Annotated in this window: 56 protein-coding genes and 4 pseudogenes (1 of these 60 running past the window's edge); 27 read left to right on the forward strand and 33 right to left on the reverse strand. The window is 70.6% G+C overall.

The annotated features are described in order from the left end of the window. Positions 1-44: 44 nt before the first annotated feature. On the reverse strand, positions 45-302 hold the full coding sequence (locus BG418_RS22540) for a hypothetical protein (protein WP_188275828.1): 258 nt from the start codon (positions 300-302) through the stop codon (positions 45-47). A gap of 169 nt (positions 303-471) precedes the next feature. Here BG418_RS22540 and BG418_RS22545 point away from each other — a divergent pair, with 169 nt between their 5' ends. The 3 genes from BG418_RS22545 to BG418_RS22555 all read left to right on the forward strand — a co-directional run bounded on the left by BG418_RS22545 (position 472) and on the right by BG418_RS22555 (position 2,847). Then, the gene (locus tag BG418_RS22545; RefSeq protein WP_223185304.1) at positions 472-1,722 is read left to right on the forward strand and encodes a hypothetical protein; all 1,251 of its coding nucleotides are present in this window, start codon (positions 472-474) and stop codon (positions 1,720-1,722) included. A gap of 324 nt (positions 1,723-2,046) precedes the next feature. After that, the gene (locus tag BG418_RS22550) at positions 2,047-2,496 is read left to right on the forward strand and encodes a hypothetical protein (RefSeq protein WP_188275782.1); all 450 of its coding nucleotides are present in this window, start codon (positions 2,047-2,049) and stop codon (positions 2,494-2,496) included. A 9-nt stretch (positions 2,497-2,505) separates the two neighbouring features. Continuing rightward, the gene (locus BG418_RS22555; protein WP_188275783.1) at positions 2,506-2,847 is read left to right on the forward strand and encodes a hypothetical protein; all 342 of its coding nucleotides are present in this window, start codon (positions 2,506-2,508) and stop codon (positions 2,845-2,847) included. Between the two features lie 371 nt (positions 2,848-3,218). On the opposite strand, the gene BG418_RS22560 is transcribed toward BG418_RS22555, so the two are convergent. Further along, entirely contained in the window at positions 3,219-3,479 is a 261-nt protein-coding gene (locus BG418_RS22560; RefSeq protein WP_188275784.1) for a hypothetical protein, read from the reverse strand. Between the two features lie 420 nt (positions 3,480-3,899). Here BG418_RS22560 and BG418_RS22565 point away from each other — a divergent pair, with 420 nt between their 5' ends. From BG418_RS22565 to BG418_RS22575, 3 genes are all read left to right on the forward strand, one after another. Continuing rightward, the gene (locus BG418_RS22565; protein ID WP_188275785.1) at positions 3,900-4,820 is read left to right on the forward strand and encodes a hypothetical protein; all 921 of its coding nucleotides are present in this window, start codon (positions 3,900-3,902) and stop codon (positions 4,818-4,820) included. A gap of 467 nt (positions 4,821-5,287) precedes the next feature. Beyond that, positions 5,288-5,719: an Rrf2 family transcriptional regulator gene (locus tag BG418_RS22570; RefSeq protein WP_188275786.1), complete on the forward strand. Its 432-nt coding sequence runs from the start codon at positions 5,288-5,290 to the stop codon at positions 5,717-5,719. 80 nt (positions 5,720-5,799) lie between these two features. Then, on the forward strand, positions 5,800-6,552 hold the full coding sequence (locus BG418_RS22575; RefSeq protein ID WP_188275787.1) for an SDR family NAD(P)-dependent oxidoreductase: 753 nt from the start codon (positions 5,800-5,802) through the stop codon (positions 6,550-6,552). A 616-nt stretch (positions 6,553-7,168) separates the two neighbouring features. On the opposite strand, the pseudogene BG418_RS22580 reads toward BG418_RS22575, so the two are convergent. Beyond that, a pseudogene (locus BG418_RS22580) lies at positions 7,169-7,483 on the reverse strand (DUF6188 family protein); the annotation flags it as partial. Positions 7,484-7,710: 227 nt separating this feature from the next. Then, positions 7,711-8,175 carry a carboxymuconolactone decarboxylase family protein gene (locus tag BG418_RS22585; RefSeq protein WP_188275789.1) on the reverse strand — a complete coding sequence of 155 codons (465 nt, stop codon included), beginning with the start codon at positions 8,173-8,175 and terminating at the stop codon, positions 7,711-7,713. A gap of 47 nt (positions 8,176-8,222) precedes the next feature. Between BG418_RS22585 and BG418_RS22590 the strand changes: the two genes are divergently transcribed. Next, entirely contained in the window at positions 8,223-9,644 is a 1,422-nt protein-coding gene (locus BG418_RS22590; protein WP_188275790.1) for a PLP-dependent aminotransferase family protein, read from the forward strand. A 118-nt stretch (positions 9,645-9,762) separates the two neighbouring features. Here BG418_RS22590 and BG418_RS22595 read toward each other — a convergent pair whose 3' ends face one another. The 4 genes and pseudogenes from BG418_RS22595 to BG418_RS22610 all read right to left on the reverse strand — a co-directional run bounded on the left by BG418_RS22595 (position 9,763) and on the right by BG418_RS22610 (position 11,697). Beyond that, positions 9,763-9,990 carry a hypothetical protein gene (locus tag BG418_RS22595; protein ID WP_188275791.1) on the reverse strand — a complete coding sequence of 76 codons (228 nt, stop codon included), beginning with the start codon at positions 9,988-9,990 and terminating at the stop codon, positions 9,763-9,765. Between the two features lie 350 nt (positions 9,991-10,340). Continuing rightward, entirely contained in the window at positions 10,341-10,841 is a 501-nt protein-coding gene (locus tag BG418_RS40025; RefSeq protein ID WP_398999855.1) for a transposase, read from the reverse strand. After that, a pseudogene (locus BG418_RS22605) lies at positions 10,762-11,247 on the reverse strand (hypothetical protein); the annotation flags it as partial. The pseudogene BG418_RS22605 and the gene BG418_RS40025, both read right to left, overlap by 80 nt. 99 nt (positions 11,248-11,346) lie before the next feature. Next, positions 11,347-11,697, reverse strand: a complete 351-nt coding sequence (locus tag BG418_RS22610; RefSeq protein WP_188275793.1) for a hypothetical protein — start codon at positions 11,695-11,697, stop codon at positions 11,347-11,349. 659 nt (positions 11,698-12,356) lie between these two features. On the opposite strand from BG418_RS22610, the pseudogene BG418_RS40030 reads away from it, so the two are divergent. Continuing rightward, positions 12,357-12,542: pseudogene (locus BG418_RS40030) on the forward strand (hypothetical protein); the annotation flags it as partial. Between the two features lie 40 nt (positions 12,543-12,582). Here the strand turns inward: BG418_RS40030 and BG418_RS40035 are convergent. The 6 genes from BG418_RS40035 to BG418_RS22640 all read right to left on the reverse strand — a co-directional run bounded on the left by BG418_RS40035 (position 12,583) and on the right by BG418_RS22640 (position 16,280). Beyond that, on the reverse strand, positions 12,583-12,903 hold the full coding sequence (locus tag BG418_RS40035) for a hypothetical protein (protein WP_223185305.1): 321 nt from the start codon (positions 12,901-12,903) through the stop codon (positions 12,583-12,585). Positions 12,904-12,972: 69 nt separating this feature from the next. Further along, entirely contained in the window at positions 12,973-14,109 is a 1,137-nt protein-coding gene (locus BG418_RS22620; RefSeq protein ID WP_188275795.1) for a methyltransferase domain-containing protein, read from the reverse strand. 22 nt (positions 14,110-14,131) lie between these two features. After that, positions 14,132-15,049 (reverse strand): radical SAM/SPASM domain-containing protein, encoded by a 918-nt coding sequence (locus tag BG418_RS22625; protein ID WP_188275796.1) that lies wholly within the window; start codon positions 15,047-15,049, stop codon positions 14,132-14,134. A gap of 147 nt (positions 15,050-15,196) precedes the next feature. Next, positions 15,197-15,424 carry a hypothetical protein gene (locus BG418_RS22630; RefSeq protein WP_188275797.1) on the reverse strand — a complete coding sequence of 76 codons (228 nt, stop codon included), beginning with the start codon at positions 15,422-15,424 and terminating at the stop codon, positions 15,197-15,199. Further along, positions 15,421-15,924, reverse strand: a complete 504-nt coding sequence (locus BG418_RS22635) for a hypothetical protein (RefSeq protein WP_188275798.1) — start codon at positions 15,922-15,924, stop codon at positions 15,421-15,423. Before BG418_RS22635 ends, BG418_RS22630 begins: the two co-directional genes overlap by 4 nt. Continuing rightward, positions 15,921-16,280, reverse strand: a complete 360-nt coding sequence (locus BG418_RS22640) for a DUF6415 family natural product biosynthesis protein (protein ID WP_188275799.1) — start codon at positions 16,278-16,280, stop codon at positions 15,921-15,923. Before BG418_RS22640 ends, BG418_RS22635 begins: the two co-directional genes overlap by 4 nt. Before the next feature lie 265 nt (positions 16,281-16,545). On the opposite strand from BG418_RS22640, the gene BG418_RS22645 reads away from it, so the two are divergent. The 6 genes from BG418_RS22645 (at position 16,546) to BG418_RS22670 (ending at position 24,157) form a co-directional block, all read left to right on the forward strand. Then, positions 16,546-17,322, forward strand: coding sequence for an aminotransferase class IV family protein (locus BG418_RS22645; RefSeq protein ID WP_188275830.1), 777 nt, complete (start codon positions 16,546-16,548; stop codon positions 17,320-17,322). Between the two features lie 8 nt (positions 17,323-17,330). Beyond that, positions 17,331-18,257, forward strand: coding sequence for an SUMF1/EgtB/PvdO family nonheme iron enzyme (locus tag BG418_RS22650; protein WP_223185292.1), 927 nt, complete (start codon positions 17,331-17,333; stop codon positions 18,255-18,257). A 205-nt stretch (positions 18,258-18,462) separates the two neighbouring features. Further along, positions 18,463-18,627 carry an FDLD family class I lanthipeptide gene (locus BG418_RS22655; RefSeq protein ID WP_188275800.1) on the forward strand — a complete coding sequence of 55 codons (165 nt, stop codon included), beginning with the start codon at positions 18,463-18,465 and terminating at the stop codon, positions 18,625-18,627. A gap of 109 nt (positions 18,628-18,736) precedes the next feature. Further along, positions 18,737-22,117 carry a lantibiotic dehydratase gene (locus BG418_RS22660; protein ID WP_188275801.1) on the forward strand — a complete coding sequence of 1,127 codons (3,381 nt, stop codon included), beginning with the start codon at positions 18,737-18,739 and terminating at the stop codon, positions 22,115-22,117. Next, complete coding sequence (locus BG418_RS22665; RefSeq protein ID WP_188275802.1) at positions 22,114-23,517, forward strand: lanthionine synthetase C family protein; 1,404 nt, start codon at positions 22,114-22,116, stop codon at positions 23,515-23,517. Before BG418_RS22660 ends, BG418_RS22665 begins: the two co-directional genes overlap by 4 nt. Positions 23,518-23,557: 40 nt before the next feature. Next, positions 23,558-24,157 carry a flavoprotein gene (locus BG418_RS22670; RefSeq protein ID WP_188275803.1) on the forward strand — a complete coding sequence of 200 codons (600 nt, stop codon included), beginning with the start codon at positions 23,558-23,560 and terminating at the stop codon, positions 24,155-24,157. Positions 24,158-24,382: 225 nt separating this feature from the next. Here the strand turns inward: BG418_RS22670 and BG418_RS22675 are convergent, their stop codons facing one another. Beyond that, positions 24,383-25,720 carry a glycoside hydrolase family 26 protein gene (locus BG418_RS22675; protein WP_223185293.1) on the reverse strand — a complete coding sequence of 446 codons (1,338 nt, stop codon included), beginning with the start codon at positions 25,718-25,720 and terminating at the stop codon, positions 24,383-24,385. 256 nt (positions 25,721-25,976) lie between these two features. On the opposite strand from BG418_RS22675, the gene BG418_RS22680 reads away from it, so the two are divergent. Further along, complete coding sequence (locus tag BG418_RS22680) at positions 25,977-27,110, forward strand: ATP-grasp domain-containing protein (RefSeq protein ID WP_188275804.1); 1,134 nt, start codon at positions 25,977-25,979, stop codon at positions 27,108-27,110. On the opposite strand, the gene BG418_RS40935 is transcribed toward BG418_RS22680, so the two are convergent. The 3 genes from BG418_RS40935 to BG418_RS22695 form a co-directional block, all read right to left on the reverse strand. Beyond that, the gene (locus BG418_RS40935; protein WP_317453727.1) at positions 27,071-28,507 is read right to left on the reverse strand and encodes a chaplin family protein; all 1,437 of its coding nucleotides are present in this window, start codon (positions 28,505-28,507) and stop codon (positions 27,071-27,073) included. The genes BG418_RS22680 and BG418_RS40935 overlap by 40 nt on opposite strands. 76 nt (positions 28,508-28,583) lie before the next feature. After that, complete coding sequence (locus tag BG418_RS22690) at positions 28,584-28,847, reverse strand: chaplin (RefSeq protein ID WP_188275805.1); 264 nt, start codon at positions 28,845-28,847, stop codon at positions 28,584-28,586. A 292-nt stretch (positions 28,848-29,139) separates the two neighbouring features. Beyond that, the gene (locus BG418_RS22695; protein ID WP_188275806.1) at positions 29,140-29,553 is read right to left on the reverse strand and encodes a rodlin; all 414 of its coding nucleotides are present in this window, start codon (positions 29,551-29,553) and stop codon (positions 29,140-29,142) included. A 313-nt stretch (positions 29,554-29,866) separates the two neighbouring features. On the opposite strand from BG418_RS22695, the gene BG418_RS22700 reads away from it, so the two are divergent. Both BG418_RS22700 and BG418_RS22705 read left to right on the forward strand, forming a co-directional pair. Beyond that, a complete protein-coding gene (locus tag BG418_RS22700) occupies positions 29,867-30,193 on the forward strand; it encodes a hypothetical protein (RefSeq protein WP_188275807.1) in 327 nt (108 codons plus the stop codon). Positions 30,194-30,384: 191 nt separating this feature from the next. Next, the gene (locus tag BG418_RS22705; protein WP_188275808.1) at positions 30,385-30,798 is read left to right on the forward strand and encodes a rodlin; all 414 of its coding nucleotides are present in this window, start codon (positions 30,385-30,387) and stop codon (positions 30,796-30,798) included. Positions 30,799-30,870: 72 nt separating this feature from the next. Here BG418_RS22705 and BG418_RS22710 read toward each other — a convergent pair whose 3' ends face one another. Continuing rightward, a complete protein-coding gene (locus tag BG418_RS22710) occupies positions 30,871-31,086 on the reverse strand; it encodes a hypothetical protein (protein WP_188275837.1) in 216 nt (71 codons plus the stop codon). A 179-nt stretch (positions 31,087-31,265) separates the two neighbouring features. Between BG418_RS22710 and BG418_RS22715 the strand changes: the two genes are divergently transcribed. Beyond that, positions 31,266-31,676, forward strand: coding sequence for a rodlin (locus BG418_RS22715; RefSeq protein WP_188275809.1), 411 nt, complete (start codon positions 31,266-31,268; stop codon positions 31,674-31,676). Between the two features lie 170 nt (positions 31,677-31,846). Next, a complete protein-coding gene (locus BG418_RS22720; protein ID WP_223185294.1) occupies positions 31,847-32,323 on the forward strand; it encodes a carboxymuconolactone decarboxylase family protein in 477 nt (158 codons plus the stop codon). 31 nt (positions 32,324-32,354) lie between these two features. On the opposite strand, the gene BG418_RS22725 is transcribed toward BG418_RS22720, so the two are convergent. From BG418_RS22725 to BG418_RS22740, 4 genes are all read right to left on the reverse strand, one after another. Continuing rightward, positions 32,355-32,756, reverse strand: a complete 402-nt coding sequence (locus tag BG418_RS22725; RefSeq protein WP_067157137.1) for a DUF6009 family protein — start codon at positions 32,754-32,756, stop codon at positions 32,355-32,357. Then, positions 32,753-34,315 (reverse strand): phage/plasmid primase, P4 family, encoded by a 1,563-nt coding sequence (locus BG418_RS22730; RefSeq protein ID WP_398999870.1) that lies wholly within the window; start codon positions 34,313-34,315, stop codon positions 32,753-32,755. Before BG418_RS22730 ends, BG418_RS22725 begins: the two co-directional genes overlap by 4 nt. After that, positions 34,312-35,358, reverse strand: coding sequence for a bifunctional DNA primase/polymerase (locus tag BG418_RS22735; RefSeq protein ID WP_188275810.1), 1,047 nt, complete (start codon positions 35,356-35,358; stop codon positions 34,312-34,314). The genes BG418_RS22730 and BG418_RS22735 overlap by 4 nt, the downstream gene beginning before the upstream one ends. Positions 35,359-36,651: 1,293 nt before the next feature. Next, complete coding sequence (locus BG418_RS22740; protein WP_188275811.1) at positions 36,652-37,686, reverse strand: hypothetical protein; 1,035 nt, start codon at positions 37,684-37,686, stop codon at positions 36,652-36,654. A 219-nt stretch (positions 37,687-37,905) separates the two neighbouring features. Here BG418_RS22740 and BG418_RS22745 point away from each other — a divergent pair, with 219 nt between their 5' ends. Then, positions 37,906-38,790, forward strand: coding sequence for a helix-turn-helix domain-containing protein (locus BG418_RS22745; RefSeq protein WP_188275812.1), 885 nt, complete (start codon positions 37,906-37,908; stop codon positions 38,788-38,790). Beyond that, complete coding sequence (locus BG418_RS22750; protein WP_188275813.1) at positions 38,787-39,017, forward strand: hypothetical protein; 231 nt, start codon at positions 38,787-38,789, stop codon at positions 39,015-39,017. Before BG418_RS22745 ends, BG418_RS22750 begins: the two co-directional genes overlap by 4 nt. 131 nt (positions 39,018-39,148) lie before the next feature. Here BG418_RS22750 and BG418_RS22755 read toward each other — a convergent pair whose 3' ends face one another. Next, positions 39,149-40,054, reverse strand: a complete 906-nt coding sequence (locus BG418_RS22755) for a sigma-70 family RNA polymerase sigma factor (protein ID WP_188275814.1) — start codon at positions 40,052-40,054, stop codon at positions 39,149-39,151. A gap of 82 nt (positions 40,055-40,136) precedes the next feature. Between BG418_RS22755 and BG418_RS22760 the strand changes: the two genes are divergently transcribed. The 3 genes from BG418_RS22760 to BG418_RS40050 all read left to right on the forward strand — a co-directional run bounded on the left by BG418_RS22760 (position 40,137) and on the right by BG418_RS40050 (position 43,544). Continuing rightward, positions 40,137-40,586, forward strand: a complete 450-nt coding sequence (locus BG418_RS22760) for a carboxymuconolactone decarboxylase family protein (protein WP_188275815.1) — start codon at positions 40,137-40,139, stop codon at positions 40,584-40,586. 448 nt (positions 40,587-41,034) lie between these two features. Next, positions 41,035-42,276: a ParA family protein gene (locus tag BG418_RS22765; protein ID WP_188275816.1), complete on the forward strand. Its 1,242-nt coding sequence runs from the start codon at positions 41,035-41,037 to the stop codon at positions 42,274-42,276. Continuing rightward, positions 42,273-43,544, forward strand: a complete 1,272-nt coding sequence (locus BG418_RS40050; RefSeq protein WP_317453728.1) for a ParB/RepB/Spo0J family partition protein — start codon at positions 42,273-42,275, stop codon at positions 43,542-43,544. Before BG418_RS22765 ends, BG418_RS40050 begins: the two co-directional genes overlap by 4 nt. Positions 43,545-43,656: 112 nt before the next feature. On the opposite strand, the gene BG418_RS22775 is transcribed toward BG418_RS40050, so the two are convergent. Together BG418_RS22775 and BG418_RS22780 are read right to left on the reverse strand one after the other, a co-directional pair. Continuing rightward, positions 43,657-44,670 (reverse strand): MBL fold metallo-hydrolase, encoded by a 1,014-nt coding sequence (locus tag BG418_RS22775; RefSeq protein WP_188275817.1) that lies wholly within the window; start codon positions 44,668-44,670, stop codon positions 43,657-43,659. 115 nt (positions 44,671-44,785) lie between these two features. Next, a complete protein-coding gene (locus tag BG418_RS22780) occupies positions 44,786-45,622 on the reverse strand; it encodes a DUF6415 family natural product biosynthesis protein (protein ID WP_188275818.1) in 837 nt (278 codons plus the stop codon). Positions 45,623-45,842: 220 nt separating this feature from the next. Here BG418_RS22780 and BG418_RS22785 point away from each other — a divergent pair, with 220 nt between their 5' ends. Next, a complete protein-coding gene (locus BG418_RS22785; RefSeq protein ID WP_188275819.1) occupies positions 45,843-47,165 on the forward strand; it encodes a hypothetical protein in 1,323 nt (440 codons plus the stop codon). Here BG418_RS22785 and BG418_RS22790 read toward each other — a convergent pair. Beyond that, positions 47,162-48,169: an NAD-dependent epimerase/dehydratase family protein gene (locus BG418_RS22790; protein WP_188275820.1), complete on the reverse strand. Its 1,008-nt coding sequence runs from the start codon at positions 48,167-48,169 to the stop codon at positions 47,162-47,164. The two genes, BG418_RS22785 and BG418_RS22790, sit on opposite strands and share 4 nt — an antisense overlap. Positions 48,170-48,331: 162 nt before the next feature. Between BG418_RS22790 and BG418_RS22795 the strand changes: the two genes are divergently transcribed. After that, positions 48,332-48,526: a helix-turn-helix transcriptional regulator gene (locus tag BG418_RS22795; RefSeq protein ID WP_262928607.1), complete on the forward strand. Its 195-nt coding sequence runs from the start codon at positions 48,332-48,334 to the stop codon at positions 48,524-48,526. A gap of 78 nt (positions 48,527-48,604) precedes the next feature. Then, positions 48,605-49,165 carry an N-acetyltransferase gene (locus tag BG418_RS22800; protein ID WP_188275821.1) on the forward strand — a complete coding sequence of 187 codons (561 nt, stop codon included), beginning with the start codon at positions 48,605-48,607 and terminating at the stop codon, positions 49,163-49,165. Between the two features lie 13 nt (positions 49,166-49,178). Here the strand turns inward: BG418_RS22800 and BG418_RS22805 are convergent, their stop codons facing one another. The 6 genes and pseudogenes from BG418_RS22805 to BG418_RS22830 all read right to left on the reverse strand — a co-directional run. Next, complete coding sequence (locus BG418_RS22805; protein ID WP_188275822.1) at positions 49,179-50,309, reverse strand: GNAT family N-acetyltransferase; 1,131 nt, start codon at positions 50,307-50,309, stop codon at positions 49,179-49,181. Positions 50,310-50,314: 5 nt separating this feature from the next. After that, positions 50,315-50,983: a lipopolysaccharide biosynthesis protein gene (locus BG418_RS22810; protein ID WP_188275823.1), complete on the reverse strand. Its 669-nt coding sequence runs from the start codon at positions 50,981-50,983 to the stop codon at positions 50,315-50,317. Beyond that, positions 50,980-52,149, reverse strand: a complete 1,170-nt coding sequence (locus BG418_RS22815; RefSeq protein WP_188275824.1) for a glycosyltransferase — start codon at positions 52,147-52,149, stop codon at positions 50,980-50,982. Before BG418_RS22815 ends, BG418_RS22810 begins: the two co-directional genes overlap by 4 nt. Before the next feature lie 170 nt (positions 52,150-52,319). Then, positions 52,320-53,006: pseudogene (locus tag BG418_RS22820) on the reverse strand (polysaccharide deacetylase family protein); the annotation flags it as partial. Between the two features lie 25 nt (positions 53,007-53,031). Further along, a complete protein-coding gene (locus BG418_RS22825; protein ID WP_188275825.1) occupies positions 53,032-54,777 on the reverse strand; it encodes a lipid II flippase MurJ in 1,746 nt (581 codons plus the stop codon). Continuing rightward, positions 54,774-55,214, reverse strand: partial view of an O-antigen ligase family protein gene (locus tag BG418_RS22830; RefSeq protein ID WP_188275826.1) — the final stretch only. It continues 966 nt past the right edge of the window; the window shows 441 of its 1,407 coding nt (coding positions 967-1,407); the start codon falls outside the window, past its right edge; the stop codon is at positions 54,774-54,776. Before BG418_RS22830 ends, BG418_RS22825 begins: the two co-directional genes overlap by 4 nt.

Raw genomic sequence — 55,214 nt, forward strand, 5'->3', positions numbered from 1 at the left:
GGCGGCCATCGCCGTCTCGTCCAGGACGATGTGCACGCTGCCGCTCACCGGCCGCCCGCCTGTGCCAGGCGCCGGTCCAGCTCGCTGTCCAGGTCCCGCTGCTCGGCCGCGCTCGGCGCGTACCCGTTCCACGCCTCAAGCACGGCACGGGCCTTCTCGGCCTGCTCGGCGCGCTCGGCCGGGGTCAGCAAGGTGTCGGCGAGGTGCGCGAGGTAGGCGCGCAGTGACATCTTCTCGCCCGCGGCAATCGCCGCCAAGCGCTCCTTGGCCTCTTCGGGGATTCTGATGTTCGCGTCCGGCATCGTGGTGCTCCTTCCCATAACCACAGGGTACGTACCCGTACCCGTACCCGCTGCGTGCTGGCCACGACCGCCAGAGATTCGACCAGGGCGGGCTGCTGCGGGGCGCAGACGCGTCCGTCAGCGCTGTCTTCCCGTGCACCGGCATTCGTGATCCCCTGTGGATCAGGGGGTGGGAAGCGGTGGACAAAGCAGCCTTTACCAGCACGGCAGGATCGGCACAAAGGTCTTCGCGTACGAGACCGACGACGAGCCCTGGTGGCGCCGCGACAAGATCCCGCTGATCTGCGCGTTCTGTATGACGCCGGTGGTCTCCCAGCGCACCACAGTGGGCCGCGCTCCCCGGGGCGCGCTGTTCCGGCTCACTGCGGACCGGCAGCACGAGGACACCTGCCCCCTCAACCCCACCGAAGTCCTGCAGAAGATCGCGCACGGATCCCAGGGCGTGGCCGTCATCGAAGGCGACGAACTGCACCTGGTGCTGCCCGACGACCCGGGCCAATTCGGCGCCGCCACACCCGTCATCGATGCCGACTCCCCTGCCCCCGTCAAACGGGTCAACATGGACATCTCCACGGTGCGGCCGCTGCTGCCCCCAGTGATCAATAGCGCGGTCGTCATCGCCCGGTTCCTGCAGAAACACGACTTCGACGACGAGGTGGTCGCCCAGTTCAAGGTGCGCCGCCCCGGAGAGACCAAGGCGGTGGACTGGGGCGAGTTCTGCCACGGTCCGCTGCCCGGCGACCAGGCCCGCCTGTACGCACGTCTGACCGGCGGGATGAAGCCCGGGTACCCGGTAGCCGTCTACGGCCGTGTCACCGCTGTCGAGCACGACAGCCAGGACCGGCCGGTCCTCCGGCTCGCCGACGGGCACGGCTTCACCGTACGCGTCCGGTCCGAACACGCCAGCCTCCTCGCCCCGCTCACGGTCGGAGCCTTTGTCCTGGCCGTCGGCGTCTGGAAGGTCTGGACACCCCGCAGGGGCAGGCCCGAGCTCCAGATGTTCGCCGAAAAACACTGGCAGCTCGCGCACTGGACCTACGACGCCGCCACCGGCCCGAGCAGCCCGCCCGCCTGCCCACCGCCGCTCTCCCTCGCCCAGCGTGTCCTGCGGCAGACCCGCGCGGCAGCCACCCGCAAGCCCGCACCGCGGCGGGCTGCCGCCCCCTCCCCCCGGCCGCGGCCCAGCGCACCGCCACCAACCGCTCCCCTGCCAGTCCACGCCCCACCCACGGCGGCGATGCCGACGTCTGCGGTCTCTCCCGCTGCGCCCATGCCGACGTCCCCGCCCGGTCCGGGTGTACCGGATCCGGTACCACCTCACCCCACGCCCCCGGCACGCCCGCCTCTACCGCCACAACCAGCTGCCCCGCCCCGCAGCCGCACCCGTCGGAGCTGGTGGCCATTCGGCCGTCGACGCTGAACCACAAGCACTATCTCGCCCCGGACGACTGATCCCGGGACAGCCACCCGCCAACGCGCCACGCCCGCCGCGCGCAACTCCCCGAAGGCGACGGCCCCGGCTTGAGGAACCGGCGCGACGGGAGTCGAGTTTGCCGACCTGCGGCGGCGCAAATTGTTTTATCGGCAGATGCCGGACGCCAACCTATCCAGCCAACTGGAAAACGTCTTGATCTCATCCATTCAACGGGATTAGGCCAGACCGAAAACGTGGTGGCGCTCGACGAGTTGCCACCGGTAGCGTTCACCGGGTAGGAACAAGTGTTCGAGTATAAAAGGGGATCTGATGAGGCTTGCTCGTCGCGTTTCTTCGATCGGGGCAGCGCTCGGTATTTCTGCATCCGCTCTACTTTTCTCATCTGCGGCGCCGTCGAACGCGGCGGCCACCGCCGACCCGTGCGCAGGGAAGTCTGAGACGTTCGTCATCAAGACCTACACGAGGAACTTCCAGGCTGTCCCGTTGCGCTGCGGGACGTCGACTTGGGGATATCGCCACCTTGCCGCGAAGCATGGCTTCGAGGACAGTCAGATCGCCAATACGGTAGCCCGGGGGAGCCAGAGCTTCGGGTTCTACTACACCAACCTGAGCCAGTGCCCGCCGATGGCGTTCAAGGTCGTGTTCAACGATGGTGCGCTGGGTGGAACCGGGGTTCGGCCGCAGGGCATCATCACCGCGTACTACCAGCCGGGGCACATCACCTCGATAGCCCACACCAAGAACCCTTCCGCCTGCTAGGGTAAATTCATGGAACAAGTCACTGTCCCCGCCGGTTTTCAGTCCGCGTTGTCGGAAAGCTTCGGCGGGGCAGGAGACCCGGAATTTAGACTTTCGGAAATATCTCTTTACGGCGACGCCGAAAAGCTCACGCTGTCGATGCATGTGTCTGTGACAGTGCATAGCGGAGGCAGGGAGAAATGGATCCTGCGTCTGGATATTTCCGGAAGTGATGCCGATGCGGCCCGCGCTGATGCGCCAGCAGAAGCCTATCGCTGGTTGACCCTCATGGTTCAGGCCAATGTGATCGAGTGGTGGCACACTCGGAAGACCGCGCCTAACATTCCGGAAATTCCTCGCAGGATAGGGTGACCAGGCACCCGCAGCGGCCCGCGATAGCAGGCGACAGACTTCTGAATATACGTCCCGCTGTTTTCTTCACCGGCTGGTTGCTGACTCCAAGGCCGATCTGGTTGCCGCGGCCGAGACCTTGCCGCCGGATCCCGCGACCGCGCGGGAGGAGAGCGGCATCTGGAAGACCGACGGCGCCCCTGCCAGGGCCATCGGCCACCCGCTGGACCGAGAGCGAAGAACACGTCCGCTCCGCATAGCGCGGCCTGGTCCAGGCCCGCCAGGAACACCCCCGCACCGGAAACTGACCCCGTACGCGTGACGGCCCCGATCAGACACATTCTGCTTCGGGGCCGTCCCGCGTACGGGCAGAGGGTGCCGGGCCCGGGGAGTCAGCTGGCGTCGGGGCGCCGGCCGACGAGCTCGGTGAGCAGGTTGATGATCTGGGTCTGGTTGCGGTTCATCTGCTGGCCAAGAGGTTCAAGACGGCCGTCGAGACAGTCCGCCTTCTGGTCCAGGTTGCCGACCTGGAGACGTACCGCGGTGAGGTCGGACTTGATGATCCCGAACTCTCGGTCGTGCTTCTCAGCGACCTCTTCGAAGCGTCGCGTCAGGGCAGCGAGCTCGCTGTGGGCGATGGGGCCCTCGGGCACGCGGGTACTCCTGCCAGATCACGAAACCGCAGATAAGAAGACTGCACAATATCGCGCCCGTACTTCCGCACGACGTCTGTTCCGTCGTCCTCCCCTGCAGCTGAATGTGGCCCGCGATGCGTCGACGGCGAGGCCGGCCTGGCCGCCATGGGACCTTCCCAAGTCGCCTCGCCCAGTGCGGCCTCTCCGGCCCCTTCCTCACCCGATGGGGTCACGGCCCGCTGTGGCGCCTTGATCCAGCGGCTCGCCGCAGGCTTGGATGTGCCCGGGCTCGTGAACGCCCGGCCGCGTGAAGCAGAAGCCCCCGCAGCTCTTCACCGAGGACCGGCCAGAGGCATCACCACGCGTACGACACGGCCAGCGCATCTCACCCAAGCGCCTCGCCGCCGGGGGCCGGTCCGGCGCGGAACAGCAACTACGATGCCTCAGGCCGCCCTGGCCCTCACCGAAGACCGCCGCCGCAGCACCGGCGAGTCCCATCAAGCGCTCCACGCATTCCTCACGGATGCCGACCAGCCGCTCACCATCCCTTCGGCCCGACACCCGGAACAGGCACAGCTGGAGGCCGCGCTCTTCCTCGCCTGGTGCAAGATCGGCGGGCTCTCGCCGCACCCGCTGGGCATCGTCCAGGTGCGTCCCGCACAGGACCAGCTCACCCTCCGCCTCCTTGCCGAGCCGTACGTCATCCACTATTGGGCCGAGTACCTCCTGCCCCGCCTGAACACCGACTGCCCCAGCGATCCCCGCGACGCTGTCTCCGGCGTGCCCGGGCTGCGCTACCGCCGCGAAGGCAGCAGCATCTGCCTGTACCGCCCCGGGATGCCGGCCCGCATTGACCTGACCGGCTTCAACCCCCGCTGGTGGGAACGCATCGCCGACCGGTTCGCCACCAACTACTACGACCTGCTCCAAGACGAGCCGGACTGGACACCAACAGAACGAGCCGCCTACACCGCGGCCGTGACATCGCCCTTCGAGCCGGCCTCACTGTTCTCGCCCCTGCTGCGCCGCATCCGTGCAACCGCCGGACCCGGCCCGATCAACGGCACCGACGCATGGAGCTCCATCGGCGGCTTCAGGCTGGAGACGACCGACGGCCCGCCGTGCCCCGACCTCATCCGGCTCCTCGGTGACGGCCCCACCGGACTGGGCTGGAAAGTCGATCACAAGAGGTGCACCTGCCTGTGCGACCACACCCACACCGACATCGGCTGCACCATCGACTTCCGGGAACCCGGCACAGGAGACCTCGTGTACTACTCCAACACCAAGTGGGGCCGCACATTCGACGACCGCCGACGCCGGACCATCACCGAGATGAACAACACGGCCTTCAGCTGAAGCTGATGAGGATCGGCGAAAACGGCCAGGCCCGCTCCCGATTCCCCACTTGGTTGCGCGTGCATCGAAGGCCGGAGTCGCCCGTCTCCGTAGGGTCAGGGCCGGCCCGGTCGGTCAAGGGCGCCTGCGGCGTCGCTGCGCGATGGGCTCCGCCCACCCTGTCTCAGAGCCAGGGCCACGAGCACCCATCCCCTCGGGGTCTCCGGGCCGGCCTGGAAGATCCTCGTCGTGCTTCTGGGCAATCGCCAAGACTGTCACTGCTCCCGCGTTCAACGAAACCACGTTCCCGTCTCCTGCCGCCGTCGGCCAGGTCGCCACCGGCTCCGTTCATGAGCAGCGCTGCCTGACGACCGCGCTCCACCACGCCCGGGAACGGTTCCGGGCGCGGTCCGAACGGGACGTCCCGGAGAGGCTTGCCAGGTTCTGTTGTAACTATTACTGTTGCTTCAAGGCAAGGGAGGTGCGGCGTGAGCGCCAACAGCAGACTGACGATCGCGGCACACGCCCTGACCTGGATCGGGCTCTATCAGCGCCGTGGCCATGAGGTTGCCACCTCCGAGCAGATCGCGACGAGCGTCAACACCAATCCGGTGGTGATCCGCCGCTTGCTGGCCGAACTGCGCAAGGCCGGACTGGTCGACTCGCGGCGAGGCGCGGGGGCCGGCTGGATGCTCTCGCGAGACCTGGCGGACATCACCCTTCTCGATGTCTACGAGGCGGTCGAGGTGGGGCCGATCTTCGCCCTGCATCGCTCGACCCCCGACCCGGAGTGCGTCGTGGGTCACGGCATCGGGCCGGCGATGACCGCTGTCTACGACGAGATCGAAGCGGCCCTCCGCAAGGAGCTGGCGAGAACGACGCTGGAAGACGTCCTGCGGGACGTCCTCAAAGCAACCTGATCCGACCGCTCCCCTTTGCGGGGATGTTTTTCCGCCCATAAATGTAACAAAGATGGTTACCTCTAGGACTGGAGAACGACATGGGACTGCTGGAGCACAAGACCGCCCTGGTGACCGGTGCATCGACCGGCATCGGCCTCGCCACCGCCCGCCGGTTCGCCGCAGAGGGGGCGACCGTCTACCTCACCGGCCGCCGCAAGGCCGAACTGGACGCTGCCGTCGCACTGGTCGGCCCGCGCGGCATCGGCATCCAGAGCGACGCGTCGAATCTGGACGACCTCGACCGGCTGTTCGCCGAGATCACCGAGCGCAGCGGCCGGCTGGACATCGTCCTGGCCAACGCCGGCGTCGGGGACTACGGCCCACTGGGGGAGATCACCGAAGAGGAATACGAGCGCACCACCTCCATCAACTTCAAGGGCACCGTCTTCACCGTCCAAAAGGCCCTGCCGCTGCTGTCGGCCGGAGCCTCGGTGATCCTGCTCTCCTCCAGCGCCGCGCTACGAGCGGCTCCGGGCCTCGGCGTCTACGCCGCCACAAAGGCCGCGATCCGGAGCCTGGCGCGTACCTGGGCTGCCGAGCTGGCCGATCGCGGGATCCGGGTCAACGCCCTGACTCCCGGTCCCGTCGAGACCCCCGGGGCCGACGAGCTGCGGGCCGCCATGCCGCAAGGTGGGCAGTCTGCGGCGGCCGAGCATGCCGCACCGACCCCCCTCGGTCGCGTCGGCCGACCCGGGGAGGTCGCCGCCACCGCCCTCTACCTCGCGGCCGACCAGAGCTCGTTCACCACCGGTGCCGAACTCTTCGTCGACGGCGGCGCAACCCAACTCTGACGCAGCCTCGGCGACTCGCGGCCCTGTGACGACGCCCCGGCGTCTGCCCAAGCGGCAGCCCCTGCAGGGCCGGAGGACCGTGGACAGGTCCCTTGGACAGCCCGGTCCGACCCGAAGTGCTGCTGACTGACGGGCGACTCCGGAGCCCTGACGCTCCATCGCAGGTCAACGCTCTGAGGGTGGGGAGATCAAGTGAGCAGGTCTGTCCCGCACCCCGAGCACAGGGTGGGGAATTTCAACGAGCCCTATCATCGTCGTCCCGGACTCCGTTTCTGACGGTCCGCTGACGCCTGTTGCGGTCACGGCACTGGGCTGGGGCACGAAGCTGTTCCTGAGAGGCGCGCCGCCGGGTCACTTGATCGCAGCGCTACCAGCGCCGGGTGATATCTCAGTTATCGCGGGCCTCATCCAGCGCCTCGATCTCTGACGGGCGGGAGTGAGGCACCGCTGTTGGGCGAGCCGTCGTACTGGCGTGAGTTCGACGATCCCTCGCCCGCGATCAGCAGCTGAGCGGGCGAGTTCGCGCGGTCTTCACTGCCAGATGGCGAGGTCACCGCCCGGCGTGCACACCACGCGCAGGTTGTTCGGGCCGGTGATGTTCCAGACTTCGAAGTGGGGGCCGGGCCGCGACGGTGAGCCGGGCGCGCTTGTCGAACTCCACGACCAGGCGCCCGTCCTTGAAGGCGGTCACGTCGGTGACCGTCATGCCGAACAGTCCCAGGGCGGCGGCTAACGCCTGCCGCTCGGGAACGAGCGGCGTCGCCGGGCCGCCGCCTTCCTCTTCGAGTGCGGCGTCGGCTTCTACGCTGACCCAGGCGTCTTCGCCCAGCCGCAGGCACAGCTGGTGGTCCACCCGCAACTGGCTGACGGCGAGGCCGGCGAGCGGAAGCCGCCAGCGGTCATCAAGTTCTACTACGTCGGATCGCGTCACGCGGACACGGTGTCACAGGCACGACACGGTCCTTCTCCGCAGCGTCTCCCTCGGGCCTTGTGGGCGACACCGACATCAGGAACCGTCAGCGCATGAGTGACATCGTCCAAGCCGTCGCCGCACTGCTCTCACACCAGCAGACCGCCACCCTCGGCCACGGCCTTCGAGCGTGAACACCGACAACGACACGCACCTCGACGGGCCATGGCCCACCATGCACGAGGTCCTTAGCGGCGTTCGTCGGTGCCGGCGACCTTGCCGGTGCTCAGGGCGAGGCGGTTCCAGGTGTTGATCGTGAAGATGACGGCGAGGACGTGGGCGAGTTCGGTCTCGTCGAACTGGGAGGCGGCTTGTGCGTACACCTCGTCCTGGACGCCGTCGGCCGCGACCAGTGTCACCGCTTCGGTCAGTGCGAGAGCGGCTTGTTCCTTGGCGGAGAAGTGGTGCTTGGCCTCGTGCCAGACCGCAACCATGTGCAGCCGCAGGTCGTCCTCGCCCGCCTTGCGGGCGTCGCTGACATGCATGTGGAGGCAGTAGGCGCAGCCGTTGAGTTGGGAGGAACGGATCTGGATCAGCTCGACCAGTGCGGGGTCCAGGCCCTCGCGGGCGGCGGCGTCGAAACCGATGAGGGCCTTGAACGCCTTGGGTGCGGCGGCGGCGAAGTTGACTCGGGGGGCGATGGCGTTCGTCATGATCACTAATGTAGAGAGTCCACAGACCGCTGGAGGGGTGCATTCAGATGCCTGGATCTTGGGTCAATTCCGCCGAGCGCATCGGTGCCGACCTGCACCTCGAGCTGGCCGCGACCGGACCGCGCCGCGCTGCGCTCGCGCAGGCACTGCGTGAGGCGGTCCAGGACGGGCGGCTGGGTGCGGGGGTCCGGCTGCCGCCCTACCGGTCGCTTGCGGCCGACCTTGGCCTCGCGCGGAACACGGTCGCCGATGCCTACGCGGAACTGGTCGCCGAGGGCTGGTTGACCGCCCGCCAGGGTTCGGGCACCCGGGTCGCGGAGCGCGCCGTACCGGCCAAGCCGGCCCGCCTGCCCAAGAAGGCGGCACCCGGTTCCAGCGCCCCCGCCCACAATCTGATGCAGGGGCAGCCGGATGCCTCCTCGTTCCCGAGGAACGCGTGGTCGGTCTCGACCCGTCGTGCGCTCACCGCCGCGCCCAGCGACGCCTTCGGGCCGGGCGACCCCCAGGGCCGGATCGAACTGCGAAAGGCGCTCGCGGACTACCTCGCCCGCGTCCGAGGGGTTCGGACCGGCCCGGACCGCATCGTGATCTGCTCGGGCTTTTCCGACGCGCTGCGCCTGTTGTTCGGCGGCGGCGTCCTGCGCGGCACGCTGGCGGTCGAGGCGTACGGCCTGGCGTTCCACCGGGCCCTGCTGGCAGCCGAAGGCGTACGGACGGTACCGCTCGGCCTGGACGACCACGGCACGAGGACCGAGGAACTGGCCGGACATCGCGGTGTTCGCTCTGCGCTGCTGACCCCGGCCCACCAGTTCCCCGTCGGGGGGCCTCTCGACCCGGCACGGCGCAACGCGGCGGTCGACTGGGCGCGCGCCCAAAGCAGCGTGGTGATCGAGGACGACTACGACGGGGAGTTCCGGTACGACCGCGAACCGGTCGGTGCGGTCCAGGCGCTGGACCCCGACCACGTGCTGTACGTCGGGTCGGCCAGCAAGAGTGTGTCGACCGCGCTTCGGCTGGGCTGGATGGTGCTGCCGGAACGGCTGGTCGATCCCGTCCTGGCGACGAAGGGTCAGCGCGAGCGCTGGACCAGCGTGGTTGACCAGCTCACCTTCGCGGACCTGATCACCTCCGGGGCCTACGACCGGCACATCCGGCAGATGCGCCAGCGCTACCGTGACCGCCGCAACCGCTTGGCCGCCGCGCTCGCCGAGCAGACGCCGCACATCGAGGTCACCGGGATCGCCGCAGGTCTGCACGCGGTGCTGCGCCTGCCGCCGGGCACCGAGACCTCCACGGTGAAGGCCGCCTCCTGGACGGGCCTCGCGCTCGACGGCCTCGCCGGCTACCGCCACCCCGACGCCGCGACGGTCCCGTTCGACGGCCTGGTCGTCGGCTACGCCACGCCGCCGGACCACGCCTACGCCGCCGCCCTCGACGCGCTCTGCCAGATCCTTCCACCCAGGCCGTGAGCATCGGGGCACAAACGCAGCCGTACGCCGACACCGCACCCGGCACGCCGGACGCGGACAGCACGACCAACTCCTGCTGTCCACCCTGGCCGCCAAGGACGACGAACTCCAGCGGCTGTCAGTTGAGTGTGACCACGGGGTAGGCCTCCCTGGCGCTGTTCTTGGTTACCTCGAACCTCACTTGCGCGCCCTCCGGGCGCTTCGCGAGATCCGAGTTCAGCTGGTCGATGCCGCGGTCGAGATGCGTACCGCCTCCGTACGTGCCCTTGCTGTCGATGAAGTCGAGGGTGTCAGCCCGCTCCAACCCAGCCTTGGCGGCAGGTCCGTTCGGGTCCAGTTCCACCATCTTGACGCCGACGATGTCTCCGCAGGCGCCCGAGCAGCCGTCGCCGAGGTTTCGGCCTTGGTGATGCCAAGCCTGGGAACGGAGCCCGATGGGGCCTGGACCGTGACGCTGTGGGAGGTGGCAACGGAAGTGGCTTGGGCGGGGGCGATCAGCAGGGCCATGCCGCATGACGCGACAACGGCCAGGGCAGCGGCATGACGCAAACGCAGGGTCACGGCTCATCCGATCTGTCGACCCCGATCCGTCTTGACCAGGTGCCCACTCACCCTGGCTCATCGGCCCGACCGCCCACAATGCGCACCACCCGTACGGCCGGTGGCACCGCACGACCATCTTTCACACCCCTGAACTCACGCCGCCCGAACCCCTCGCTCGCCCCCGTTGCACTGTATTGGCGTGATGGTGTGCAGTGCCCGATTCAGCTGCCGGTCACCGCTGCGGCTGATCCGGTGCCGGTTGGTCAGTCCGGAGAACGCGGGGATCGGTGCGACACCGGCAAGGCGGCGAACGCGACTTCGGAGCGGAAGCGCCTGGAGTGCGACCAGCTGAGCGGCTGTGATGGGGTCGACGACGGCGTTGTCGACGTGGCGGCGCGGGATGACCAGGGTGTGCCCGGCGGTCACCCCGCCGCGCGGCACGATCGCGATCGCGTCGTCCGTCCCATGCGCGCACCACGGTGGCGGGCTCGGTGCCCGCGATGAACCGGCAGAACCCGCACGTGGCGCCCACGGTGGGGTCGCGGTGGACCAGCGGACGCCCGATATGCCGGTGCACCACCTCGACGTCCGCGCCGTGTTCGCGAAGCCACGAAGCGACGGCTTCGGCAACAGCCGGGGCACGGTGGCGGCCATACCAACAGTGCACGTCCAGGTGGACCGGCCCGCCGTCGACACGACCCTCGCGCACCACCAGGACGTCGCTGCCGGCACCTTCGATCAGAGCGGCAGCACCCGGAGTCGCAAGGACGTGATCGCGTACGGCCGGATCGAGTCCCGTCAGCGGGACCAGGCCCCGGGTGATGGCGTGCGCAGCCGGATCCCACAACGTGCCGGACACATCGAGCTTGAGCACCGGCCCGTCAAGGCGGGGCGGGTCACTCCAGCGGGCACCGTACGAGGTGACAACGATCTGGGGCGTTGCAGACACGGGACCTCCGGGAAGGGAGCCAGGGCCCCGGCTGCACGGGGGCCTTGGCGCGTCGGCAGACCCATGTCCTGTGAGCCATGATCTGGGACAAGACGCCGTTCCAAACCGCATCGCCGTAAGGGCACGGCCCTGTCTCGCAGAACGCGATCAACCAAGGAGTGGCCCTCACCCGGCAGGCGCGGGCCACCACCGTTGCACGGAACGCCCGGGTCAGAATTGCTGGATGCCTTGCCAGTTGATGAACCAGTTGTTCGCCTGGGCGAACGCCACGTCGAGCTCCTGGTCCTCGTCCTTCGCATCCCGGAAATTGGCGCGCAGGTAGATACGGAAGCCGGTGTGGGTGGCTTGGTAGACACACTGGGCGCCGTTGGAGTCCCACATGCGGCTGTCACCGCCCAGCGAGGCGGTGTAGGTGGGGATGTCCTGGCTGGGGATGAAGCCACCGACGGTGGTGTCGATGTCGATGTAGATCGCGTAGTCGGTCGTCTGGCCGTTGCTGTCGACGTACTGCTGCCAGCCGGAACCTGCGGCGGTGCGGCCTGCGGCAGTGATGTTGGGCATGCTGGGCCTTTCTCACGGAAGGCGGCTGCCCGCGGATGGAGGACAGCCGCCGCGACCGGGACAGTGCAGTCGACGACAGATCGTCCGCCGCCGTTGCACTCCGAGCATGCCGATACCCCATACCTCATCTCAACACATCAGCATATAAACACCCGAAAAGGGTGAAGTTCTCCAGCTGGAAGGCCAGTTACCGAGCCGAGATGAGGCAGACACGCCTCGTCCCGGCCCAGCCGCTCGGCGAGCCCGCCGCGGCCCACGGGTCTCCACAGACGAGCACCCGCAGGCCGGGGACACGCTCGGCCAGGGCCTTCATCTCCAGCCCGGCGCACAGCAGGGAACACGAGCACGAAGCGCGGGGCGCCCCTTCCATCGCGGGTGCGGTCGCCATTCACAGGGGGCAGCCCACTTGTTCGAGGACCGCGGCGACACCAACCGCGGGCACAGGGCGCCGGCTTGACATCGACATCAGGACGTTCCTCTTGGCCGGGCCGACCCGACCGTCGACCACGCCGGAAAGGCTGCCCACCGGCGGCGGCTCCAGCAGTTGTCCGTCCGCATCGCTGCCCACTCCTACTGGCGCACCCCGGCCGGGGCCACACCCAGCGCGCGGATGGCACTGAAGAACCTCGTACGACCCACACCGGCACCGGCAGATCGGCATGAGTGCTCGCCACCTCACCGAAACCCAGACACGCCTCACCCGCGCCGCCCGGAACTGGGTCACCGACCACGGCGAAGCACCCTCGGTCCGCGAACTCGCCGCAGCCGTCGGCCTGTCCAGCACGTCGTCGGTCGCCTACCAGCTCAAGCAGCTCAACGCCCTGAAAGTGGTGGTCGAAGACACGCGGCCACCGCCGCGCGGACCGCTGCCCACACTGCCGACGCTTACCCCGGCCGCCATCGACCGCGCAACAGCGCCTTCCACGGAATGGCCGGGACACACCACGGGCGCGGCTCCCGAGAGCGACCGGCAGCGACCGAGACCGGGAACAGGGCCCGCGTCTGCGGTCGCGCTGTGGTGTCCGGCCGTCGGTCCTGAAGTGCCTTCACCATGTTGGCGATCAGACGTTCACGGTCAGCGGGCGTGGTCCGGCGCAGCACCGTGGTGAACTCCCCGACCGCCGTGTCGACGTCCCCGGCCACGAACGCGGCATCGCACCGGTCGACAGCCGCCTGCGCACCAACAGGACGATCACTCCTGCTCATCTCTCCCCCTCCGTCTCGAGCCTGGAAGCAGACCGCGATGCCGCCGACCAGGCGCCGCGCTTTTGTCGTTCACAGCGTCGCCGTCCATCCGCTCCGGGACAGCGTGGTGACGCCGTCGGGGGTCACCACTACCCGGGCCCCGTAGACGGGCAAGCCGCCGTCCACGTTCAACCAGTTGCGGATCTTCTCCAGCTGATCCCACAGACGGCGCGGGCCGCCCTGGTGAACTTGGGGAACCCCGTAGGTCCCCGTGGCGGTGGCCCGCGCCCAAGAGCCGTCCTCGTGGACCAGATACACGGTGCGCGTCTCGCCGTCGTGGTCCTGGCGGTGGTCGATCCCGGGGGCGATCAGTTCGAGCATGGACCGCACATCCCACGTGTCCGGCACATACAGCAGTGGGTAGCGGCTGGTGGTGATGTCGCCGTCGGCTTGCCGGGCGTGTGCGAACAGGTCGTTCAGGGCGGGCTTGTCGTCGTAGTCGGCGCCGTGGCGGGTCCGCATGAACGAGGCCGTGTCAATGGAGGTGAGTCCGCTCGCGCCGCCGTCTTCGGTCTTGTCCGCGACAACGATCAGGCCGGTACCGGCGATCGTCGTCACCAACCGCCCGCCCGGCCGCAAGGCCACCAGCCACGACGCGGGGATGTGCCGGACGGCGACGGTGGACACGATGCGGTCGTACGTCCCCGGCAGAGGGCCGGTGAGGTCACAGACCACCGTGCGGGGGTGCAGGCCGATCGAGTCGCAACGCTCGGTCGCGGCCTTCACGAGATAGGGGTCGACGTCCACGGAGGTGACGTGCTGATCCCCCAGACGCCGGCAGGCAAGCGCCGTGCCGTACCCCGAACCTGTGGTGACCAGGACATCGCAGTCGTCCGTGATCATCGCGTGCCGGTACATCGCCACCACCAGCGAGGGCAGCGTGGAGGACGACGTGGGCCATGTGCCGGGCGGGACGATCTGGCCGGGTGCGGCCTGATCGGCGTGCAGCGGCCCCAGCCGCGTGACCAAGGTGTCGTTGCTGTAGGCCGCGTTCAGCCACCGTTCAACGTCTTCGGGACCGTCACGAACGACCCGGCCGTCGTCGACCCACTCCCACCAGCGCGGCACGAACAGGTGCCGGGGCGTGGAGGCGAGCGGGTCATGCCAGCGGGAAGCGGGGTGGACCGTGTCGGCCGCGAGAGCGCGGGCGTGGGTTTCCCAGTTCAAGGCGCCGTTCCCTTCCGTGTGGTCATTTCGCCGGGTCGCATGCCCCACCGCCGGTTTGGGGGTCGCACCCGCTGTCGTTGGTGGGATGGCAGTCCGGAGCGCAGGGGTCCACGCCCGGAGAGGGCATGCACGAGTCCTCGTCGGGGGTACAGCCACACCCTTGGCGCGGCGGGATCAACTCCTTCACCCGGGCCCACCCTTCGCCGCCGAAGACCTCCGCCAGATTCTTCTCCTTCACCGACCCTGCGGGCAGAAAACGCCCCAGTACGCAGGGAGTTACCGTGCCATCCGGCATGATGGCCGCCGTCCCGTGAGCGCATTTCCCGCACAGCTGCGACGCGGACGGGAGGAGAATCTTCGCGGCGTTGCCCACGGCGCGGACACGGTCGATGTGGACACCGGTGACCCCGAGGGCTTCGAGTTCGGCGCGGGCTTCTTCGACGCGCTGCTTGTCGGACACGTCCACGATGCCCACCCGGACGGTAATCCCCCGGCGCAGGGCCTCGGCGATGTTCGCGCGGGTGGCGGCGTGGCTGCCTTCGCGGCCGGTGACGGCATCGTGCCCGTCGTCGGTGACGCAGTAGTACGACGTCGCCAGACTGACGCCGTCGCGCTCGAACAGCTTCCAGTGCGCGAGTCGGACCTTGTACAGGTTGCTGTAGACCTCCACACCGAGACCCAGACACAGGGCATGCTCGACCAGCTCGGCGAACTGCGGGTGCAGAGTCGGCTCACCGCCGATCAACTGGACCTTCTCGACGCCGATCACGGCAGCCTCGGCCAGCACCCGCATCCAGTCACCGCCGGTCATGCTGCCGTGGCCCTTGGTGGGACCGGCCTCGGCGTAGCAGTGCGAGGAACACGTGAGCTGGCAGCGGCCGGTGATCTCCAACTCAAGGAACGACGGGATCGTGGCGACCGGCTCGGCAGTTGTGGCCATGGCGTCAACCTCCTTTGTGAGAAGCGAGTTGTGCGTGCGCGGTTCAGGTGATGGCGAGCACTTGCGTCGGCCCCAAGCTCCCGGTCACGTGGATGAGTGCTGGAAGGTTCGGCCCGTGGTCCGGCGGGACGGCCGGGGCCACGGAGCTCAAGGGGGGCGGCTTCCACAGCGGCAGGTACGCGGCCCGCCGTCCGGCTGCTCGGCCACAGAGGCCGAAGCGGGATCTTCGGAGGCGGTCGACGGCCGGTTGATGTCGTGGTTGATGGTGGCGGCGTAGCCGGTCAGGCCGAGCGCGTTGCCGACGATGAGGACCAGTCCGACCGTGGTGCCGCCGGGTAACCGGCCAGGCAGCTCGGGCCTGCGGTGCGCGCTCACCGTCTGCCCCCGGGTGCGTGGGCTGTCAGCGGCGGCATGAGGCAGTCGGGGTCGGTGGTCCACTCCTGGCCGCCCGCAGGGTCCGGGCGCAGCCACGCCAGCCCGTCCGGGTAGAAGGCCACCAGGCGGCCAGTGCGGCCGTGGGCCGTGTCGTACACCAGGGAGCCCAGGGCCGTGACCGGCTGCCATGCTGCTTCGATGAACGCGGGCCGCCGTCCGGCCCATTTGGCGAGTTCGGCCCACGTTTCGGTACGGGTCGCGAGCATGGGCCGCGTGTAGGTGATCAGACCGCGTGCCCGCCCGGCCTCCATCGCTTCCCGCGCCACCTTGCGGAAGGGGCGGCGCCCCGAGCCTGTCAGGCGGCCGGTCAGCTCCGCCCGCACCCCATAGCCGTAGCGCGCGGCGAACTCCCGGCACGGGAGCAGGTAGGGCTCCGGGTTGGTGTCGTCGTCGGGGAGCGCCAGGTAGATGATGACCGGCACCCGGCCGAGGCCGGTCACTGCCCGGCTCCAGGCTGCTCCAGGGCCATCCCGAGGAGCTGGCGGGTGCAGCGGGCCAGTACCTGGGCGTGGACACAGGCAGCGGCCCGGTGGTTGCCGGGGCCTTTGTCGAGTTCCGCCCGTACCTCGGCCACGACCTCCTGCCAGCCGGGAGCGCACCGGTCCTCCACCACGGGGACGAGCAGCGCGATGTGGCCGCGCAGCAGTTCCAGCCACTCCTCCACCATCTCCGGGTCGGGGAGACCTGCGCGGGGGGCGAGGATTCGGGCCACGGTGTCCGTGATGGCCTCGTGGTCGACCGGGATTGGGTTGCTCGCGGTGGTGGTCGGCAGAGCGGTGGGTGAGCGGCGCGTCATGGGGTGCCTCTTCGCGACAGTAGGTAGCGGGGCGGTGCCCAGAGAACGGCGTGACAGGGGGCGGGGGGAAGGAACTTCTGCTGAACTTCGCGGCCTTGGGACTGGCGTGCGGGCAACCCGGCGGCCAAGGGCGGTGTGTTCTGTGCAGGCCGGGGCGGGAGCAGCCCGTCTTTGGGGAGGGTGTGGAACTTTTGCTGAACTTGCGCTCATCTGACCGGGCAGGGGACTGTCCTGCCGGGCGGGCGCTGCGACACTGGCCGGCGTGATGGAACTCAACGGAAAACCCGCTGACCTTGAGGCTGTGAAGGCCCTCGCGCTGGTGCCCTACAGCCACTTCACCTCTATGCGTGTGGACGACCGGCGTGTACGCGGTCTGTCCCTGCACCTGGAGCGCCTCGGGCGGGACTGCCGCGCGGTGTTCAGCCAGCAGCTCGACCTCGACCAGGTCCGTGGATTCGTCCGCCGTGCCGTCGAGGGCACCAGCGGCTCGTTCATCGTCCGTGTGACCGTCTTCGACCCCGCGCTGGACATGGGTCACCCCGGCAAGACGTCGGCCCCCAGCATCCTGGTGACCACGCGCCCGGCTGGGTCCCTGCCGATGCCTCCGATGCGCGTCAAGGCCGTCCCGTACATCCGCGACGTGGCGACGGTCAAGCACGTGGGCCTGTTCGGCGCGCTCCACGCACGGCGCACCGCGCAGCTCGACGGCTTCGACGACGCGCTGTTCTACGGGCCCGATGACCTGGTGTCCGAAGGCGGCACATGGAACGTGGGGTTCATCGACGACGACGGCGCCATCGTGTGGCCCAAGCACGATGTCCTGCCCGGGGTGACGATGGCGCTGCTCCAGCAGCAGCACGAACACGTCACGGCCCCCGTGACGGTGGAGGCGGCGCGCGGTATGCAAGCCGCGTTCGCGACGAACACGAGTATCGGGGTGCGCGCGATCTCGGCGATCGAGGACACCGTGCTGCCCACCGAGCACCCGGTGCTCGCAGCCATGCGGGAGGGCTACTTGGCCCTGCCGGGCGAGGAAGTCTAGGAGCCGGGATGGTTGTCCGGTGGACCGGACGCGAGACGCGCGTATTACGCCTCGCCCAGCGGATGACGGTCCGCACGTTCGCAGCGGCCATCGGCGTCAGCGACCGCATGGTGTCCAAGTGGGAGAAGGGCGGGGCCACCGTCGAGCCACGCCCGGCCAACCAGGCCGCTTTGGACACCATGCTCGCGCTGGCGGACAAGGCGGTACAGGAGCGGTTCGCCACGCTCATCACCGAACAGGCCGCCGCCACTGCCGATCCGCGCACCGAAACCCTGCTGTCCGCCGACACCCGCATCTACCGCACCCACCCCGTCGACGGGAAGGTCATGGTGCAGGTCGAGGAGGGCATCTACCTCGCCGGACCCGATGACGAGCCGGTGTGGCTGTCCGGCTTCTGGATCGACGTCTTCCCGACCACGAACGCCGACTACGCCCGCTACCTCACGGCCACCAGCCACACCTCGCCCCGGCACTGGAGTCCCGAAGGGCACTCCCCCGAGGCCTTGTTCGACCATCCCGTGGTCTGGGTGGACTGGCACGACGCCACCGCGTACGCACGGTGGGCCCACAAGACGCTGCCGACGAGCGCGCAGTGGGAGAAAGCGGCGCGCGGCCCCAAGGGCAGCACCTACCCGTGGGGCGAGGCGGCCACGGCCGCCAAGGCCAACGTCCGTGAGTCCGGGATCACCAGCACCACCCCGGTCTCCCGGTACCGCAGCGGAGCGAGCCCGTACGGCGTCTACGACCTGTGCGGCAACACCTGGGAATGGACCTCCAGCCAGACCAGGCCCGGCCGCTACGAACTCAAGGGCAGCGCCTTCACCAGCCCGTTCGAACAAGCCGCACCGTCCGCGTTCAACGACGCCTGCGCCACGATGGCCGACGACGACACCGGCTTCCGCTGCGCCGCCCTCGCCGTCCCGCCCGGCGCGTAACCGTCCGCCGCCAAGACCGCGAGAACGACCGCGGTGTGCCCGACCAGCGGAATACAAACATCCGGAAGGTGTCCCAGAGCGTCCAAAACTGTCCAAGATCGTCCAAAACTCTTCCCCGGCTGCCCGGCGCCGACCGAGACTCCGCTGGTGGGCGCGCGCCCTGTCCGTCTCTGTTCGATCTGTTCTCGCAGCGAAGGAGCTCATGATGTCCACCGCCACCGCGGAGACCACGCTCGACAAGACCCAGCTGGACGACCTCTTCGATCTGGACATCCAGATCGAAGTCAAGAAGACCGACGGCGAGCTCGGCTTCACCTCCTGGGGGTGCAGCCTGAGCTGTTCGTGCTTCCAGCCCACGTTCTGCTGCTGACGTTCCGCGCCCGACCCCGGCAGATGCTCGACCGCACGGGGCCGGCGGCTCAAGCCGCCGGCCCCGTGCCCCGTGTTCTTCGCCCCGCCGCCCCGAGGGACCGCCTCTGATGCCCGCTCAGCCTGCCACTCCCCTCTTCCGCGCCGCACCGGTCGCCCTGCTGCGTGCCCCGCTGCGCGGACGGTCGCAGAGACCGGACTGGGCCGCGGTGGCCGGTACCGATCGTGCGGCCTGTTTGTCGCTGCTGCGCGGGGCCGCCGGCGACTCGCTCTTCATGGACGCGCTGCGGGTGGCCAGCCCCTCGCTCGCCCGGCTCGTGGCGGCGACCGTCGGCGCGGTGAACGGGCGCAGCGACGCCCAGTTGCGCCGGGCCGTTCTGTCCGTGCTGCGCTACGAGCTGCGGCTGCGTACGCGGTGCACGCCCTTCGGGCTCTTCGCCGGGGTCGCCCCCTTGCGCTTCGAGGAGGCGGACGGGTCGGCCGACGTCGTCTGGAGCTGCGCGCCCATCAGCCGTACTCGCGTGGATCTCGACTGGCTCTTGCAAGTGATACGTCAGCTGGAGCGGCAGCCGGAGCTGCTTGGGCATCTGACCCTGCACGGGCACGCCGGCACCGTCCGGCGCGGCGGGCGGCTGGTGATGACCGCCCCCTCCAACCCGGGCAGCAGCGCCGGGGACACCGCGCGCAGCGAGGTGTCCGTGCGGCTCACCCCGGTGGTCGCCGCCGCGCTGGAGCTGGCCGGTTCGGGGCCGACCGGTGCCTCGCTCGCCGCCGGGCTCCAGCAGCGGTTTCCCCAGGCCGGTGCCGAGCAGATCTCCGGTCTTCTCGCCGCCCTGGTCCGGCAGGAGTTCCTGATCACCGGGCTTCGTCCGGTGCTCGACGGTGGCGATCCGCTCGGCTGGGTCATCGAGGTGCTGGCCGCCGCCGAGCGCTCGGCCGGGCGTCCGCTGCCCACGCTCGCCGCACTGCGGGCCGTCGCCGCCGACCGCGACCGGTACGACCTCGCACCGCTGGGCGAGCGCGCCGCCGCCCTGTCGGCGCTGGAAGACCGCATACACGAACTGGCCGGCACCGAGCGGCCGCTCCACGTCGATCTCGCCCTCGGCGCTCAGGTGCGGCTGCCGCAGACCGTCGCCGACGAGGCGGCCCGCGCCGTGGACGTGCTCTGGCGGCTCGCTCCGCACGGCCGTGGTGTGCCTCATCTGCGGTCGTTCCACCGGGAGTTCCTGGAGCGTTACGGCCTCGACCGGGTCGTCCCGTTGACCGAGCTGCTCGACGACACGGTCGGCCTGGGCGCGCCGGCCGGTTACGAGTGGCCGCCCTCCGCCAGGACGCAGGCACCGCCGCCCCAGCCCGCCGGCGCCCGGGAACCACTGCTCGCCACGATGGTCGGCACCGCCGTCCAGGCGGGCGCGCGGGAGGTCGTCCTGGACGACGAGCTGGTGGCCCGGCTGGCCGCCGCCACCACCGGATCCGGGCCGGCGCCGCGCTCCTTCCAGCTCCTGGGCTCGCTGGTCGCCACCGACCAACAGGCCCTGGCCGAAGGGGATTTCCTGCTGGTCCTCACCAGCGGGCCGAGCGACGCCGAGGCCGGTGCCACCTTCGGCCGGTTCGCGGGCCTGCCCGGAGCCGTCGAAGTCGAACCGGCCGCGGGCCTGCCCTCAGCCGCCGAACCGGTGGACTCGGTCCTCGACGAGCTGGCCGACCTGGCCTTCCCCGACGTCGAGGGCGCCCTGCACCTCGGCGTCGCCTATCAGCCACGTGCCACCCGGGCGCTCAACCTGGCCAACAGCCGCCGGTCCGCCCGGCACCAGGTGGCCATCGGCCTGCCGCCGGACCCCGGTGCGAGGGCCGTACCGCTGGAGCAGATCGGGGTGTCCGCGACCCCGGACCACCTGTACGCGGTGCACCTGCCGACCGGCCGCCGGCTGCTGCCGCACGCGCACAACGCCCTCAACCTGCACCGTCAGGCGCCGAACGCCGCCCGCTTCCTGGTGGAGGTGGGCCGGGACGCCTACCGGATGTGCGCGCCGTGGGACTGGGGCACGAGTGTCCACGCGCCGTTCCTCCCACGGGTCCGCTACGGCAGGGTGGTGCTCAGCCCGGCCATGTGGCGCCTCGACGAGCTGCGCGAGTCGACCGCGCTCGGACCGGCCGACTGGCGTACGGCGGTGGACGGTTGGCGCCGGCGCTGGCGGGCGCCCGAGCGGATCGTCCTGACGAAGTTCGACCTCCGGCTGCCGCTGGATCTCTCGCAGGCCTGGCACCTCGAACTCCTGCGTACCGCGCTCGCCAAGGATCCGGAGCTGATCGCCGTCGAAAGGGACGGCGGCGAGGACCGGAGCGACGGCTGGCTCCGGGACGCGCAGGGCCACGCCCACGCTGCCGAGCTGTGCGTCGCGTTTCTCAATAAGTCGGAGCATCGCATCGAGGCGGCGCATCCGGTGTCCCCCACCACCGAGCCCGCCCACGACCGTACGAGCGACCCCGGCGGCGACTGGCTCTACGCGCGGCTCTACCTGGCCGGGCGGCACACCGAGGGTTTTCTCGTCGAGCACCTTCCCGCGTTCCTGGCCCAGTTGCCGGGCCCGGTCGGCGAGCTGATCGACCGGTGGTTCTTCGTCCGGTACCGGGACGACGCGGACCACCTGCGGTTACGTTTCCACGGCCCGGCCGACCGGCTCTGGCCGCAGCTGCTTCCGCTGCTGCGGGGCGCGGTGGCGCGGTGGCGTGCGCAGGGGTTGGTGGGGCGGTTCGTGCTGGACGGTTACGAGCCCGAGTGGGAGCGGTACGGCGGGCCGCAGGCCCAGGCGGCCGCCGAACGGTTCTTCACCGCCGACAGCCGCACCGCGCTCGCCCTGCTCGCCGCCGAACGGCGCCGACCCCCCGGGGCCGAGCCGCCGTGGGACAAGGAAGTCCTGGGCGCGCTGTCGATCGCCTCGATCGCGCACGCCTTCGGTCCCGCGGCGCGGCCCGATACGGTCGCCGATCCGCTCGGGCGAGGCGCCGCCCCGGACCGGTCCGCTCGCGACGCGGATCGGCCCTCGGACCCGTCCGCTCGCGATGCGGATCGGCCCACCGGCCCTTCGGACCCCTCCGCCCGCTATCAGGAGCCCGCCGCCGCCTGGCTTTCCGGCGTCCCGGCCGACCCCGCCGAGCTGCCCGCCGACTTCCGGGCCCAGCGGGCGTACTGGCTCGCTCTGATCGACCCGGCCGGCGGCCACCCCGGGCTCGCGGCCCATCCGGCGGGACCTGCGGTGCTCGCCGCACTCACCGACCAAGCGGACCAACTCAAGTCGTACCGCGCCGAGTTGGACCATCTCGCGGAGCAGGGCGCGATCGCGTCACCGCTGCACCGGGTGCTCTCCGCCCTGCTCCACATGAGCTGCAACCGGCTGCTCGGCCCCGACCGGGAGGCCGAGCGGCGGGCGATGGCGCTGGCCCGCGCCTGTGTGATGGGGAACGCCGACCGAAGGAGGCACCAGCGGTGACCGCGGCCACCACCCTCATCGAATCCACCGTCGAGCGGGTCGCCGCCGCCCTGGCCGCGCCCTGGCCCGAGTCGCAACGCGCCGCACCCGTCTCACTCGAAGGCGGCACCGGCACCGCGCTCCTCCTGGCCGAACTGGCCCGCCGCGACCCGGCCCGGCTGCCCGCCGCGCACGCCCGGATCGCCCCGGCCGCCCGGGCGCTGGCCGGTACCGCCTCGGCCGGTCTCAGCCACGGCCCGGCGGCGGTCCTGGCCGCCGTCCAGGCCGCCCGGATCGGCGACCATTACGTACGGCTGCGACAGACGCTGACCACCCACCTGGCGTCCGAGCAGCTGGCCCGGCTCTCCGCACCCTCGCCCGGCCCGGGCGTGGGCTGGTCCGACTACGACGTGATCACCGGCCCGACCGGCACCGGCCGTCTGCTGCTGGCCGCGGTGACCGAAGGCGACACGGCCGAACGCGCCGCCGCCGAGCCCGCCCTGCACGCCACCCTCGACCATCTGGTCACGCTCGCCCGGCCCATCCGTGTGGACGGGCAGCTGGTGCCGGGCTGGTGGGTGCCGAACGAGCGGCAGGCGTCCGCCGGTGACCGCCGGGTCTTTCCGCGCGGTGACGTCAACCTGGGCCTCGCGCACGGCATCGCGGGCCCGCTGGCCCTGCTGGTCCGCAGCGCCGAATACGGCATCACGGTGGACGGCCAGGTGGACGCCGTGTACGCGATCGCCGGGTGGCTGGCCACCCGCGCCCGCCACGACACGTTCGGCCCCGCCTGGGAACCCCGGCTCGGCCTGGACGAGGAGATCGCCCGGGCGCGGGGTGCGGGCTCCGGGGCGGGACCAGGATCGGGCCCTGGCCCTGGCTCTGCCTCGGGCTCCGGCTCGGCCGAAGTCTCCGCGTACACCACCGCGTTCAGTGGCGCGTTCGGCGGCGCCTGGTGTTACGGGGCGGTGGGCATCGCCAACGCGCTGTTCCGGGCCGGACGGCTGACCGGCGAGGAGGACTGGGGCCGACTCGCCCTGCAGAGCGCCCACGCCCTGCTGCACCGGCCCGATGCCCTGGAGCGCCTCCAGGGCCCGACCGTCTGCCACGGCCTGGCCGGGTTCGTCCAGAGCCTGTGGCGGCTCGGCACGCTGGCCGAGGACGCGGTGCTGCTCGATCACGCCGCCACCGTCGCCGAGCAGTTGGCCGGGCTCTGGGACCCGGCGGCCGCCTTCGGCTACCGCCATGTCGCCCCGGTCGACCGGCAGAGCGGCTGGGAGAGCGACCAGCCACTGGGCCTGGAGGACAACCCCGGCGTCCTGGAGGGCGCCGCCGGGGTGGCGGCGGCCCTGCTCAGCGTCACGTCCGGCGCGCAGAGGGCGGCGGATCCGGTCTGGGACCGGGTCCTGCTGCTGTCCTGACACTCCCCGGGCCCCGGCCCCCTTCCCTGGAGATCTCTGAATGACCGTCACCGACGAACAGCCGCCGCTGGATCTGCCGCGCGGTCAGCTGCTCCTGATCGGGACCGGCGCGATCGGCGTCGTCAATCTGCCCGGCTGGGCCATGGCGCTGCGGGTGTACGGCTGGTCGATCCGGGTCTGTCTGACCGCGGCGGCGGACGCCCTGGTCTCCCGGCAGGCGCTGGCCGCGATCACCCAGGCACCGGTGAGCGGGCCGGACTGGGACATCGCCCCGGGACGGGTGCCGCACCAGGAACTGGCCGACTGGGCCGACCTCGTACTCGTCCTGCCCGCCACGGTGGACTTCATCGGCAAGCTGGCCGCCGGCATCGCCGACAACCTCGCCCTCACCACGGTCCTCAACACCTCGGCCCCCGTGGTGATCGGCCCGTCCATCCCCGCCACCGCCCTGCGCCGCCCGGCGGTCCGCCGCAACCTGCGCACCCTGCACGACGACGGCTACACCGTGGTGCCGCGCAGCCCCGCGCTCTCCGTCCACGCGGGTGGGAAGTCGGACGGCTGGACCAGCGACCTGCCCACCGCGCTCCAGGCGGCGAGCCGGAGCCTGGCGGCGGGATCCGACCCCGCCCCGGAGGCCTGAACCGCCATGAACGCCAAGGGCCCTGGTCTCCGTACGGAGACCAGGGCCCTTGTTCATCGAGCGCTGGGCAGGCCTTGCACCTACATCTCCCCACAGGAAGTGGGGCGCCTTTCCTTGGACCACCAACGCCGGGCCCGCCGCCGCTCATCACGGCCGCAAGCTCAAGATCCAATATAGCCCATCCCCACCGCCCCGTGGAACGGGTCCCTCCGTACGCGATACCACCTACTTCCGGCGCGAGTACCAGTCCAACCGCAGGCACAGCTTGCCGCCGAGCCAGTACTCGACCCACTCCCCGAGGTCCAGCGGCTGACAGTTGGGCGGCGGCAGCTTGCCGGTCGGCGGGGTCGCCGGGGGCACGGTGGGCGGGACGACGGGCGGGGTCGCCGGGGGTGTGACCGGCGTCGGAGTGGTCGGCGGCGTGACCGGCGGGGTCACCGGTGGGGTGACGGGCGGGGTGACCGGGGGCTTCACCGGCGGCGTAGGCAGCGGTGTCGGGTCCGTGCGGCCGAACAGGATCGACTTGTAGACCTGTGACGCCTTGGGGTTCGCCGCGCACTGCCAGACGCCGTGCGGGCAGTAGTCCGTGATCGTGTTGTAGAGCGGCTTGTGCGCGTCCATCCAGTCCAGCATGCGCCGCATGTATTCGGGGTTGTCGCCGTTGCGGAACAGGCCCCATTCGGGATACGAGATCTGCTTTTTGTGGGCGGCGGCGAAGTCCACCTGCTGCTGCAGCCCGTACGGTTCCTTGATCTGTTCGTCGAACTTCCGTCCCGGCGGCTGGTCGTACGAATCCATGCCGATGATGTCGACCACGTCGTCACCGGGATAGCATTCGGTCCACGGTACGGCGTCCCGCCCCCGGCTCGGTGCGAAATCGAATCGGAATTTCTGGCCGGGTACCGAGCGCATCGCGGTGACGGCCCGCCGCCAGTATTTCTTCCAGGCCTCCGGGTCGGGTCCGCAGCGATGGGTGTACGTGGTGCCGTTCATCTCCCAGCCGAGCACGATCACGGTGTCCGGGATGTTCAGCGCCACCAGGCGTTCGGCGAGCGCCTTGAAATGCCGGTCGAAGCGTCCTTCTTCGCCCGCCTGCAGCAGGCGTCGCACCGCGTGGTCGGAAAGGCCGTCCTCGTTGGACGCCTGCATGGGGACGTTGAGGACGAAAAGGCGGTCGGCGCGCTGGCGGCGCCAGGCGGCCCAGCTCTCCAGGAATCGGGCGCGGCCCTCGATATCCGCCCAGCTCCCGCCGGGCAGATAGGTGTGACCCACTCTCAGTTCCGCTCCCCCGAGCCATTTCTCCAGTTCGCCCATGCGCTGGACACCTCGGTCGTCGGACTCCAGGAACGCGCCGAACCACGTGGTGGAGGGGTGCACCGGGCCGGGGCCGACGCCGCTGGTGGGGTCCGGGTCGCGGAGCGGCGGGGCGACGGCGAGGCAGGAGAGGAGCGCGCCGGCCGCGAGCGCCGAGCACGCCACTTTGTACGTCGCCGTGGCCGCCCCGCGCTTTTGCCGGTGCTTCCCGTGGCGCTGCTTCACGTGGCGGTGCTTCCCCTGGCGCATGTCCACTCCTTGGTGCCGAGTCACTCCCCATACTCGATATACCCGGTGGGAAAATATTCTTATTGCTCTGATTGGGAAGATAATCCGTTCGGGTAACCCGCATACGCAGTTCACCGAGACCCAGAAGGGCATCGTGAGGATGCCACATCCCCTGCACACGCTCGACCGCCGCATTCCCGCAGTACTTCTGAGGATCGATCAGAACCCGTTCCACCATGGCACCCTGGGAGCCGTCCGTTCACTCGGCCGAGCTGGTGTGGACGTACACCTCGTCGCCGAATCCGCGTCAAGTCCCGTCACCCGCTCGCGATATCTGCGCCCCGGCCGCATTCACCCGCCACCGCGCGGCCGTACGGACGAGGACGTACTCGCCTCGCTCCTCCGCGTTTCGGACTTCATCGGCCGACCGGCCGTACTCATCCCCCTGGACGATCTCGGCGCGCTCGCCGTCGCCCGGCTGCGGGAGCAGATCGGCGGGAGATTTCTGCTTCCTGAGCAGCGCGCCGACATCGTCGAATCCCTCGCCGACAAAGCGGAACTGGCCCGCCTGTGCGCGGCGTACGACATCGCGCATCCCACCACCGTCATTCCCGCGAGCGCCGAAGAAGCGGCGGCGGCCGTCGCCGAGCTCGGGCTGCCCGTCGTCGCCAAGTGGAGTCGGCCGTGGCTGCTTCCGTACGGCTCGGGGCTGCGCAGTACGACGCTGGTGCGCTCGGCGCGCGAGGCGGGCGAGCTGTACGCCCGGCGGGGCGCGGCCGGCAGTGCGCTGCTGCTTCAGCGGTTCCTGCCCGCCGGGCCCGGCCGGGACTGGTTCTTCCACGGGTGCGCGGGCCGCGACGGTACGGTCCGGGCGGGCGGCGTCGGGCGCAAGGACCGCGCCTGGCCCGCCGAGGCCGGTCTGACCGCCGTCGGCCGCTGGGTGCCCAACCCGGCCGTCGAGGCGACCGCCCGCCGTCTGATCGCCGCTCTCGGCTACCGGGGCATCGCCGACCTCGACTTCCGCCTCGACCCGGCGACCGGCGCGTACCACCTGCTGGACTTCAACCCCCGCCCCGGCGCCCAGTTCCGCCTGTTCACCGACCGGTCGGGGCTCGACGTCGTCCGCGCGCTCCATCTGGATCTGACGGGCCGCCAGGTGCGTACGGGCGGGACGGCGCCGGGCCGCCGTTTCGTCGTCGAGAACTACGCGCTGTTGTCGCTGCTGGTGGAAGGCAGGCGGCCCCGGCCCGCCACCGGCCGGACCGAGGGTGCCTGGTTCGCTCTCGACGACCCCGCGCCCGCGGTCGCCATGACCGCGGGCTGGGGTCTGCACGCCGCCCGCAAGGGGCTGACCGCGCTCGTACGGTCGGGTCAGCGGCGGGCGGACGCCGTGGCCGTGCCCCGGCGGTAGAGGATCCCGCCGCCGATCAGCAGCCCGATGCTGGCCGCCGCGGCCGCGCCGAGCACGTCGGCGTTCCCGCCGGTCGCGGCGAGCTGCGCACGCTCGGGCGCCGCCGTGACCGGGGGCTTTGCGTGCCGGGGGCCGTGGTGCGGCACGGACTCGCGTACGTGCGGCGGCATCGCCCGGGACGCGGGCGGCGCCACGGTGCGGTGCGGGGTCATCGGCGTCGCGTGCTGAGGGGGCGTCACGTGCTGGGCTGGAGGCGTCTGCTCGTGGCGCGGCGGGACCGTGACCGGCGGGGTCACCGGGGGCGTGACCACGGGCGGCTTGGCCGCCGGGGGCTGCGGCGCGGGCGGGACCTGGGTCACCGGCGGCTTCGGGGCCGGACGGTGGTGCACGGGCGGCTTCGGGGCCGGGGTGTGATGCACGGGTGGGGTGTGCACCGGCGGGGTGTGGTGCACGGGTGGAACATGGTGCATCGGGGGCGTGTGGTGGACCGGCGGAACGTGGTGCACCGGGGGCATGTGATGCACCGGCGGCATCAACGGCGGCGCGTGCGGCACCTGGTGGTGGACGACCGGGCGGTGCGGCTTCGGCGCGTGCTGCATGGGCGGCGCGGGGTGCGTCGGCGGCTTCGAGACAGGCGGCTTGGCCATCGGGGGCTGCGCGACCGGCGGCGCGGGGGCGGGCGGCGCCGGAGTGGGCGGCGGCGTCGGGGCGTGGGCCCGCTGGGGGTGGTACGGGGGCGCCTCGTGGTGCGGGGCCTTCTCCGTAGCGGCGGCGCAGCGGTTGCCGAACGCCGGGTTCAGCAGCCCGATGAGGTCGGCCGTGTTGCCGCACAGGTTCACCGGCGCCTTCACGGGCGCCTGGGCCGCGTTGCCGGACAGCACGCCCGGGGAGCCGTGGACATCGGCGTGCGTCTCGCCGGAAGGGGCGCCGTGGCGGTGCTCGGAGCCGTACTCGCGCTCCTCGTCGTAGTACTCGCGATGGTGGCGGTGTCCGCCGTAGCCGCGGTCCTCGTCGTACGACCGCTCGGAGCCGTAGTCGTCCTCGTCGTCCCGGTACGACGAACGGTCGTCGTCCGAGTCGCGGTAGTGCTCACGGTAGGACTCGTGCCGCTCGTGCCGGCCCGACTCCTGCTCTCCGTGCGAACACCCGTTGCCGAACGCCGGGTTGAGCGCGCCCACCGGGTCCACCGTGTTGCCGCACACGTTCACCGGGACTTCGAGCGGCGCCTGAATGGAGTTGCCCGACAGGACACCGGGCGATTCCCCGTTCTCGGAATTCGCTTCGGCCGCATGAGCGCCGGCGCCGCTCATGGAGAGAACACTGGTGGCCGCCATGGCCGTGAACAGTGTCTTGGTGATGACCTGTCGCAATGCGATGCCTTCCTTGATCCTGCTCACGGTCCCTGTCGGGTGCCGGCTTCGGGATATGCCGCCGCACGTCCCGAAGCCGGCGGGAGAAATCCGTTGTGCGTTGTCAGTCGTTCACGCACGTGTTGCCGAACGCGGGGTTCAGCAGCGCGAGGAGGTTGACCGAGTTACCGCACACGTTGACCGGCACGTGGACCGGGACCTGGATGACGTTGCCCGACAGGACACCCGGGGAGCCGTGGGCAGCGCCGTGCGCGTCGGAGTCGGCGAGGGCCGGGGCGGCCGCGCCCGCCGCCATCATGAGGCCGGCCAGGACGGTCGCAGTCTTCTTGTACGTCACTTGTTTTCTCTTTCCTCTGAGAAAGCCCATCGCAACGAATTGTTGCGCGCGGCACACTCCGGAGAGGCACCGCTGACGAATTGGTAACGATCGCGCCCGGTAAAGGAAACCAGCGGCGGGGCGTACGCCGCGTATTCACTCGCTTGGCACTCGGCCGGGCCGGTGCACCACACACGCGTAACCGGCAAAGAAATGAAGCTGCCGGCACCTCGGGAAACGAGGTGCCGGCAGCCCGGTCGCTCGGAGCCTCAGCGTCGCGCCCGGCAGGCCGGAACCCGGCAGGCTGGAATCAGCCGCCGACGGAAACGGCCGCCGTCGGAAATCAGCTGCCGCTCGCGCCGTTCCCGGACAGGACCGGGATGTTGGAGAGGATGTGCGACAGCGGCTCGTCGCCCTTGGCCTGCGTGGAGTTCTCCGTGCACTGCTGGTTCTGCGGGGCCGACAGGATCGGCACGTCCTGGAGGACGGTGACCGGGACGAAGCCGACGACGGAGCCGACGTTCGCCTTGATCGGCAGGCCGACACAGGGCTTGTTGAGCGTGCCCTGGACCAGGCCCAGCTGCGGGCTCATGTCACCCTCGGTCTTCTGGTTGCCGAAGGCCTGCTTGGCGTTGTTGCCGCTGAACGACGTGGTGCCGTTGTCGTTGCCGATGGCCATGGCCTGGGGGGCGGTGACGGCCGCGGCACCGAGGATGGACGCGGTGACCGCGGTAGCCGCCATAACCTTCTTGATCACGGGGTGTTCCTTTTCTGGAGAGAGGAGTTCACGCGTTTACTGCACTCCGATCAACTGCCTTGGTGGGGTTTAGTTATGCCCATTCACCCGATCGGTGGGGACCCGAATTCAGGGTGTCGCGCGGCGCGCCACGGGGGCGAACGTATGCAGGCCGTTTATCATTCCGTTTCGTTTCTCCGGAGATCTCCAGCGGATCTTCGGAACCGGTAGCGGGACGACAACAGGAGGCCCTTTGAAGCGCGCGAGCGCGGCTGACGCGGGTGCCGGCAGACGGCGGCGCCGCGGTTTCTGGAGCGACAGGGAGCTGAGGCTGGTGGACCGCCTCGCGGCGCTGCACACCCAGCTCGACGCCCTGCACCAGGAGCGCGCCGCCCTGATCTCCTATGTGGCGCGGCTGCACGGCGGCGATGTCACCTCGGAGCGTACGGGCTGGTCACTGGTGCATGTGCACACGGCGGCGGGCCGGCTGTCGTGGCGGGTCGCGCCGGACGACTGGCATCTGTTCGCAGGCCTCGGTGACCGCCCGGCCCCGGCGCCGGCCGACAAACTACCCCATCTGCGCACGGCCGAGACCAACACCCGGCTGTCCTTCCTCCATCTGCACCGGCGTCCCAACATGGCGGCGGCGAAGCGCGGTTGACACCTGGCATCGGCATTCGTTCCGGCGTCTCCCCCTCGTCCGTCTGTCCGGTATTGCCGGGGAGCGGATGATATCGGCCGTACGGGTGACAGCGGGAAACCTAAGCGCGACAAGTCAGTTGACCAGATAGCTCCGACAGCTCCGTCCGGGGCATCCATTCCGGGCGGGGCATCCATGAGGAAGGGACCAGCGTGTTCAAGAAGGCTATGGCGGCAGTTGCCGTTTCCGCGTCGGTCGTGGGAGTTTCCGCGACCGCGGCGCCCCAGGCCCTGGCCATCGGGAACGACAACGGGACCACCACTTTCAGCGGCAACAACGCGATGCAGGCCTACGGCAATTCCTCCACGTACGGAAACATGAGCCCGCAGTTCGCACTTATTCAGGGCTCTTTCAACAAGCCCTGTATCGCGCTTCCGGCGAAGGGGAACATCGGCTCGGTCGTCGGTGTCGTCCCGGTCACCGTCCTCCAGGACGTGCCGGTCCTCTCCGCCCCGCAGAACCAGCAGTGCACCGAGAACTCGACCCAGGCCAAGGGCGACGAGCCGCTCTCGCACATCCTCGACAACATCCCGGTCCTGTCCGGAAACGGCGCGCACCACAGCTGACGGACGCCGGCTGACGCGCACAAAGGGCCGGACCACCGCGGTGGTCCGGCCCTTTCCCGTACGTACGCGTGCTCAGGCGGGCCAGCAGGGGCGGGTGATCACGGCCGTCCACTCGCGGTCGGGGCGGCCGGGCAGGGTTCGGCCCTCGGCGGCCCAAGTGGCGGCGAGCTCCCGGTAGATCGGTGGTTCCGGTGCCCCGGGCGCGGGCGGGGCGGACTCGGTGCGGCTCGCGGTGCGGCTGGCGGGGATGAACGCCTGTCTGTGCCAGGCGCGTTCGGGCTCCGTCATGTTTCCTCACCTCGCGATCCGGCGGACAGATGTCTTCACCCATACCGTGCGGCACGCCGGTTAACAGCCTGAATGAGCCATCCGGGCTATTCCTCCCCATTCCCAGCATCCAGCGCCCCGTCCACCCGTTGATCGTTGCAGATCTCCGTCAGTGGAGTCGGACTCATAGAGGAGCCAACATGCAGAAGTTGTGGTCGGTCGCGGCCGTCGCCGCAGCCGTCTCCGGTGCCACGGTGATGGTGGCGCCGCAGGCCCTGGCCATCGGGAACGACGGCGGGACCACGTCGTTCAGCGGCAACGACGCCGAGCAGAAGTTCGGCAACTCGGTCACCAAGGGGAACATGAGCCCGCAGCTCGGCGTCATCCAGGGCACCCTCAACAAGGCCTGCTTCGGCGTTCCGGCGAAGCTGAACGTGGGCTCGGTCGTCGGTTGGGTCCCGGTCACCGTCCTGCAGGACGTGCCGGTCCTCTCCGCCCCGCAGAACCAGCAGTGCACCGAGAACTCCACGCAGGCCAAGGGCGACGAGCCGGGCTCGCACATCGCCAGCAACATCCCGATCCTGTCCGGGAACGGCGCCCGGAACAGCTGAGCCACGCCACGGACACCGGGTCGGCGCATCTCCGCCAGGGGGTGCGCCGACCCGGTTCTGTTGTGCCCGGTCCTGTGCTGTCGTACGGGGGCGTCTTCTGTCGTACGGAGGCGTCCCGTTTGCCGTACTGGCTCGTTGGGCTTCGTGAGATGAGCACAAGGAGGCACTTCATGACCGCGCCGACGACGACCCGCCCGTCCCGGATGCGCAACCCCGCCGTGGTGCTGCCCGCCGCGATGCGCCCGCTCCTGGACATCTTCGAGGCCGCCAAGCAGGGCGGAGTGCCGCAGCGGACCCTGGAGCTGGTCCATCTGCGGGCCAGCCAGATCAACGGGTGCAGCTACTGCGTGTTCGGCGGGGTGGCCAGCGCCAAGAAGGCGGGCGAGAGCGACGAGCGGCTGCATGTGGTGGCCGCCTGGCGCGAGGCGGGCTGCTTCACCGCGCCCGAGCGGGCGGCGCTCGCCCTGGCCGAGGCCGCGACGCGCCTGGCCGACCGCCCCGATCCGGTGCCGGACGCCGTCTGGGACGAGGCCGCCCGCCACTACGACGAGACGCAGCTCGCCGCGCTGACCCTGATGATCGCTTTGACGAACCTGTTCAACCGGCTCAACGCGGCGACGCGGCAGCCGGCCGGGGCGACCTGGTAACCAGGTCCCCTACGCGTATCAGAGCAGCAGCTCAGAGCGGCAGCGTTATCCCGAGCTCGCGCATCGCCGAGGACGGCGGACCGCCCTCCGAGCGCTCGGTCTTGCGGCCCTTGCTGCCCGGGGCCAGCGTGCGCGGGTCGATGGCCTCGGCGGGGGCGCCCGTCGCGTACAGGCCGTCCGGCTCGCTGTCGCGGTCGTGCGGCAGGACCCAGAAGACGCGCCGTCGCCAGGTGCCGGACGACGGGGACGCCTTGGCCTTGGGGCCGAGCAGCGCGTAGCCGACCATGCGGCCGTCGCGGTGGTAGGCGGGCTTGCTGCGCCGCGTCGGCAGCCTGTCCAGGCTCTGGCGCACGTAGTCGAGTACGGAGATGTCCTCCAGCCAGACCAGCTCGGTCTCGTGGCTGATCTCGTCGTCGGTGATCAGGGAGCTCATGCCCTCTCCTCGTCGGCGAGCAGTCCGATGCCCGGGTAGTACTTCCGCGAATTGGACAAGATCATCTCCTTGGGCGAGGCCAGCCCGACCAGTTCGCGTGCGCGCGCGGCGAACGCGCGGGAGGTGATGACGGGTGCCCCCTCATTCTGACACCAGGCCCGGTACGCGGCGTAGAGGCGGGTCTGCTCCGCCCGGTGGTCGGGGTGCAGGGCGCAGCTCTCCTCGAAGAAGCGCCCGGTGTGGTCCTCGGTCTCCGCGTACACGGTCGTGGCGATGCGTACGCGCGCGGGGCCGGTGAGGTCCTTGTCGCCGCCCAGGTAGCGGCGGGCGCCGTCGATGAGCCAGTTGAGGATGCCGGGGCCCTCCTCGGTGACCAGCACGTCCGCCAGGTTGTCGATCTTGCGCTCGTCGGAGACGACGCGCTCGAACGGGATCAGCCGCATGCGCCGCCAGAACGCGAAGCCGCCGGTGCCGACCTCGGGGCGGTGGTTGCCCAGCAGCCAGAGCTTGTGGGTGGGCTGGAAGCTGAAGAAGTCCTGCCGCATCCGGCGGGCCTTGATGCGGTCGCCGCCGGTGAGCAGCTTGACGCGGGCCTCGTCGAACTTGTCGCCGGGCTTGACCTCGGAGCACACGATGACGCGCCGCCCGTGCAGTTCGGCCAGGTCCGTGGGGTGGCCCTCGAAGGGCCGGGCCATCAGGAAACCGGGGGGCCCGGCGTCGGCGTAGTCGCCGAGCAGCTTCATCACCACATCCAGAAGTACCGATTTGCCGTTCTTGCCCGAGCCGAACAGGAACGGCATGATCTGCCCGCCGACGTCCCCGGTGATCGAGTAGCCGAGCAGCAGATGCAGGAACGCGATCATCTCCGCGGATTCCTCGTCCTCACCGAACGTGTCGGTCAGGAAGCGGTTCCAGCGGGGCGTTGCCATCTGGCGGGGCCCGGTCGAGGTCGAGCGGGAGTGGAAGTCCTTGTTGGGGTCGGGGGTGCGCACCAGGCCCGTACGCAGGTCGACGATCCCGGCGGGGGTGCACAGCGCGTACGGGTCGGCGTCGAGCAGGGCCGCGTTCAGGACCATCCCGGGGGCCGAACGCGCCTGCGCCAGCATCGCGTTCATCCCGGACGTCGACAGGGCCCGGCGGCGGTGCTGCTGGAGCGCCTGGACGGTGTAGAGGCCGCGCGGGTCGTTGGCGGCGATGTTCTCGGCCAGGTCCCCGGCCGCCCACATCACGGTGTCGTCCTCGTCGAGCTGCCAGCGTGTGGTGTCCCAGCGGTACCAGCCAAGGCCCGGGACATGGCGGTAGTCGTCGGCGAACAGCCTCACGAACAGCTTGGCGTTGCCGCGGTCGGTGAGCGTGTCGGGCAGCAGCCCGGCCTCGGTCGCGTCAGGGGCGTGCGTACGGGCCTCCGAGCCGCCCTGGGCGGGCAGTACGGGCCCGGCGTGGTCGGGGGCCTTGGCGTGCCCTGTGGGGGCCGTGTGCGCAAGGATCTGCGACGCGACGGTCTGCGGGTCGAAGTCGAACAGCACATTGTCGTTGCTGCCGTTGCCGGAGGCGGTCACGGGCGGCTCCGGAGCTGAAGGGGGCGGCGGGAGCCGGCGGCCATGCCACTGCGGACCACCGCGGCCGAGCGGCGGTCCTGGCCGGGCCGGGCGAACTCGGCGGCCTCCATCAGGCCCCGCTCGGCGGCCTCCTCGGTGAGGTACCCGGCGGCCACGAGCCCGCCCACGGTGTACGCGGCCCGGTTCAGCTTGTCCGTGAAGCCCGCGCCCTCGGGAACCGAGGCGCAGTCGGCGACTTCGGCGAGCGCCGAGGCCAGCACCCGGGTGGCCTGGTCGCGTCCGCCGCCCGCCGCGATGACGGCCTGGCGGGCACGGGAGGGCGCCATGGGGCGTACGAGCCGCTGTGCGGCCTCCTGAGCGTCCCGCAGGTGCCCGGTGCGCTCCAGCTCCCCCGCGAGCCAGGAAGGCAGCACAGCGGGCTCCTTGGCCCCTTCCAGGGGTGTGTAGGTCCCGGCGGGGGTCACGGTCCCGGGCGCGACGATGTAGCCGCCGTGCGCCCGTACGTCGACCTGCCAGGCCAGCGAACTGCCGCCGCCCGAACCGACGGAGGAGTGCCAGCGGCGCCCGTCCTCGGCCGCCCGGTACCAGACGTGCAGCCCGCCCGAGGGGGTGCGCACCCGCAGCGTCGAGGCGTCGTCGGCGGGGCTGGGGTGCCCGCGCAGGGCGGCCAGGACGGCGAGGGTGTGGAAGCCGTTGGACAGTCCGCGCAGGTCGACGTCGGGGTGGATCGGGATGCCCGGCAGGAGCAGGTCCCGGGCGGGCGGCGGCTGGTCGTGGTCGTCGACGTCGACGACGACCAGGCCCGCTGGACCGCAGGCGACCCCGACTCCGAGTCCGGGGTGCGCGCCCCACCACGTACCGATGCGCTCGGGGTCGACGGTCGCTGCGTGGAAGCCGTGGCACCAGCGGCCGGCGTCCAGACAGGCGCAGCCTTCCCGGCGGTGGCCCGGCAGGCGGCAGTCCGCGCAGTTGGCGACGGGGGTCTTGCGGCCCGGCGAGAGCGGGTGCACGGGCCAGCCCCGCGAGGCACACCAGCGGGCCATGGCCAGGGGTTGGCCGGGGTTCCCGGTCTGGGGGGCAGCGACTGAAGGCGCAGCGAGCTGAGATGCGGGGGCGGCCGGGGCCGGGTGCGCAGGGGCTGACTGGTCTGAGTCGCTGCGCGAAAAACGCAGCTCAGCAGTCATGCGGTTCCCCTACTCAGCGACTGAAGCGACTCAACGACGGACATAGGTTAGCGAAGCTTCGGGCTGAGGGAGCGCAGGCCCACACAAAAGCCGGTGTCCGTGTCGATGATGGGACAGTCGGCGGCCCGGGGCGGGACTTGGCCCGGTGAGCGGCGGGGCCGGGCAGGGGCTGAGGCCTCTCGGCAGCGACTGAAGACCCAGCGACTGAACCGCAGCGACCGAAGCTTTTTCAGTCGCTGTGCTGCGCGTTGCACAAAACCGCAGGTCACAGGCTTGTGGAAGATCAATCAGCGACTCAAAGCGACTGAATCACTCTATCTATGAGTCGCACGCGCACAGGAGGAAAACTGCAAAAGCGCCACCTAATACTGGAGCCAGAGTCGCTTCAGTCGCTGATTGTCTGACGAAACATCATCTGACCTGCGGTTTTCTGCCAGCGACTGAACAGCGACCGAACTTTCCTGGGTAGCTGCGTTCAGTAGCTGGCCCTCCTGGAGCCCCGGAACCCGTCACTCTCGGGCCCCGAATCAGCGACCGAACGCCTCCGCAGCGACCAACCGGCAGCGACTGAACCCCTCCGGGCCGGGCTTGAGCCGCAGCTACCGAAGCGACTGAAGCGACCGAGCGCCGCACCTGCTCCCCCGACTGGTCCGGGACACGCCAAGAACTCCGGGCCTCAGTCGCTTGAGTCGCTTCGGTAGCTGGGACGAGCCGTCAGTCCTGGCCTCTGTGGAGCACCGGGCGAGTCGCGGCATCCAGGCCCCTCTCCCTGCGACAGCGGTAGCAAAGGGACGCTCGCAGAGACGATTTCGGGCGACCGTCCACGCCGGGACACGGGGGCGGGACGGGCGCCGGGCACGCCGGCGCTGGGCACGGGAGGTTGCCGAGACTCGGCAGCGTCCGGAGGCCCCGGCTCGGGCACCCGGCCCCGCGCGATGCCCGGCAGGGCCTGACGGTAGACCCCGCACTGCCGGTTCTGGCATGCGCACGGATGGCAGTCCCCCGTGACAGCGGACGTACGGACCGGAGTCGCCCCAGGCTGCGGGGTGTTTCCGGTCGGCCGGGCTCAGCATGCAACAGAGCTGACCGGGTTTTCTCCCGATGATTTTTCCGCAGAAAAACCGGTTGGCTGGTTCGTGTCCCCTCAACCGCTTACTCGTCGTCGATCAGCCGTTCCGCCGACAGCGCCCAGCAGTACGTGAGTTCCGCGAGCGTGGAGACCTGCCACAGTTCGCGCAGCCTGCCGATCTCCTTGGACAGGGTGCGCAGCCCGATGCCGAGGCGCTGGGCGGTGATCCGCTGCTCGATGCCCGCCGCCGTGTCCCGCAGGATCTCCCGCTGGAGCCGGGTCGTACGGGCCCCGGCCGCCACGTCCGAGGGTCGCGGGTCGCCGTGCCAGATCTCCGCCCGGCGCCACTCCTGGTCGAAGCCCTCCGCCATGTACGCGACGGCCGCCCGGTCCAGGACGTGCCAGGCCGCATGGCTGGGCACCGAGTTCACGATGTGGTCGGAGATGAACGCGGTGCGCCGGTCGACGATGATGCACCGCTGGAACGGCCCGATGAGCGTACGGAACTGGGCGCCCCGGCCGGTCATCACCCGCGCCCACTCCCGGGTCGCTTCGTCGTCGCGCAGGCTGTCGCGGTACAGCGTGCGCACGCTCACCCCGCGCTCCAGCGCCCTGCTGTCCCGGTCCATCGCGACCGACAGCAGCTCCCGGCCGCGCGGGCCCCCGGGCTGGGCGGTGAGCAGCTCGCTCTGCGCCTGGCTGATCGCGTGCTCGATCCGGGCGTTGACGAGCCCCGGCTCCGTCAGGAACTCCGAGCCGCGCCCCGAGCGCCACTTGGCCCGTTCGAAGTGCACGCTCAGCTCGTCCGCGTCCTCCGGTATCGCCGCCATCCGGGCCGCCCGGGCCGCCATCTCCCGCAGATCGGCGTCCAGTTGGCGCCGGGCCGCCTCCTGCGGGTCCAGGGCCACGGGGATGTCCGGCAGGTCCGGGTCGACCGCCACCAGGCCGCGGGCGCGCAGCTTGGCCAGGACGGGCTCGTCGTGCTCGGTGAGCGGCTCGTGCCGGGTGATCCGCCCGTACAACTCGACGGCCTCCGGCGGTAGCCGGACGTTTGTGAGAGGGACCGTCCGCTCCCCCTGTCCGGGCTCTCCGGGCAGTCTGGGAATCTCGCTGTCCACCTGGTCCGCCCCCGCCGGGCGGCTGCGTGTGTACGCCGGGCGTACGTACGCAGCCGTAACCGCTTGATCGCTGCATGTCAGAACAGGCAGCGTAACCGGTGGGCCGATACGGCCCAGGCGCCCGGCGCCGCCCCCGCACCGGTTCCGGCTGAAAACGCTCGCACTGGCGAGCGGTGGGAGGCGGTCGGTGTTCGACAGGTCACTGGGGAAACACGAGTCATGGACAAGGTTGCGGACAAGGTCGCCCTGGGTGGCCTGTTGCGCGAACGCCGTGCGCTGATCACGCCCGAGAGCCAGGGACTGCACCGCCCGACCCGTCAGGGCCGCCGCGCCCCCGGCCTCTCGCAGGCCCAGATGGACCAGCTGCTGCACCGCTCCCCCGACACGTACGGGCGCCTGGAGTCCGGCCGTTACGCCAAACCGCCCGCCGACCTCCTGGAGGACGTGGCCCGGCTGCTCGATATGAACGAGCAGGAGTGGATCGCGCTGTGGCGGTACGGTCTCGGCCAAGATCCGCCGTACCCGCTGAGGGCGCAGTCCGGCGAGGAGATCCCCGGGGTCTGGCAGGAAGCCGTCGACGGCATCGCGCACATGGCGTACGTCCATGACCGCTCCTGGAACCTGCTGGCGTGGAACTCGGCGTTCGCGACGCTGTTCCCGGCGGGCCGCGTCCCGCACAACACCATGCGGTGGATGGCCCTGGACCGGGCCGCGCGCTCGATCCTGATGGACTGGGAGAACGCCTGGGCCCCGCTCGTCCTCCCCCACCTGCGCGGAGCACTGGCCGCTGACCCGCATGACGAGACGCTGCGGCAGATAGAGAAGGAAGTCCTCGCGGACCCGGTCACCTCCCCTATATACGACCGCGCCAGCGCCTACATCCACCTCGACGGCGACGAACGCCCCCTGCACCATCTCGCCCGCGGCCCGGGCTGGGTGACGATGTGCGCGGCCCAGCCGATGGCGGCGCCCGGGGCGCGCATGATCATCCTGGTCTTCCACCCGGGCGACCGGCGGCGGCACGCCCGTACGCCGATGCTGCGGGCGGACTCCGGCAGAGATCCGCGAACAGATGCGGGCGCCGGGACGTTGGGACGACCATGAGCCTTCTCGACTTATTCCTGCTCCTGGTCTTCGTCTGCTGGACGCTGGCGTCGGTGGCGATGCTCGCCGACTTCCGAGGCGTACGCACGTCGTTCAGCCGCTCCCGCGCACGCAACGACCCGTACGCGATACGCCACCGCAGCAAGATCCTCGTCGCGTTCTCGTGGGGCGGTGTGGTGACGGGGGTGTACGGGATGGTGGGGGTGCTGTACGTGGCGCTGACGTAGACGTAGATAGATGTATAGGGCCGACGGATTATCACGGCGTGATAGGTCGGGAGCCGCGTCGGCGATCTATCACGCCGTGATAGCCCGGCCCGGGACATCGACCTATCACGCCGTGATAATCCGCGTCCGTCTCAGTCGATCAGGTGCATGCGCGCGAGCTTGGCAGGGTCCGTGTACGCCGTGATGTCGGTGATCCGGCCGTCGACCACGGTGAACGCGAGGACCGCGAGCGGGGTGCCGTCCTCGCGCCAGGACACCACTCCGGGCAGGCCGTTGACGAGTGCGGCCCGTCCCACCGCGGCCGCACTCGCGGACAGCTTGGCCCCGGCCGCGACTTCGGTGGCGCCGAGGGTGACGACCACGCCGGCCGGGGTGTCGACGGTGAAGCGCACCTCGGGGTCGAGCACCCGCAGCAGCCCCTCGAAGTCGCCGTGGCGCGACGCCGCCAGGAACGCCTGGACCACGGCCCGCTGTTCCGGCCCGGCGCCCGTCGGCCGCTCGGTCGCCTGCACCTTCCGGCGGGCGCGGCTGGCGAGCATCTTGGTGGCGTCGGTGGACTTGCCGAGGATCGTGCCGATCTCGTCGAACGGCACCGCGAACATGTCGTGCAGCACGAACGCCAGCCGTTCGCCCGGCCGCAGCGACTCCAGTACGACCAGGAGCGCGAGCCCGACCGAATCGGCGAGCACGACGTCGTCCTCGGGGGCGGGAGCGTCGTCGAGCGTCACCACGAGCTCGGGCAGCCGGTCGTCGTAGGACGCCTCGGGGCGGGACTTGCGCGAACGCAGCACGTCGAGGCTGATCCGGCCGACCACCGTGGTGAGCCAGCCGGAGAGGTTGTGGATGCTCGCCGCGTCCTGGCGCGACAGCCGCAGCCAGGCCTCCTGGACGACGTCCTCGGCGTCGGCGTGAGACCCGAGCATGCGGTAGGCGACCGCGCGCAGCCGGTCGCGCTGCGCCTGGAACGCGTCGGCGACGGGGTCGGCCTGGTCGGGCGTCGTCTCCGTCGTCGTCTCCGTCGGGCTGGTGTCGGGCATGTGGTTACCTTCCTCGGAACTGTTCCGTCATGGGTGATGACGGGCCCGGAAGGGCGTACGTAACCGATGAGGGAGCAGGACCGTGGAAGCACGTATGAAGGGTGTGGCGAGCCCCGATCTGACCACCGCGATCCAGCACTTGTACAAGGCGATCCATACCGGGGGCGTCGAGCCCCGGCTGCTGGAGCTGGTCCATCTGCGGGCCAGCCAGATCAACGGGTGCAGCCCGTGCGTCCATGCCGGTGTCGCGTCGGCGAAGAAGCACGGCGAGACGGACGAGCGGCTGCACAGCGTGGTCACTTGGCGCGAGACGCCCTTCTTCACGGACGAGGAGCGGGCGGCGCTGGAGCTGACCGAGGCCGCGACCCGCATCCAGGACGGCGCGCCGGGCGTGACCGACGCGATATGGGACGCGGTCGCCGACCACTTCACCGAGGAGCAGCTGTCCTCGATCATCCTGGAGATCGCGATGACCAACTTCTTCAACCGCATCAACCGCACGACCCGGGAGCAGGCGGGCAAGGTCTGGTAGGCGGTGGGGCTATCACGCCGTGATAGATCGCCAATGGGGCTCCCGAGCTATCACGCCGTGATAGCCCCGGCCCGCGACACCGACTCATCACGGCGTGATAGCCCGCCCACTCCCCCGGCCGACGGCTCGGATTATCACGGCGTGATAGGTCGGTCGGCCGCCGAGCCGAGCTATCACGCCGTGATAGGTGCCGGTCCGGGAGGAGCCGAGCTATCACGCCGTGATAGCTCCGCCCGCGTCGCCGCAGAGCCGCCGGATTATCACGGCGTGATAGCCCGACCCGCGCCATCGACCTATCACGCCGTGATAACTCCCCTCCCCCACCGGTCACTTTGCCCCGCCTCGTCCCCTACGTACGCCCCCGTACTCCCCCACGCCCCCACCGCAAGCCAGAAAACTAACGTGTCGGTCCATCAAATGATCTCCGGCGTTAGTACAGTTACTCCCCATGACCTCACCTGCAACCAGAGGCGACCGGGAGAAGGTCGTTTCGAAGCTTCCGCTGCGGCTCCGCCAGGAATTGAAGATCCGGGCGGCTCAGCTCGGTGTCGACATCCAGGAGGCCGTCGAGACCGGCATCACGACGTGGCGCAGCCTCGGTTCGAACCTTTCCCCCATCGACACCTCCGGCGCCGAATCGTTCGCCACCTTCCTGCCCACCGTCCAGTGGTCCGGCTTCCGGGCCGACTGCAAGGACCGGGGCGTCTCCCTGATCCAGGGCCTCGCCCAGTCCGTACAGGTGTGGCTCGACCACCACCCGGCCCCCGCCGTACGGCGGCCCGCGATCGTGCGGCGCATCATCGTCTGCAACCAGAAGGGCGGCGTCGGCAAGACTGCGATCACCGCCGGGACCGGCGAGGCGCTGGCCGAGGACCCCGCGGTCCTCATGCCCGTACGCGTCTCGAAGCACTTCGCCGCGCTCATGGAAGAAGGGGACAGCGACCCGCTCGCCCTCGAAGACCTGCCCGGCCTCGGCCAGCGCGTCCTGCTCGTCGACTTCGACCCGCAGGGCCACCTCACCAAGCAGCTCGGCCAGGAGCCGCTGCCGATGGGCGGCGACTCGCTCACCAACCACATGGCGGGCGACGCCAAGGGCGAGCTGCGCGAGGTGATCGTCGCCATCGACGAGGACCGCTTCGGCGACCGGCTGCATCTGCTGCCCGCGTGCACGGACGCGTTCCTCCTCGACGTACGTCTGGCGTCCGTACGGGCGAGGGAGGCAGCCCTCGAACGGGCGCTGGCTCCCGTCGAGTCCGACTACGACGTCATCCTCATCGACTGCCCGCCGAGCCTGGGCCTGAGCATGGACGCGGCCGCGTACTACGGACGCCGTCGCCCCGACGAGGTGCCCGGCAACTCCGGCACGCTCATCGTCGTCCAGGCCGAGGACAGCAGCGCGGACGCGTACGACCTGCTGACGTCGCAGATAGAGGACATGCGCGCCGACCTGGCGCTTGAGCTCGACTACCTCGGGATCGTCGTCAACCACTACGACGCCCGGCGCGGGTACATCGCCACCTCCTCCCTCCAGTCGTGGATGGACATCAAGGACCCACGGGTCGTCGGCGTCATCGGCGACCTGAAAGAACAGAAGGAAGCGGTACGGGTCAAGCGTCCGCTCCTGTCGTACGCCCCCCGCTGCGACCAGTCCGTCGGGCTGCGCGCCCTCGCCCGGGAGATCAGCAAGTGAGTAGCAAGGCCAAGGACCTGGGAGCCGGGTCGTCGTTCGGTCAGGCCCGGGCGGTCTCCGCCCGCCGGGCCGCGATCGGCGCGGCGACCGTCGCTCCGACCGCCGGAGTCCCGGACCCGACGGAACTGCCCGTCGGCCGGATCAGCCAGAACCCCGACAACCCGCGCGAGCAACTGCGCGATCTGGAGGGCCTGGCCGACAGCATCCGGGAGATCGGACTCGTCAACGCGATCACGGTCGCCTCGGTCGAGGCGTATCTCCTGGAACGCCCCGAGCGCGCTGACGACCTCGACCCCGACACCCGCTACATCGTCATCGACGGCCACCGCCGGCTCGCGGCCGCGCGGCTGGCGGGCGTGGCGGTGGTACGGGTCAGCGTCGACAACGCGCTCGTGTCGACCGACGAGTCGCTGCTGGAGGCGGCGTTCGTCGCGAACGTCCACCGCGACGACATGAACCCGCTGGAGCAGGCGCACGCGCTGAAGAAGCTCGTCGAGTTCTACGGCTCCCAGAGCCGCGCCGCCAAGCGCCTGGGCATCGCCCAGTCCACGATCTCCTCCAAGCTGTCGGTCCTCGATCTCGCCCCCGACCTCCAGTCCGACCTCCTCGAAGGCCGCCGCAAGGTCGAGCACGTACGCAACCTGTCCAAGTACGAGCCGAACGAGCAACGCGCACAGGCCGACGCGCGGGCGGCAGCCGCGGAGGAGCGCCGCGAGGCGACGCGACGGGCGGGGGAGGAGCTATCACGGCGTGATAACTCGGCCGCGACCGACGCGGATCTATCACGCCGTGATAATTCGGCGGCCGCCGACGGGGACCTATCACGGCGTGATAGCTCGGAGCCCGGGGCGGGCGGGGGAGTGGCTGAGGTATCACGCCGTGATAGCTCAGCGGGGGAGGGCGACTCCTCCGGCGATCTATCACGGCGTGATAGCCACGAGCGCGAAGATGATCTATCACGCCGTGATAGCCCGGCCCGCGACACCGACCTATCACGGCGTGATAAGTCGGCCGCGACCGATGGGGACCTATCACGCCGTGATAGGTCCGCAGCCGGAGCCGATCCCGTGCCCGCCCCCCGGCCCGAGGCCCACTCCGGTCCCGGGGCCCGGCCCGTCGTCAAGATGCCCTGGACCGACGGGGTCGCCTGCGCCGAGATCGCGATCTCTCGGATGACCCCGGCCGAACGCGGCCGGATGCTCGACCGCCTCCAGGCGGAGGCCGACAAGGAAGCGCACCTCACCGCCGCGTCGACGAACGCGCGCTGAGTGTGCGTCGGCCGATTATCACGGCGTGATAGGTGGCAGCTCCCGCCGGGGGAGTGGGGGACCTATCACGCCGTGATAATCCGGGCGCCGAGCCAGGGGAGTGGACGATCTATCACGCCGTGATAGTCCGGCTCAGCTCCGCCGTGAGATCCCCGCGCGACGCCACCGACGCCGGTACGCAGTCGGGGGCGAGGCGGACCGCCGAGCCGAGGATCTGGACCAGGGACAACGGGTCGGACACGTCGTCGAGGTGGCGGTACTCCACCGCCGTCAGCACCGCGAGCCGCTCCCACAGCCCGAGCTCCGGCCGCCGGTGGTCGCGCAGCAGCACCCGGGACGCCTCGTCGACGTCGGTGCCCGCCTCGTGCAGGGCGTGGATCCGCCCGCGCAGCTCCTCCACGTAACCCATGTACGTACGCACTTCCGCCTGTCCCACCAGCGGCCCGTGGCCGGGGACGACCACGCGCGGGTCGAGGTCGAGGATCTTCTGGCAGGCGTCGGTCACGCCGCTGAGCGGACCGGCCCAGTGGACCGGGACGTCGCCGATGAACAGGACGTCCCCGGCGCAGACGACCCCGCTGTCCGGCAGGTGGACGATGAGGTCCCCGGCGGTGTGCGCGGGCCCGACCTCGTACAGTTCGACCGGCGTCGAACCGACGAGGAGGTCCAGGCGGCCGCTGAAGGTGCGGGTGGGCGGGGTGAGTTCCAGACCGGCGTAGTCGTAGCGGCCGAAGTGCGTCAGCAGGTAGCGCTCGAACGGCACCTGGTCCCCGCAGCCGTCCAGCATCGCCTGGAGTTGCTCCGGGGCGGGTTCGGCGCACAGATGCGTCAGATTGGCGTCGGTGCTGATGATCTCCGCGTCGGGGAAGAGCGCGTTGCCGTAACTGTGGTCACCGTTGGCGTGCGTGTTGACGACCGTGGATATCCGGGCGCCGGGCGGCAGTACGCGCTCGGCCGCCGCGATCAGAGTCTTCGTCAGATGTCCGGTGTACGGGGTGTCGACGAGCAGGGCCTCGTCCCCGGAGCCCACCACCACGCAGTTGGCCATGCCCCAGGTGCCGGGGAAGTGCGGCAGCCACGCGTGGACCTGGCTGTCGATCGAGGTCAGTTCGGAAGGAATACGCATGGGTGCATTGTGCTGGGGCGGCGCGGGGTGCTGGCGCGGCGGCCCGCCTGTGGCAGTGACCGAGACCGGAAGGCCGCCCCCCCCGGGTGCCCAAGTCCGGCCAGGGGGCGGGCGGTCACTGAGCGATGCCCGCCGCGTCGAGTTCGCGCAGGAGCCGCACCTGATCGAGGCAGCAGCGGGCCAGGCGCAGGGCGTGCGCGTACTGGCGTGGAAGGTTCGATGACGAGCAGTCGAGCTCCATCTCGCGGTGCGCCTCCTCGATGCCCCGCTCCATATGGGCGCGCGTGCGGTCGTCCAACGGCATCCGTGACACGGCGTCCTCGATGACGGGCAGCAGCACCATCAGGTGGCCGCGAGCCCGCATCACGGAGTCCGTGGCGTCGTCGACGCTGCACTGTCCGTCGCGCTGTTCTTCGAACAGCTCGGTGCAGGCTTGCGCAATGCTGTCGAGCTCGGGCCCGGTGGGGCCGGGCGTGCGCGGTCGGATGGCCCGCTGACGGCCGAGGCTGATCACCTCGTCGACACCTTCCGGAACGCAGAAGTCCTCGTGGTGCCGGGGTGGGTGCATCCAGTACGCGCCGGGGCGGGCGGTGCGGTGCACGGCGGGGACGCCGAGCCAGGTGGTGTCGGGGGTGAGCCGCAGGGCGTCGGGAGCGTGGTGGTGGGTACAACTGCCCAGTGGTACAAGGGCGTAGTACCACACGCTCGTGTCGTAGGCGTCGTTGATGACGGGCCCGTCCAGTACGCGGCCGAGGTAGGCGGCGACGGTGTCCGAGTCGCCGCTCTGCGCGGCCGCGTGGATGATCGCGGCGGAGATACGCACCGTGTCGAACGCGCGCCCGGTCGGCAGCATTGCGATGCCGCCCTGCTCCCACTCCAGCCGGGCCGTCGAGGGCGTGGTGTGCGCCGAGGCCAGCCATGAGGAGGTCGCTCTGTCAGTTGACTGGTTCATTGTCATCCCCGTGTGCCTCCGTTGGAGTTGGCCGACATCGGCCGGATCGTGTAGCCATCCAGGCTCGCTACCTGCACGGACGCACACCATGCGCTGGAGCTATCACTCAGGTCTCACAAGGCCAGGCGGGGTATCAGGTGGGTATCACCTCGTGGTGAAAGGTTCGACAGCAGTCCGGGAGGGCGATAGTCACCGTGCTGACCGGCGCTCCGGAGGCCCCATGTCGCAGCAGCCACGAAATCTGCTTCACGCCCTGACGCTGGCCCGTGGCTGGCCATATGCGGTTGTGGCCATCGAGTACCGGCGGGTCGGAATGCAGATCGGTGACGAGTACGACGACGACCTGTTCCGGAACGCGGAGATCTCCGAACCGACGTGGCGCCGGTGGACAAGCGGTCATCCGCTGATCCCGAACAAGCCGGCACCGCACATCCTGGAGCGACTGTTCGGCTACACGGTACGGGAGTTGATGGGGCCTGCTCCGACGTCAGGAGCGGCCTCCTTGGAATCAGTGCTCACTGAAAGCGACATCACCATGACTGCTCGCGAAGCCGCTGCCCATGCCGGGGACGCTGCCTCGGCTCACCTTCCCGACATGACCCTCGATCAGCTCGACGATGATGTCCAGGCTTTGGCTGTGGATTACGAGACCACCGATCCGGTTACCGCGTTCCGTAAGGCGGAGGCGTTGTTGCTCGACGCACAGGACAAGCTGACGCGGACTCGACGACCCAGCCAGCACTCTCGCCTGTACCTGGCGGCCGGGCAGGCTGGGGCGCTGTTGTCTGTTGCGTCGTTCGATCTCGGAATGCTCGGCCCGGCAACGCAGTTCGCCAGAACAGCGGCCATGTACGGACAGGTCATCGAGCACGGCCCGCTCCAGGCGTACGCACACGGTGTACTCGCCTACTTGGCGTACTGGGACGGGCGGCCCACGGCAGCACTTCGGGATGTCCAGGTCGCCAAGTCGTTCGCCGGTGTGGGTGATACGGGTCGCATCCGGCTGTCAGCGATCGAAGCACGGGCGTACGCGCACCTCGGGAGGGTACGCGAGGCCGAGCGGGCCCTGCGGACCGCTCTGGAGCCGGGCAGTGGCGCCCGCGATGAACTGCACGACGACGTCGGCGGGGAGTTCGCGTTCGCGCCCGAGCGTGCCGCCATGAGCCACACCACCACCTACCTGGTACTCGGGGACCATCAGCGGGCTGAAGCATCGGCTCTCCACGCGTTGCACCTGCTGGAGAACGTGCCGCACGCGGATCGCCCGGTACTCATGCAGGTGACTGTGGACCTGGCGCGGGCCCGGCTGCAACGCGACGAGCTGGATGGCGCGGACGAAGCACTCGCTCCCGTGTTCGCGACGTCGGTCGAGTGGCGGACCATCGGCTTGGTCGACCGGGTGTCACATCTGCGAACGAGCCTCACCCGGCATGACATGGGGCGTGCACCTCTTGGACGCGAACTGGCCGAGCGTATCGAGGACTTCATCGCCGTAACGGCTGCCCGCCCGCTGCCGGGCAGCCGTATCGCCTTGGAAAGCTAGACCAGTCCGGCGAGGATTGCGGCTTCCTTCGTCGGGTCGATCCCGTGGTCGTTCCAGCGCGGGTGTTCCACCGGGCCATCACCGCTCCGAAGCCACGTCCAGGTGTCGGTGACGGTGTCAGCGAGCGGTCGGCACACCAAGCCCGCGGCCCGGGCTCTGGTTGTCTCGATGGCCCATGTGCCGGCGGTGGTACGCCACAGTGGAAGTTCTGTCCACTCCCGGACTCCGTGCGCCGTGAGTCGTTCGTCATCGGCCCACACGAGTTGCCCATGCCCGCCGGTCACCGTCACGCACGCGGTCAGGAGTCCGCTCATCGTGTCGCGGCCACGGGGTGCGGCCAGGTTGTAGGGCCCGCTGATGGTGTCGTTGAGTGCGAACTGCGCGACGTCGCGTACGTCGATGGGCTGGATCGACTGGTCGGGCCGTCCTGGGGCGAGGATGTAGCCGCCGCGCTCCGCTCGGCGCAGCCACCACGGGAGGCGACCGACATACTCGCCGGGACCCAGGATGATGCCCGGACGCAGGATCGTGGCGCGTGCGCCGAACACGCTGGACACCGCCGCTTCGGCCCCGGCCTTCTGCTTCCCGTAGCGGACGGTCACACCGTCGTCGGCGCCGAAGTCGCGGTCGGCGTCCGGTGGCGCCGGATAGACCGGACTGTCCTCGGTCAGAGGCTCGTTGGGCCACCCCGTGTACGCGTTCACCGTGGACACATACACATACCGGTCGGCCACCGGGGAGAGCACGGTGGTGCCCGCGAGGACTTGCCGGGGCGCCATCTCGGACGCGGATGTGTCGATCACTACGTCCCATGGGCCGCGAGCCGCCAGGCGCCGGAGATCGTCGGGGTTCGCCCGATCACCGTGGACGGGTTCGACGCCCGCAAGGTCGGGTGCCGAGCGTCCACGGTTGAACGTGGTGACCTTCCAGCCGCGAAGGAGAGCGGTTTCCGCGACGGCCCGTCCCAGAAACCAAGTGCCACCGAGCAAGAGGATGTGTCGCATGCCCCGATCCTGCCCGCCAACCGCCGCAAGCGAAATGGGCTCTTGCCCAGCCTGAAGGCCAGACGCCGCGTCCTACTGCGGGCCCGGTCCCGAGGTGATGCGCAGAGCCGCCGGACTGGGTGATCGCCTGCCGCCATCGGCCATGGCGGCAGGCGCGGACACCTGGGATTGAGCCAGGAGGCGGTCGCCGTCCGACTGGGCACGAGCGCTAGTGCTTGCGGCAACTGGGAGAGGGGGCGGGACTGTCGATCACCGCCTGAACACCACGCCGCGCCAGATCCATCCCACATCGATGGGCGACTACTGGAGCCGCTGATACCGCCATGGAAACAGCCGGTCCGGTCGGATTTCGGTTAGCCTTGTTGTCTTGGCTCCTGGGATGGGCTGGTGCCCGTGAGTCTTGCCCGCGGGGGCGGGACCGAGTGAGAGGGCGGCATGTCTGTGACTGTCGAATACAGCCTGGCCGACGCCAAGCACCTGCCGTACGTCAAGCACAGCTTGGTCGAAGTGCACACGGAGGTCTGGGGGATGGGCTCCGGGAAGGACCTGGAGCCGGGGCCGGACGGGGCCTTCGAGGCGCGTCTGGAAGCGGCCGCGGCCATGCCGGGCTGGACCGTTGCCATCGGCTACGAAAAAGGCCGTCCCGTCGGTTACTGCCATGGATTCTCCCTGGCGGCGGACACCGACTGGTGGTCGAACATGATCCTGCCGCTGCCGAAATACGTCACCTGGGAGACCGGGCAACGCACGGCCGTCCTCAGCGAGATAGTCGTCTGCAAGCCCTGGCGCGGCACGGGCGTCGCCACGCAGCTCCACGAGATCTGGCTCTCGCTGAGGCCGGAGGAGCGCGTCACGCTGCTCGTGGACTCCGCGATCGGCGACGGCGCGCTCCAGACCGCCTGCGAAGCCTGGGGCTACCGCAGGGTCGCCGACCACCGGGAGCTGCGCGAATCGACCGTGTACACGGCGATGATCCGGCCCGTCCGCCGTCCCTGATGCTCTGCCTGCACTAGGTGCTCGCGTTGCGGCGTTTCCACGCCCCCCGCCACCCCCGCACCCGCCGCACACCCCCCGCGACCCGCCCCCGTACCCGCGCGTACCCCACGCACCACCACAGCAGCGGTGTCCACCGGGCGCGCCCCGCCAGCAAGTAGCGCTGGTTGAGGGTGGGTTCGGGGCGCCAGTGGTGTTTGTAGGGCTCGTTGCCACGTAGGAGGCTCAGCACTGACGAGGGGTGGGCGGTGCGGGTGCAGGAGCGGAGCAGCAGCGTGGCCACGTCCACCTTGCGGGCGCGCAGGCCCGGGTGCGCGCCGTACAGGTACGCGCCGGTCAGGGACGGGGCGCGCAGCGTCAGGTCGACCGCCACCACCCTGTCCTCCAGGCGGAATTCCGTCACCACCGCCTCGCCGTCCGCCACCATCTGGCGTACCGAGCGCGTCAAGTGGTCGGCGAACCTGGGGCGTACGTGTTCGCGTGTCACACCCCGGCCCCGCCACTGCATCTGATGCAGGGACAGCAGCGCCTCCAGCGTTGACGGGACCTCTGCCACCGGTACCGCCCGCTCCGTCACCCCCAGCGCGTCGATCTTGCGGAGCTTCGCGCGGACGCGTTGGGCGCGGTTGGCGGCGAGGCGGGTCAGGAGTTCGTCCATCGGGGCCGAGGGGAGTTCCAGGCAGGCCGAGTCCGGCAGGCTCGCGCGGGCGCCCGGCCAGTGGGTGTGCAGGAGTTCGGCCGCGCCTGACGGGCGTACCTCCCGCAGGTCGACCAGCGCGCCCCGGGCCGTCTCCCGTACCGCCGTCACCAGGGCGTGCGCCGCCTCGGCCGCGCAGGTGTCGTCGAGGAGTACGTCCTTGTAGTCCGAGATCGCGCCGCCCAGCCCGACGAGCACCCTGTACGGGCGGTACGTCAGCATCAGTGGCGCCGCCGCCACCAGTTCGCCGTTCCGGCGCACCAGGACTACGCGCAGGCGGCCGTTCACCCCGTACGACAGCCACCACGAGTGCAGCCAGGCGTGGCTCTGGAACGGGGTCGCGGTGCGGCAGCGGGCGTGCAGTCGTCGCCACTCGGGGGCCAGCGCCCCGAACCGGCCCGCGTCCGTGCAGACTTCCACCAGCACGGAGGAGGTGGTGGTTTCCTCCATCACCGTCACTGCGCGCCGCCCCCCGGCCGCGCCGCCATCAGTTCCCCCGCCGGGGCCGGTACCGGTGCGGCCTGTTCCTTCCTGCCCGGACGCCGTCGTACGAGCAGGGTCAGCCCGCCCGTCAGGCCCCCGGCACACCCGCCGACCAGGGCCGTCAAGGATGCGGGCGCCGACGACGGGTCCACGGGCCTGGCCGCGCGCGAGAACTGGACCAGGCGTACGCCGGTGCTGTCCTGCGTGTGGCGGCCGTTCAGCGTCAGCGCGCGTGCCACCGCGTTGGCGATGTCCGCCGCCTCCGCCGGGCGCCGCGAACTGCCCGTGATCGCGATCATCGGCGCGTCCGGCGACGTCGCCGTCTGCACATTGCGGCGGATCGTGTCGGCGGGCACCCCCGCCCACGCCTGCGCGTCCCCGATCACCGCGACCTGGGTCGCGACCCGCCCGTACGCCTGGGCGAAGCCGAGGGCGGTGGCCGGGTCGGACTTTCCGGTGGGCGTCACCACGACATAGCTGGTCGCGCTGTACTCGGGCGGGCGCACCAGCCCGTACACACCACCGATCACCGTGCCGAGCAGCGCGCACGCGGGCAGCGGCCACCAACGGGGCAGCGGCCGGGCGCGGTAGGTGCCCACGGACGACCGCACCCGGCGCCAGGGGCTGGGGGATTCGCTCATCGAACGCTCACTCCTGATTCTCCTGAGACTCCTGATGTGACCTGCTTGCCGACCGGGCGGTGCAGCGCCGCCTCGTACACGGCGGTCAGGCGGGCCGTCGACGCGGCGACCGTGTAGTGCTCCACCGCCGGGGGCACGGGCAGCCGTTCGCACCCGTTCTCCTGTACGCGGCGCAGCGCATCCGCGAAGGACGCCTCGTCCGTACGCACCGCGCCCGGCGCGTCCCCGGGCGGCAGGTCGTCGACGGCCGGGCACGTCACGTAGACCACCGGAAGGCCCGCCGCCAGCGCCTCCACCACCGCGAGGCCGAAGGCCTCGTCGGCGGAGGGGGAGGCGAGGACGTCCATCGCGGCGAGCAGGGCCGGGAGGGTCAGGGAGCCCGTCCCTGTCAAACTTCCCTCGTACGCGCACTCGCCCGCGAAGCACACCCGGTCCGCCACGCCGAGCTGTTGCGCCAGTGCCCGCAGCGACGTCTCCTGTTCCCCGCTGCCCACCAACAGAAGCCGTGCGTAAGGGAGTTGGGGCAGCGCACGCACCAGGACCTCGAACCGCTTGCCCTCGACCAGGCGGCCGACCCCGCCGATCACGTACGCGTCCCGGGGGAGTCCGAGGAGCGCCCGCGCCCGGGTCCGCAGCAGCGTGTCGAAGCGGAAGCGGGGTGCGTCGACGGCGTTGGGGACGACGTGGACGCGGTGGGCCGGGACGCCCCACTCCCGCAGGCGGCGGGCGATCGTCGCCGAGACGGCGACCGTGGAGGTGCCCAGACGTTCGGCGGCCAGATACAGCGCGCGCACCCCGGCGCCGAGCGGGCGGCCCTCGATGGTGGTGGCGCCGAGGGAGTGCTCGGTGGCCACGATCGCCCGTACTCCCGCGAGCCGGGCCGCGATCCGCCCGTACAGGCAGGCGCGGTAGAGGTGGGTGTGGACCAGGTCGTACTCGCCCCGGCGGATCAGGCGGGTGAGGCGGGGGAGTGCGGTCAGGTCGCGGTTGCCGGACATGCCGAGGTGGTGGACGCGGACGCCGTCGGCGGCCAGGCCCTCGGCCACCGCACCCGGGTTGGTGAGCGTCACCACCTCGGCCCCGGCGGGGAGTTGACGCAGCATCAGCCGCAGCTGCTGCTCGGCGCCGCCGATGCCGAGTCCGGTGATGACGTGGAGGACCTTCATGGGGTCGTCTCCGGAGGCGAGGGCTTTACGGGACTGTCGTCGGCCGCGCTCTCGGACGTACTCGCCGCCGTGCTCCCCTGCACGCTCTCCGACGGCTGCGGCCCCCGCTGCGCACCCAGCACCCCCGACCGGTCCTCCGGGACGAATCCCGCCCCCGGACCGTCCCCCGGCGGACGCCGCCTCCAGCGGTGCAGGCGGCGTTTGAGGTGCAGCCGCAGGCCGGTGTCGTTGTCGCCGATGTGGACGCGCGGGAGGGCGTAACGGCCGGTCAGGGGGCCGGGGTCGATGGCGCACGCGTAGCTGTAGCCCGCCGCGCGCACGGCGTCCATGGCGCGCTGGTCGACCGTTCCGTACGGGTAGCAGAAGCCCAGCACGTCCCGGCCGGTCAGCGCGCACAGCAGGGCGCGGCTCTGTTCGGTCTCGCGGCGCAGGGTGGCGTCGTCGGCCTTCGTGAGGTCGGTGTGGAGCAGGCCGTGCGAGCCGATCTCCATGCCCCAGGTCAGCGCCCGCCGGATGCCCGCCTCGTCGAGGAGCGGGCGGCGCGGGCCGAGCGGGTCCCACTCGTTGGTGCCGCCCAGGCGCCCGGGCAGGGCGAACAGGGTGGCCGTGCAGTCGTAGCGGCGCAGAAGGGGGAGCGCTTCCTCGGTGAAGTCGGCGTACCCGTCGTCGAAGGTCAGCCCGACCAGCTTGCTGCCGCCGCCCGCCGCGCGGGCCCGCAGCAGTCGGGCCATGCCGACGCCGAGCAGCCCGCGCGCTCGCAGCCAGCGCAGTTGTCGCTCCAGGCGGTCCGGAGTGACCGTGATGTTGTACGGGTCGTCGTCGCTCGGGCGCTCGCGGGCGCCGACCGAGTGGTACATCGCGACCCAGAGCGGAGGGGTGGTGTCAGCGGGCATGCCGGAGCCTTCGGGTGACGGGGCGGACGAGCAGGGCGAGCAGGGACAGCGGGGCGAAGCCGCGCACCCGCGCGGCCCGGGCCAGGACGAGGAAGGTCGGCAGGGCCGCCAGTGATCCGGCGGCGATCGCGGCGGCGGGGTCGGCCACTTGGGCCGCGCACCACCAGCAGACGGCGCTCGCCCCGGCCCCGGCGGCGGCCAGCTTCAGCAGTTCGCGGCCCAGGCGCCACCGGTCGAGCCCGACGGAACGCCGACCGGTACCGGCGAGCAGCAGCAGCGCGCCGGCCGCGATGCCGAGCGCGTTGGCGGCGGCGATGCCCGAAGCGCCCCAGATGGGCGCGGCCCACGCCCCGGCCGCCGCCGTCACCGCCAGGCACACCAGCATGGTGGCGGCCGGGTACCAGGTGGGGCGGGCGGCCGAGAAGTACGAGCGGACCAGGACGCCCACCATCGTCTGGGCGAGCAGTCCAAGCGCGTACACCCGCATCACGGAGGCCGTGGCGGCCGTGTCGGCGGGGCCGAACGCACCGCGCTGGAACAGGAGTTGGACGATCTGCGGCGCGCAGCCGATCACCACCGCCGCGCCGAGCAGCACGATCGCCCCGGCGACCATGAGGTCGCCCTCGACGCGCCGCCGGGCCCGCTCCCGCTCGCCCGCCGCGAGCGCCCGGGCGACCACGGGGAAGGTGACCGTACAGAGCATGAGCGAGAGCACCATCGGCATCTGCGCCACTTTCTGGGCGTAGTTGAGATGCGAGATGGCGCCCGCCGGGAGCGGGGCGGCGAGATGGCGCTCGACCAGGGTCTGGCACTGACGGCTCAGCGCGAAGACGATCACGGGGGCGACCATGGCCAGGCGGAGGGCGTCGGGTCGGGTCCGTTGTCGTGGTGCCCTTGTCGCCCGCGTACGAGTCGTACGCCGCACCCCCCGCCACAGCGACGGCGCCTGGGCCGCCACCATCAGGCAGCCGCCGACCGCGACCCCGGCCGCCGCCGCCCGTACGCCCCAGCGGGGGCCGAAGGCGAGCAACACGGTGATGATGCCCGCGTTGTACGCGAGGTAGATCGTGGCGGGGGCGAGGAAGCGGCCGTGGCCGCGCAGGGCCGCGCTGCAGTACCCGGCGAGCCCGAAGGTGAGCGCGCACGTGGCCGTCAGCCGGGTGCAGTCGACCGCCAGGCCGGGCTCGGTCAGCCCGGGCGCGAGCAGGTCCACCAGCTCGGGCGCCGCCACGATCAGCAGCAGCGCCACCGCCGCGAGCGCGAGCATCAGCCGGGGGAGGGTCGCCGCCACCAGCGCGCGTACGGGGTCGGGGCGGTCCGCACGTGTACGCCCCCGCCGCACCGCCGCCAGGCTGAACGCCGGTACGAGGACCAGCGCCAGCCCGTCCTCGATGAGCAGCGTCGACGCCACCTCCGGCACGGTCCACGCCACCAGGAACGCGTCCGTGTCCCCGTCCGCCCCGAAGACATGCGCGAACGTCTGGTCCCGCACCAGTCCGAGCACCGCACCGGCCACGGTGAGAGCAGCGGTGACGGCGGCCGCACGGGCCAGGAACCGCCCGGCGGAGGAGGCCGGTTCGAGCTCGTGGCCGAGCGGCCCCCGCTCCAGAGCGCCGGGCCCGGGCCCGTGCCCCGGCAGAGCGCGGGGGGCATCGGTGCGGGGGGACCGAGTGCGGTCGGCGTCCGTGCGGGAAGGGTCGGTGCGGGAAGCGCCGGTGCGGGAAGCATCGCTCATCGCCCCAACCCCCGCCCACCGTCCGGGACTTCCCGCAGCCCCACCGCCCACCACGCCGCGAGCCCGAGAACGACCGCGGTCAGGACGGTGGACGGCCCGCCGATGTCCCCGTAGAAGAAGTCGACGAGCAGCCACACGAGCAGCCCGGTGGCGACGAGGGCGCAGTCGATGTCACCGGCGCCCGCGCGCCCGGCCACGTACAACCTCCGCACCGCACACACCACCAGCGCCCCCCACCCCGCCACCAGCGTGCACACGCCCACCAGGCCCTGTTCGCTGAGGACGAGGAGGTACATGTTGTGCGGGGAGAGCAGCGGCTGGCGGTGGAACGCGGCGCCCGCGCCCGCCGTGTCGCTGCCCGAGGACAGGGCGAGCGGGGCGTGGCTGTCGCGGTGGGCCGGGAAGCCCTTGAGGCCGACGCCGGTCACCGGCGACTC

The sequence above is a fragment of the Streptomyces sp. CBMA152 genome (assembly GCF_014596475.1).
In the GTDB taxonomy this organism is placed as follows: domain Bacteria; phylum Actinomycetota; class Actinomycetes; order Streptomycetales; family Streptomycetaceae; genus Streptomyces.

What these genes read in the sequence shown, in the direction of transcription:
- BG418_RS22540 (WP_188275828.1), bottom strand. Translation starts at nt 302, where the DNA reads ATGCCGGACGCGAACATCAGAATCCCCGAAGAGGCCAAGGAGCGCTTG.
- BG418_RS22550 (WP_188275782.1), top strand. Translation starts at nt 2,047, where the DNA reads ATGAGGCTTGCTCGTCGCGTTTCTTCGATCGGGGCAGCGCTCGGTATT.
- BG418_RS22555 (WP_188275783.1), top strand. Translation starts at nt 2,506, where the DNA reads ATGGAACAAGTCACTGTCCCCGCCGGTTTTCAGTCCGCGTTGTCGGAA.
- BG418_RS22565 (WP_188275785.1), top strand. Translation starts at nt 3,900, where the DNA reads ATGCCTCAGGCCGCCCTGGCCCTCACCGAAGACCGCCGCCGCAGCACC.
- BG418_RS22575 (WP_188275787.1), top strand. Translation starts at nt 5,800, where the DNA reads ATGGGACTGCTGGAGCACAAGACCGCCCTGGTGACCGGTGCATCGACC.
- BG418_RS22585 (WP_188275789.1), bottom strand. Translation starts at nt 8,175, where the DNA reads ATGACGAACGCCATCGCCCCCCGAGTCAACTTCGCCGCCGCCGCACCC.
- BG418_RS22590 (WP_188275790.1), top strand. Translation starts at nt 8,223, where the DNA reads ATGCCTGGATCTTGGGTCAATTCCGCCGAGCGCATCGGTGCCGACCTG.
- BG418_RS22595 (WP_188275791.1), bottom strand. Translation starts at nt 9,990, where the DNA reads ATGGTGGAACTGGACCCGAACGGACCTGCCGCCAAGGCTGGGTTGGAG.
- BG418_RS40025 (WP_398999855.1), bottom strand. Translation starts at nt 10,841, where the DNA reads ATGGCCGCCACCGTGCCCCGGCTGTTGCCGAAGCCGTCGCTTCGTGGC.
- BG418_RS22610 (WP_188275793.1), bottom strand. Translation starts at nt 11,697, where the DNA reads ATGCCCAACATCACTGCCGCAGGCCGCACCGCCGCAGGTTCCGGCTGG.
- BG418_RS40035 (WP_223185305.1), bottom strand. Translation starts at nt 12,903, where the DNA reads ATGAGCAGGAGTGATCGTCCTGTTGGTGCGCAGGCGGCTGTCGACCGG.
- BG418_RS22625 (WP_188275796.1), bottom strand. Translation starts at nt 15,049, where the DNA reads ATGGCCACAACTGCCGAGCCGGTCGCCACGATCCCGTCGTTCCTTGAG.
- BG418_RS22640 (WP_188275799.1), bottom strand. Translation starts at nt 16,280, where the DNA reads ATGACGCGCCGCTCACCCACCGCTCTGCCGACCACCACCGCGAGCAAC.
- BG418_RS22645 (WP_188275830.1), top strand. Translation starts at nt 16,546, where the DNA reads ATGGAACTCAACGGAAAACCCGCTGACCTTGAGGCTGTGAAGGCCCTC.
- BG418_RS22650 (WP_223185292.1), top strand. Translation starts at nt 17,331, where the DNA reads ATGGTTGTCCGGTGGACCGGACGCGAGACGCGCGTATTACGCCTCGCC.
- BG418_RS22655 (WP_188275800.1), top strand. Translation starts at nt 18,463, where the DNA reads ATGTCCACCGCCACCGCGGAGACCACGCTCGACAAGACCCAGCTGGAC.
- BG418_RS22660 (WP_188275801.1), top strand. Translation starts at nt 18,737, where the DNA reads ATGCCCGCTCAGCCTGCCACTCCCCTCTTCCGCGCCGCACCGGTCGCC.
- BG418_RS22670 (WP_188275803.1), top strand. Translation starts at nt 23,558, where the DNA reads ATGACCGTCACCGACGAACAGCCGCCGCTGGATCTGCCGCGCGGTCAG.
- BG418_RS22675 (WP_223185293.1), bottom strand. Translation starts at nt 25,720, where the DNA reads ATGCGCCAGGGGAAGCACCGCCACGTGAAGCAGCGCCACGGGAAGCAC.
- BG418_RS22690 (WP_188275805.1), bottom strand. Translation starts at nt 28,847, where the DNA reads ATGGGCTTTCTCAGAGGAAAGAGAAAACAAGTGACGTACAAGAAGACT.
- BG418_RS22710 (WP_188275837.1), bottom strand. Translation starts at nt 31,086, where the DNA reads ATGACGGAGCCCGAACGCGCCTGGCACAGACAGGCGTTCATCCCCGCC.
- BG418_RS22715 (WP_188275809.1), top strand. Translation starts at nt 31,266, where the DNA reads ATGCAGAAGTTGTGGTCGGTCGCGGCCGTCGCCGCAGCCGTCTCCGGT.
- BG418_RS22720 (WP_223185294.1), top strand. Translation starts at nt 31,847, where the DNA reads ATGACCGCGCCGACGACGACCCGCCCGTCCCGGATGCGCAACCCCGCC.
- BG418_RS22725 (WP_067157137.1), bottom strand. Translation starts at nt 32,756, where the DNA reads ATGAGCTCCCTGATCACCGACGACGAGATCAGCCACGAGACCGAGCTG.
- BG418_RS22735 (WP_188275810.1), bottom strand. Translation starts at nt 35,358, where the DNA reads ATGGCCCGCTGGTGTGCCTCGCGGGGCTGGCCCGTGCACCCGCTCTCG.
- BG418_RS22745 (WP_188275812.1), top strand. Translation starts at nt 37,906, where the DNA reads ATGGACAAGGTTGCGGACAAGGTCGCCCTGGGTGGCCTGTTGCGCGAA.
- BG418_RS22750 (WP_188275813.1), top strand. Translation starts at nt 38,787, where the DNA reads ATGAGCCTTCTCGACTTATTCCTGCTCCTGGTCTTCGTCTGCTGGACG.
- BG418_RS22755 (WP_188275814.1), bottom strand. Translation starts at nt 40,054, where the DNA reads ATGCCCGACACCAGCCCGACGGAGACGACGACGGAGACGACGCCCGAC.
- BG418_RS22765 (WP_188275816.1), top strand. Translation starts at nt 41,035, where the DNA reads ATGACCTCACCTGCAACCAGAGGCGACCGGGAGAAGGTCGTTTCGAAG.
- BG418_RS22775 (WP_188275817.1), bottom strand. Translation starts at nt 44,670, where the DNA reads ATGCGTATTCCTTCCGAACTGACCTCGATCGACAGCCAGGTCCACGCG.
- BG418_RS22780 (WP_188275818.1), bottom strand. Translation starts at nt 45,622, where the DNA reads ATGAACCAGTCAACTGACAGAGCGACCTCCTCATGGCTGGCCTCGGCG.
- BG418_RS22785 (WP_188275819.1), top strand. Translation starts at nt 45,843, where the DNA reads ATGTCGCAGCAGCCACGAAATCTGCTTCACGCCCTGACGCTGGCCCGT.
- BG418_RS22790 (WP_188275820.1), bottom strand. Translation starts at nt 48,169, where the DNA reads ATGCGACACATCCTCTTGCTCGGTGGCACTTGGTTTCTGGGACGGGCC.
- BG418_RS22800 (WP_188275821.1), top strand. Translation starts at nt 48,605, where the DNA reads ATGTCTGTGACTGTCGAATACAGCCTGGCCGACGCCAAGCACCTGCCG.
- BG418_RS22805 (WP_188275822.1), bottom strand. Translation starts at nt 50,309, where the DNA reads ATGGAGGAAACCACCACCTCCTCCGTGCTGGTGGAAGTCTGCACGGAC.
- BG418_RS22810 (WP_188275823.1), bottom strand. Translation starts at nt 50,983, where the DNA reads ATGAGCGAATCCCCCAGCCCCTGGCGCCGGGTGCGGTCGTCCGTGGGC.
- BG418_RS22815 (WP_188275824.1), bottom strand. Translation starts at nt 52,149, where the DNA reads ATGAAGGTCCTCCACGTCATCACCGGACTCGGCATCGGCGGCGCCGAG.
- BG418_RS22825 (WP_188275825.1), bottom strand. Translation starts at nt 54,777, where the DNA reads ATGAGCGATGCTTCCCGCACCGGCGCTTCCCGCACCGACCCTTCCCGC.